Annotated in this window: 40 protein-coding genes and 1 pseudogene (1 of these 41 running past the window's edge); 23 read left to right on the top strand and 18 right to left on the bottom strand. The window is 70.0% G+C overall.

Annotated features, from left to right (window positions below):
* Both MFF30_RS07810 and MFF30_RS07805 read right to left on the bottom strand, forming a co-directional pair.
* Window positions 1–575, bottom strand: partial view of an NUDIX hydrolase gene (locus MFF30_RS07810; protein ID WP_238278445.1) — the 5' portion only. Its footprint begins 424 nt before the window's first position; only the first 575 of its 999 coding nucleotides appear in the window; its start codon is at window positions 573–575; its stop codon lies off the left edge, out of view.
* 96 nt (window positions 576–671) lie between these two features.
* The gene (locus MFF30_RS07805; RefSeq protein ID WP_238278443.1) at window positions 672–1,250 is read right to left on the bottom strand and encodes a sugar O-acetyltransferase; all 579 of its coding nucleotides are present in this window, start codon (window positions 1,248–1,250) and stop codon (window positions 672–674) included.
* A 154-nt stretch (window positions 1,251–1,404) separates the two neighbouring features.
* Between MFF30_RS07805 and thiE the strand changes: the two genes are divergently transcribed.
* The 3 genes from thiE (at window position 1,405) to MFF30_RS07790 (ending at window position 3,665) form a co-directional block, all read left to right on the top strand.
* Window positions 1,405–2,115 (top strand): thiamine phosphate synthase, encoded by a 711-nt coding sequence (gene thiE, locus MFF30_RS07800; protein ID WP_238278441.1) that lies wholly within the window; start codon window positions 1,405–1,407, stop codon window positions 2,113–2,115.
* A 27-nt stretch (window positions 2,116–2,142) separates the two neighbouring features.
* Window positions 2,143–2,949: a bifunctional hydroxymethylpyrimidine kinase/phosphomethylpyrimidine kinase gene (gene thiD, locus MFF30_RS07795; protein WP_238278439.1), complete on the top strand. Its 807-nt coding sequence runs from the start codon at window positions 2,143–2,145 to the stop codon at window positions 2,947–2,949.
* Between the two features lie 86 nt (window positions 2,950–3,035).
* Window positions 3,036–3,665: a helix-turn-helix domain-containing protein gene (locus MFF30_RS07790; protein WP_238278436.1), complete on the top strand. Its 630-nt coding sequence runs from the start codon at window positions 3,036–3,038 to the stop codon at window positions 3,663–3,665.
* 5 nt (window positions 3,666–3,670) lie between these two features.
* Here the strand turns inward: MFF30_RS07790 and MFF30_RS07785 are convergent, their stop codons facing one another.
* The 5 genes from MFF30_RS07785 to MFF30_RS07765 form a co-directional block, all read right to left on the bottom strand.
* Window positions 3,671–4,258, bottom strand: coding sequence for an ABC-type transport auxiliary lipoprotein family protein (locus MFF30_RS07785; protein WP_238278434.1), 588 nt, complete (start codon window positions 4,256–4,258; stop codon window positions 3,671–3,673).
* 109 nt (window positions 4,259–4,367) lie between these two features.
* Window positions 4,368–5,450, bottom strand: a complete 1,083-nt coding sequence (locus MFF30_RS07780; protein WP_238278432.1) for an MlaD family protein — start codon at window positions 5,448–5,450, stop codon at window positions 4,368–4,370.
* Window positions 5,451–5,509: 59 nt separating this feature from the next.
* On the bottom strand, window positions 5,510–6,232 hold the full coding sequence (locus MFF30_RS07775; protein ID WP_238278470.1) for an ABC transporter ATP-binding protein: 723 nt from the start codon (window positions 6,230–6,232) through the stop codon (window positions 5,510–5,512).
* Between the two features lie 154 nt (window positions 6,233–6,386).
* Entirely contained in the window at window positions 6,387–7,553 is a 1,167-nt protein-coding gene (locus tag MFF30_RS07770; RefSeq protein WP_373320865.1) for an ABC transporter permease, read from the bottom strand.
* 30 nt (window positions 7,554–7,583) lie between these two features.
* Window positions 7,584–8,816 carry an MFS transporter gene (locus MFF30_RS07765; protein ID WP_238278428.1) on the bottom strand — a complete coding sequence of 411 codons (1,233 nt, stop codon included), beginning with the start codon at window positions 8,814–8,816 and terminating at the stop codon, window positions 7,584–7,586.
* A gap of 149 nt (window positions 8,817–8,965) precedes the next feature.
* On the opposite strand from MFF30_RS07765, the gene MFF30_RS07760 reads away from it, so the two are divergent.
* Together MFF30_RS07760 and MFF30_RS07755 are read left to right on the top strand one after the other, a co-directional pair.
* Window positions 8,966–10,183, top strand: coding sequence for a ribonuclease E domain-containing protein (locus MFF30_RS07760; protein WP_238278426.1), 1,218 nt, complete (start codon window positions 8,966–8,968; stop codon window positions 10,181–10,183).
* A gap of 77 nt (window positions 10,184–10,260) precedes the next feature.
* Window positions 10,261–10,713, top strand: coding sequence for a DUF1489 family protein (locus MFF30_RS07755; RefSeq protein WP_238278424.1), 453 nt, complete (start codon window positions 10,261–10,263; stop codon window positions 10,711–10,713).
* Window positions 10,714–10,801: 88 nt separating this feature from the next.
* On the opposite strand, the gene MFF30_RS07750 is transcribed toward MFF30_RS07755, so the two are convergent.
* On the bottom strand, window positions 10,802–19,096 hold the full coding sequence (locus MFF30_RS07750; RefSeq protein WP_238278422.1) for an apolipoprotein A-IV repeat region-like domain-containing protein: 8,295 nt from the start codon (window positions 19,094–19,096) through the stop codon (window positions 10,802–10,804).
* A gap of 275 nt (window positions 19,097–19,371) precedes the next feature.
* Here MFF30_RS07750 and MFF30_RS07745 point away from each other — a divergent pair, with 275 nt between their 5' ends.
* Together MFF30_RS07745 and MFF30_RS07740 are read left to right on the top strand one after the other, a co-directional pair.
* Window positions 19,372–19,728, top strand: coding sequence for an Hpt domain-containing protein (locus MFF30_RS07745; RefSeq protein WP_238278420.1), 357 nt, complete (start codon window positions 19,372–19,374; stop codon window positions 19,726–19,728).
* A 258-nt stretch (window positions 19,729–19,986) separates the two neighbouring features.
* Window positions 19,987–20,307 carry a 2Fe-2S iron-sulfur cluster-binding protein gene (locus MFF30_RS07740; protein ID WP_238278418.1) on the top strand — a complete coding sequence of 107 codons (321 nt, stop codon included), beginning with the start codon at window positions 19,987–19,989 and terminating at the stop codon, window positions 20,305–20,307.
* Here the strand turns inward: MFF30_RS07740 and MFF30_RS07735 are convergent.
* Both MFF30_RS07735 and MFF30_RS07730 read right to left on the bottom strand, forming a co-directional pair.
* Entirely contained in the window at window positions 20,282–20,734 is a 453-nt protein-coding gene (locus MFF30_RS07735; protein WP_238278416.1) for a bleomycin resistance protein, read from the bottom strand. The two genes, MFF30_RS07740 and MFF30_RS07735, sit on opposite strands and share 26 nt — an antisense overlap.
* A gap of 64 nt (window positions 20,735–20,798) precedes the next feature.
* The gene (locus tag MFF30_RS07730) at window positions 20,799–21,974 is read right to left on the bottom strand and encodes a vWA domain-containing protein (RefSeq protein ID WP_238278414.1); all 1,176 of its coding nucleotides are present in this window, start codon (window positions 21,972–21,974) and stop codon (window positions 20,799–20,801) included.
* Between the two features lie 249 nt (window positions 21,975–22,223).
* Between MFF30_RS07730 and MFF30_RS07725 the strand changes: the two genes are divergently transcribed.
* Complete coding sequence (locus tag MFF30_RS07725; protein ID WP_238278413.1) at window positions 22,224–22,742, top strand: hypothetical protein; 519 nt, start codon at window positions 22,224–22,226, stop codon at window positions 22,740–22,742.
* Between the two features lie 33 nt (window positions 22,743–22,775).
* Here MFF30_RS07725 and MFF30_RS07720 read toward each other — a convergent pair whose 3' ends face one another.
* The gene (locus MFF30_RS07720) at window positions 22,776–24,632 is read right to left on the bottom strand and encodes a cation:proton antiporter domain-containing protein (protein ID WP_238278411.1); all 1,857 of its coding nucleotides are present in this window, start codon (window positions 24,630–24,632) and stop codon (window positions 22,776–22,778) included.
* Between the two features lie 260 nt (window positions 24,633–24,892).
* Here MFF30_RS07720 and MFF30_RS07715 point away from each other — a divergent pair, with 260 nt between their 5' ends.
* Both MFF30_RS07715 and MFF30_RS07710 read left to right on the top strand, forming a co-directional pair.
* Complete coding sequence (locus tag MFF30_RS07715; RefSeq protein ID WP_238278409.1) at window positions 24,893–26,146, top strand: ATPase; 1,254 nt, start codon at window positions 24,893–24,895, stop codon at window positions 26,144–26,146.
* On the top strand, window positions 26,143–26,793 hold the full coding sequence (locus MFF30_RS07710) for a hypothetical protein (protein ID WP_238278407.1): 651 nt from the start codon (window positions 26,143–26,145) through the stop codon (window positions 26,791–26,793). Before MFF30_RS07715 ends, MFF30_RS07710 begins: the two co-directional genes overlap by 4 nt.
* Before the next feature lie 9 nt (window positions 26,794–26,802).
* On the opposite strand, the gene MFF30_RS07705 is transcribed toward MFF30_RS07710, so the two are convergent.
* Window positions 26,803–27,720 carry an adenylate/guanylate cyclase domain-containing protein gene (locus tag MFF30_RS07705; protein ID WP_238278468.1) on the bottom strand — a complete coding sequence of 306 codons (918 nt, stop codon included), beginning with the start codon at window positions 27,718–27,720 and terminating at the stop codon, window positions 26,803–26,805.
* Window positions 27,721–27,943: 223 nt separating this feature from the next.
* Here MFF30_RS07705 and MFF30_RS07700 point away from each other — a divergent pair, with 223 nt between their 5' ends.
* From MFF30_RS07700 to MFF30_RS07675, 6 genes are all read left to right on the top strand, one after another.
* Window positions 27,944–28,795: an AAA family ATPase gene (locus tag MFF30_RS07700; protein ID WP_238278405.1), complete on the top strand. Its 852-nt coding sequence runs from the start codon at window positions 27,944–27,946 to the stop codon at window positions 28,793–28,795.
* Window positions 28,796–28,879: 84 nt separating this feature from the next.
* Complete coding sequence (locus tag MFF30_RS07695) at window positions 28,880–29,860, top strand: aldo/keto reductase (RefSeq protein WP_238278403.1); 981 nt, start codon at window positions 28,880–28,882, stop codon at window positions 29,858–29,860.
* A 38-nt stretch (window positions 29,861–29,898) separates the two neighbouring features.
* Window positions 29,899–30,414, top strand: coding sequence for a SixA phosphatase family protein (locus tag MFF30_RS07690; RefSeq protein ID WP_238278401.1), 516 nt, complete (start codon window positions 29,899–29,901; stop codon window positions 30,412–30,414).
* A 101-nt stretch (window positions 30,415–30,515) separates the two neighbouring features.
* The gene (locus MFF30_RS07685; RefSeq protein WP_238278400.1) at window positions 30,516–31,748 is read left to right on the top strand and encodes a hypothetical protein; all 1,233 of its coding nucleotides are present in this window, start codon (window positions 30,516–30,518) and stop codon (window positions 31,746–31,748) included.
* Window positions 31,749–31,874: 126 nt separating this feature from the next.
* A complete protein-coding gene (locus tag MFF30_RS07680; RefSeq protein ID WP_238278398.1) occupies window positions 31,875–33,314 on the top strand; it encodes a YcjX family GTP-binding protein in 1,440 nt (479 codons plus the stop codon).
* A 22-nt stretch (window positions 33,315–33,336) separates the two neighbouring features.
* The gene (locus tag MFF30_RS07675) at window positions 33,337–34,368 is read left to right on the top strand and encodes a YcjF family protein (RefSeq protein WP_238278396.1); all 1,032 of its coding nucleotides are present in this window, start codon (window positions 33,337–33,339) and stop codon (window positions 34,366–34,368) included.
* An 18-nt stretch (window positions 34,369–34,386) separates the two neighbouring features.
* On the opposite strand, the gene MFF30_RS07670 is transcribed toward MFF30_RS07675, so the two are convergent.
* The 5 genes and pseudogenes from MFF30_RS07670 to MFF30_RS07650 all read right to left on the bottom strand — a co-directional run bounded on the left by MFF30_RS07670 (window position 34,387) and on the right by MFF30_RS07650 (window position 37,153).
* A complete protein-coding gene (locus MFF30_RS07670) occupies window positions 34,387–34,938 on the bottom strand; it encodes an RBBP9/YdeN family alpha/beta hydrolase (RefSeq protein ID WP_238278394.1) in 552 nt (183 codons plus the stop codon).
* A 129-nt stretch (window positions 34,939–35,067) separates the two neighbouring features.
* Window positions 35,068–35,817 (bottom strand): ElaB/YgaM/YqjD family protein, encoded by a 750-nt coding sequence (locus MFF30_RS07665; protein ID WP_238278392.1) that lies wholly within the window; start codon window positions 35,815–35,817, stop codon window positions 35,068–35,070.
* Between the two features lie 222 nt (window positions 35,818–36,039).
* A pseudogene (locus MFF30_RS26165) lies at window positions 36,040–36,271 on the bottom strand (DUF3618 domain-containing protein); the annotation flags it as partial.
* A complete protein-coding gene (locus tag MFF30_RS07655; RefSeq protein WP_238278390.1) occupies window positions 36,268–36,663 on the bottom strand; it encodes a phage holin family protein in 396 nt (131 codons plus the stop codon). The pseudogene MFF30_RS26165 and the gene MFF30_RS07655, both read right to left, overlap by 4 nt.
* Window positions 36,664–36,676: 13 nt before the next feature.
* The gene (locus MFF30_RS07650; protein ID WP_238278388.1) at window positions 36,677–37,153 is read right to left on the bottom strand and encodes an apolipoprotein A1/A4/E family protein; all 477 of its coding nucleotides are present in this window, start codon (window positions 37,151–37,153) and stop codon (window positions 36,677–36,679) included.
* Window positions 37,154–37,564: 411 nt separating this feature from the next.
* Here MFF30_RS07650 and MFF30_RS07645 point away from each other — a divergent pair, with 411 nt between their 5' ends.
* Both MFF30_RS07645 and glgX read left to right on the top strand, forming a co-directional pair.
* Window positions 37,565–38,986, top strand: a complete 1,422-nt coding sequence (locus MFF30_RS07645; RefSeq protein WP_238278385.1) for an alpha,alpha-trehalose-phosphate synthase (UDP-forming) — start codon at window positions 37,565–37,567, stop codon at window positions 38,984–38,986.
* A gap of 66 nt (window positions 38,987–39,052) precedes the next feature.
* Window positions 39,053–41,152, top strand: a complete 2,100-nt coding sequence (gene glgX, locus MFF30_RS07640) for a glycogen debranching protein GlgX (RefSeq protein WP_238278383.1) — start codon at window positions 39,053–39,055, stop codon at window positions 41,150–41,152.
* A gap of 7 nt (window positions 41,153–41,159) precedes the next feature.
* On the opposite strand, the gene MFF30_RS07635 is transcribed toward glgX, so the two are convergent.
* Complete coding sequence (locus MFF30_RS07635) at window positions 41,160–41,369, bottom strand: hypothetical protein (RefSeq protein ID WP_238278381.1); 210 nt, start codon at window positions 41,367–41,369, stop codon at window positions 41,160–41,162.
* A gap of 235 nt (window positions 41,370–41,604) precedes the next feature.
* On the opposite strand from MFF30_RS07635, the gene treZ reads away from it, so the two are divergent.
* The 5 genes from treZ to glgB all read left to right on the top strand — a co-directional run bounded on the left by treZ (window position 41,605) and on the right by glgB (window position 57,577).
* A complete protein-coding gene (gene treZ / locus MFF30_RS07630) occupies window positions 41,605–43,407 on the top strand; it encodes a malto-oligosyltrehalose trehalohydrolase (RefSeq protein ID WP_238278379.1) in 1,803 nt (600 codons plus the stop codon).
* A complete protein-coding gene (locus MFF30_RS07625) occupies window positions 43,407–48,308 on the top strand; it encodes a malto-oligosyltrehalose synthase (RefSeq protein ID WP_238278376.1) in 4,902 nt (1,633 codons plus the stop codon). The genes treZ and MFF30_RS07625 overlap by 1 nt, the downstream gene beginning before the upstream one ends.
* A gap of 154 nt (window positions 48,309–48,462) precedes the next feature.
* Window positions 48,463–51,843: a maltotransferase domain-containing protein gene (locus MFF30_RS07620; RefSeq protein ID WP_238278374.1), complete on the top strand. Its 3,381-nt coding sequence runs from the start codon at window positions 48,463–48,465 to the stop codon at window positions 51,841–51,843.
* 172 nt (window positions 51,844–52,015) lie between these two features.
* On the top strand, window positions 52,016–55,273 hold the full coding sequence (gene treS / locus MFF30_RS07615; RefSeq protein ID WP_238278372.1) for a maltose alpha-D-glucosyltransferase: 3,258 nt from the start codon (window positions 52,016–52,018) through the stop codon (window positions 55,271–55,273).
* Window positions 55,274–57,577, top strand: coding sequence for a 1,4-alpha-glucan branching protein GlgB (gene glgB / locus MFF30_RS07610; RefSeq protein ID WP_238278370.1), 2,304 nt, complete (start codon window positions 55,274–55,276; stop codon window positions 57,575–57,577). It abuts the gene before it with no gap.
* Window positions 57,578–57,671: the final 94 nt, after the last annotated feature.

Raw genomic sequence — 57,671 nt, 5'->3', positions numbered from 1 at the left:
TCCAGCACGCGCTCCTCGTTCCAGGCGCCGCCGCAGAGTCCGAAGGTCAGGCCTAGACGGTCCTCGCGGCGACGGCGCTGCTTCGGGTCGCCGGCGCACTCCGCCCAGGCGAGAAGCTTGGCCTCGATCTCGCCGAGGGAATTCGGCCGCCCGGCACGCCAATCCTCCCAGGGCAGGTAGTGGTACCAGTTGCGCCAGGCGGCCTCGGCGAGGCCGGCCGGCCGCAGCTCGCGCACCAGGGCGAGGTAGGCGACCGAGAGCGAGTGCAGGCCACCGCCGTCGTCGCCCTGCCGGTCGCGGTCGCCGAAGGTGTAGAGCTGCTCAACGTAGCCGAGTCGCTGGTGGGTCTGACGCTCCACCCAGGCGCGCAGGCCCCGCTCCAGGGTGGGGTGCTCGGGCACGAGCGGCCCCGCGGGCAGGCCGTCGGAACGGCCCCGGGCCTGGCCGCCGACCTGCACGGTCAGGGCACGCGGCTCACCGTCGGTCGCCGCGACGATGACGGCCACGAGCCCCACGGCGGACGGATTGGAGAGCGCGGAGTCCGCCGCCCGTTCGGTCTCCTGCGCCGTGGTCACGCTGCCCGATCCTCGCCCGCTGCTCGCCCATCGCTTCGCGGCTGCTCATCGCACATTGCGGGCGCGCGATGAACGCGAAAAACCGACCCGCCCCGGTCAAGCCTCCCGCGCCGGAGCGACGCGGGCGGCCAGGACCCGCGCCGGGTTGCCCGCGACCGTGGCGCCCGCCGGCACGTCGCGGGTCACCACGCTGCCGGCGCCCACGATGGCGTCGTCACCCACGGTGACGCCCGGCAGGATCAGGGCGCCGCCCCCGATCCAGACGTTGCGACCGATCCGGATCGCCCGGGCGAATTCCAGGCCCGCCTCGCGCGGCCCCGGCTCGCGAGGATGGTCCGGCGTCAGAATCTGCACGCCGGGACCGATCTGGGTCCGGTCACCGATGCTCACGGGGGCGCAATCCAGGATCACGCAGCCGAAATTGAGAAAGACATGCGCGCCGAGGCTGATGTGCAGCCCGAAATCACAGTGGAAGGGCGGCCGCACCACCGTGCCGTCGCCGACGGACGCAAAGCGCTCCCGCAGGCGGTCGCGGCGGATCGCGGGCGTCTCGGCGGCGGCGGCGTTGTAGCGCGCCATCCAGTCCCGCGCGGTCCGGTGGTCCGCGTGAAGCTCCGGATCGTCCGGATCGTAGAGCTCGCCGGCGAGCATCTTCTGTTTGGGTGTCTGGTCCATGCGCGGGCAGTGTCTCCGAGGAAGGGTGCGGCGGTAACGCCGCACGACGCCAGGGGCTCCCGGCCTCGCGCCCATCTTCCGACCGGGCCGCAGGGGCCCTAGACTGAGGCGGCAAGACCCAACATCCCTGCCACGACGTTTAGGAAGGCGCCGCGTGATCGGACAGAAGGAAGCGGGCGGCCCGGGGCCGGCGGTCGACCTGCGGCTCTATGGCCTCATCGACACCGGCGTGTCGGGCCACGACGGCGCGCGGCTCGCCGCGATGGCGGCCGAGGCCGTGCAGGGCGGCTGCACGCTGCTGCAGTACCGGGAGAAATTCATCGCGGATGCCCGCGCGGCGCTCGCCCGCATCCGGGCGATCCACGGCGCGATCGCGGGCCGGGGCGTGCCGCTCCTCGTCAACGACCGGGTCGATCTCGCGCTGACCGCCGGGGTCGAGGGCGTGCATCTCGGCCAGGGCGATCTGCACCCGGCCGATGCGCGCCGCCTGCTCGGGCGCGGGGCGATCATCGGCCTCACGCTGAAGACCGCAGCCCAGGCCGACGAACTCTACCGTCTGCCGGTCGATTATGCCTGCATCGGGGGGGTGTTCGCGACGGCCAGCAAGGACAATCCCGATCCGCCGGTGGGGCTCGACGGGCTCGCCCGCATCGTCTTCCGGGGACGACTCGCACGGGGGGCCGCGTTCCCCCTCGGCGCCATCGCGGGCATCAACGCGGGCAATGCGGCGTCCGTGATCCGGGCCGGGGCGGACGGGATCGCGGTGATCGCCTCGCTGTTCTCCGGGGATTCCGTCGAGGCTTGCGCGCGCGATCTGCGGGACCGGGTGGATTCGGCCCTCGCCGCGCGGGGCGTCGCGGCTTAAGCTCCCTCAAAGCTCCGAGGACACCCCATGACACCGATCGCCGTCACCATCGCGGGTTCCGATTCGAGCGGCGGGGCCGGCATCCAGGCCGACCTGAAGACCTTCGCGGCCCTGCGGGTCTACGGCGCCAGCGTGATCACCGCCCTGACGGCCCAGAACACCCAAGGGGTTCAGGCGATCCACGACGTGCCGGCCGACTTCGTTGCCGCGCAGATCGAGAGCGTATTTTCGGACCTCGCCGTCACGGCGGTCAAGATCGGGATGCTGTCCCAGGTGGCCACCATCGAGGCGGTGGCGGCCGGGCTCGCCCGCCATGCCGGCAGGATCCCGATCGTGCTCGACCCCGTGATGGTCGCCACTTCGGGCGACCGCCTGATCTCCGAGGCGGCCGTGGAGGCGTTGCGTCGACACCTCCTGCCGCTCGCCGACCTCGTCACCCCGAACCTGCCCGAGACCGCGACCCTGATCGGTGAACCCGTCGCCGAGACCGAGAACGCCGCCGTGGCACAGGGCCGGCGCCTCCTCGCCATCGGCGCCCGCGCGGTGCTGGTGAAGGGCGGGCACGGGGTCGGCAGCGAGAGCGTCGATCACCTCATGAGCAGCGACGGCACGCTCCGCCGCTTCGCCGCGCCACGCATCGAGACTCGCAACACCCACGGCACCGGCTGCACCCTCTCGGCGGCGGTGGCGGCCGGGCTGGCGCGAGGGCTATCCATGGTCGAGGCGGTGGCCCAGGCCAAGCGCTACGTCTCGGCGGCGATCGCGGGAGCCGACGGCGTCGCGGTGGGGCGCGGGCACGGACCGGTGCACCATTTCCACGCCCTCTGGACCTGACCCAGCCTTGCGCCGCCGTCCCGTTTGCGTTTGAAGTACCGTACAAGCGTCCGCTTAATGGAACGGATGCGCGGATCTCGGGACCAATGGACAACCAGTTGACGACGCCCGAACGCGGGCGGCAGCGTGAAATTCTGAACGGCGCGCAGGTTCTCTCCGGCCAGCTCGGCAAGACGATCCAGCGCCTGCGCAAGGCCTACAACCTGTCCCTGTCCGAACTCGCCGAGCAGTCGGGCGTCGCCAAATCGATCATCAGTCAGATCGAGCGCAACGAGACCAATCCGACGCTCGCCACGATCTGGCGCCTGAGCCAGGCCCTCGACGTCTCCATCGAGCGCGTGCTGGCCACGAGCGACGAGGAACCCTTCATCGAGAAGACCTCGCGGGCGGACACGCCGATCCTGGTCTCGGACGACGGCAAGGTGCGTCTGGGCATCGTCGGCTGGATCAAGACCGTCGAGTGGCTGCAATGGTACGAGGTCTCCGCCGATCCGGGCGGGCAGCTCGATTCCGATCCGCACCAGCGCGGCTCGGTGGAATCGCTGACGGTCACCGCCGGCACGCTCGAGGTCGAGGTGGCGGGCACGACCCAGCGCGCTCGCGCCGGCGAGACCCTGCGCTACCGGTGCGACCGTCCGCACACCGTGCGCTGCATCGGATCGGAGCCGGCCAAGGCGATCATGGTGGTGATCATGAAGGCCGCCGTAATGGAGTGAGGGGCTCAGCGCCCCGAATTCACCCAGGCCACCATATCGGCGAGCACGCGGGCCAGCGCCGCGTCGAGGCCCACGGCGGCGGTCCCCGCATCGACCTTCGGCACCGGTACCCGTGCGGTGAAGATGCGGGCGGCCACGACCTTGCCGGTGCCTTCGGCGATGATCTTGGCGGAGATGTCGACCACCGCCTCGCCGGTGCCGGCCGCGATGTCGAAGGCGCGGATCTCGCTGATGAGCTGGAACTCGGAGACCACCTTGTCGCCGGGGCGGCTCACGGATTTCAGGCGACCCGAGTTTTCGAGGCTCTGGATCAGCCGCGTCTGGATCAAGCGCGGCAGGCGATCGGCCCATTGGCCACCGCCGAGGAAGGACAGTGCTCCGCCCGGCTCACGCACGATGATGCGGTCCGCCTCGAAGGGCTGGATGCCCACGGGCTCGGCCACGCTGAACGAGCGCGCGGAGGTGCCGACCCGGCCGTTGGGCGGCAGGGCGGCCAGATCGAAGGTCAGCGGCACCGCGCCGCCGCCGCAGCCGCCGAGGGTGGCCGCGAGGAGCATCGCGACGAGCGCGGGGGCCGTTCTGTAGTGAGACATACGCATTCCGGAAACCCGTCGCCGCGCCGACGCGCAGCGTGGCCGTAAACTACCGGCCCGGGCGATTGGTGCCGTGCGCCGCAGCACGCATGGCCCGGTGGACCACAGTTCAGCGCCCACCGTTGTATTCCGGCAACGACGGCTTGCCGCCGAAGATCACCTGGGAGGGGTCCCGCTCCAGGCTCTTGACCGTCCGGTTTAGGGTGTTGAGCGTGCGCTGCCCGTCCGTCGACAGGGCTTCGACCTCGCGGCGGCCGGTGCCGCTGAGGCGGTTGAAGCTGGTGGCGATGTTCGAGGTGCGCTTGTCGAGGTTTTCGCTGAGGGTCCGGAACGCCTTGCCGGCGTCGCGGACCGAGATCGCGGCCTCGCGCACCTCCGTGAAGGTGCTGGTGCCGGCCGAGCCCGAGGCCGAGCCGAGGAAGCCCTCGGCGCCCTTCAGCACGGAATCGACCCGGTCGGCCGAGGCGTTGAGCTTGGCGGCCAGCGCACGCGCGTCCTTGAGCGCCCCCTCGATGTCGGGACTCCCGGCCGCCAGCGCTCCGGAGAAGCGGTCGGCATTGTCGATGACGCGGTTGAGCTTCTGCCCGTCGATGGCCTTGACGAGGCCGCTCACCGCCGGGCCCGCCTCGGCGAGGGTCTTCGAGAACGACTCCACGTTGGCGAGCGTGCGCGTAATCGCCCCCTCGTTTCCGGCCACCACCTTGTCGAGCCGCTGAAGCACGTCGTCGGCCCGCTGGGCGATCTGCTTGGCGGCCGCCATCATGTCCTGGATATCGGAGGAATCCGCGAAGATCGTCGGCATCTGGTCGCCCGAGCCCGGGGGCAGGACGGGCGAGTCCGCGTTGCCGCCCGAGAGCGAGATCGTGGAGACGCCGGTCAGCATCGCCGAATCGAGGCGCGCGCGGGTGTCGGCGCGCAGGGGCGTGGTCCGCTCGACCTCGACCACGGCGACGACGCGGCGCGGGTCCTGCGGCAGCAGGCGCACGTCCATCACCTCGCCGACCTTGATACCGTTGAAGGCCACCGTCGATCCCTTGGCGAGGCCACCGACGCTGCCCGAGAACACGATGCGCACGGCCTGCCGGACCTGGCTGCGCGAGCCGCCCTGGAGCCAGAACACGAAGCCGAAGGCCGCCACAAGGACCGCAAGGGTAAAGGCGCCGATGAGGGCGTAGTTGGCACGAGTCTCCATGGGATCAGCGATACCTTGGCGGGATGGGGACCGCGCGGTGCGAGGCCGCACCCAGCGCGTCAGGCCTGTGCATGGCGGCCTCCCTGCGGGACGACCGCGCGGCCGCGCTTGCCGTGGAAGTAGGAGCGCAGCCAGGGATGGTCGCTCTCGAGCATCTCCGCGATGGTGCCCTGCGCGATGATCTGACCGTCGCCGAGCGCGGCGATGCGGTCGCAGGCGGTGTAGAGGCTGTCGAGGTCGTGGGTGACCATGAACACGGTCAGGCCCAGCGTTTGCTTGAGGGTCGCCACGAGGTCGTCGAATTCGCCGGCGCCGATCGGATCGAGACCGGAGGTCGGCTCGTCGAGGAACAGGATCTCGGGGTCGAGGGCCAGGGACCGGGCCAGCGCCGCGCGCTTGATCATGCCGCCGGAGAGCTCCGAGGGCAGCTTGTCGGCGGCATCCGGCTTCAAGCCGACCATCTCGATCTTCAGGCGCGCGAACTCGTCGAGCAGGCGCTCGGACAGGTTCAGGTGCTCGCGCATCGGCATCTGAATGTTCTGCTTGACGGTGAGCGCCGAGAACAACGCGCCCTGCTGGAACAGCACGCCCCAGCGCTGCTCGATCTGGCGGCGGCGCGCCACGGTGAGGCCATCCACGTCCTCGCCGAACACCTCGATGGTACCCGCGCGTTTGGGCACGAGCCCCAGGATGGTCCGTGTCAGCACCGACTTGCCCTGGCCGGACGGCCCGACGAAGCCCAGGATCTCGCCGCGCCGGATGTCGAGGTTGAGCCCCTTCATCACGATCTTCGAGCCGAACCCGACGACAAGGTCGCGCACGCGGATGATCGGCTCAGGCGCGCCCGCGCGTGCCGTCTCGCCATGGACAGGCGCTTGCTGCGCGGCATGAATTGGTATGGCGGACAGAGTTGTCATGGTTGTCGGAACGGGCGCCTCAGAAATCGATGGCGGCGAAGAAGACGGCGAACAATCCGTCCAGGACGATGACCATGAAGATTGACTTCACAACTGAGGCCGTGACGTGGCGCCCGAGCGACTCGGCCGAACCTTCCACCGCGAAACCCTCGATCGTCGCGATGATCCCGATGATCAGCGCCATGAAGGGCGCCTTGATCAGGCCGACGGCGACATGGTGGAGCGACACCGCCGCCTGGAGCCGGGCCAGGAAGGCGTCCACCGTCATGCCGCCGTAGAGGGAGGCCGTGAGGCCGCCGCCCGCGAGCGCCGCCAGGGAGGCCAGGAAGGTAAGGATCGGCAGGCCGATCACCAGGGCGAGGATGCGCGGCACGATCAGGATCTCGATCGGGTCGAGGCCCATGACGCGTAGGGCATCGACCTCCTCGCGCATGCGCATGGAGCCGATCTCGGCGGTGAAGGCCGAGCCGGAGCGGCCCGCCACCATGATCGACGTGAGGAGCACGCCGAGCTCGCGCAGGATGAGAAGGCCGATCAGGTTCACCACGAAGCTCTGGGCGCCGAAGCGCTGGAGCTGGAAGATGCCCTGCTGGGCGACGATGCCGCCGACGAGGAACGAGATCAGCACGATGATCGGCACGCCCCGGAAGGCGACCTGCTCGATCTGGTTGACCAGGGCGGTGCCCCGGAAGGTGCCGGGCCGGGCCGCGACCCGGATGCAGGCGGTGACGACCTCGCCGAAGAAGGCCAGGCCCGTGACGAGGTCGGATTTCGCGCCGACCACCCGCTTGCCCAGATCCTCCAGGAAACCGTAGAGGCGCCCGCGCGGCGCCGGCGCCGGCTCGGCCGCGCGCAGCTTCACCTCGCTGAGCAGGATACGGTGCTCGGGGGCGGCCCCCGCATAGGCGAGGCGCCCCCCGGCGGCCTCGATCTCGGCGCGGGTCCGCTCCAGCACCCAGGCGCCCAGGGTGTCGAGGCGGCTGACCTGGCTGAGGTCGACGAGGATCGGCGCGCCGGCGGCGCTGCCGGCAATGCGCGCGGCGGCGTCCTCCACGGCCGCGCCCTGGTCGGCGGTCCAACGCCCGGACAGCCCGACGCGCCCGCCCTCGAGGAGGGCGGCGTCGGCGGTGTCGGGGTGGGTCCTGGTCTCGGCTCTAGCCAAAGGGGCCGCGCTCCATATCCCCATCACGCATCACCGATCACGGTTACCGGAGGGTCAAGATCGATCGGGATGCTGCGGGTGCTGGCCCACAAACGTGGTGGTGTGAAGGCCGAAAGCGCGGGCGGCCCGCGCGGCGCGTGCCGCGAGGCACAGGCCGCACAGGGCGAGCGGCGCCATCAGCGCGAAGGCGAGGGGGCCGCCCCCGGCACTGTAGGCGGTGCCCGTGAGCAAGGTCGCGCTCGCCGAAGCCAGCGCGCCCGCCGAGCTCACGGTGCCCTGAGCCCGCCCGCGCGCACCCTCCGGCGCAAAGCGCGACACCGCCGCCATGGCGCCGAGCTGCGTCGCCCCGAAGGTCAGCCCGTGCAGCACCTGCAGGACGACGACCGGTCCGAGCCGGTCGCCGAAAAAGGCCATGCCGAGCGCCCGCACCAAGGCCGCCCCGCCCCCGAGGGCGAGCAGGGCGAAGGGGCCGCGCCAGCGCGCCGGCGCACGGCCGATCAGTGCGAACAGCACGATCTCCGAGGCGACGCCGATGGCCCAGAGCGTCCCGATCCACGCCGTCCCGATCCCGTGCGTTCTCCAGTGGATGCTGCCGAAGGCGTAGATCGCCGCGTGGCTCGACTGGATCAGCGCCGCCGCCCCGATGGAGAGCCAGAGCACGCCCGGCAGGCGCGGACGCCCGGCAGCCGGGTCGCGGGAGGGCGCCGCCGGTCCATCGACGCGGGCGACCAGCGCGACGGTGGCGGCGAGGAGCGCCAGACCGGTGAGGATGAGCGGCACCGCCAGCCGCTCGCCCATCGCGCTCAACACGGCCCCGCCCGCGAGGTTGGCGAGGAGGAAGCCGATGGAACCCGCCATCCGGATGCGGGCATAGTCGAGCCGGGCATTCCGGCGCACGGCGCCGAGCGTCATGTAGTCGATGCTCGGGACGAGGGGGGCGGCAGCCACCGCGTTGAGGGCGATGAGGAGCGCCAGCAGCGGCCAGCCTATCGCAGCGCCGGCCGGCATCAGCGCATAGGTCGCCGCCAGGACGAGGCTGCCGACGAGCAGAATGCGCTGCGCCGCAATGCCCCGGTCGATCAGCCCAACCAGCGGCGCCGTCGCCACGATCCGGATCGCAATGGGCAGCGCGACCAGCAGGCCGATCAGCGCGGCATCGAGCCCGAGCGCGTTCAGCCAGACCGGCATGAACGGCATCGCGATCCCGATCTCCACGAAGATGACGGCGTAGAGAACCGAGAGGCGAAAGGCTTTCGGCTCCGGATGCGGTGGAAGTGTATCGGACACGCGACCGGGCGATGATGAGGAGGCCTGTGAATCGATCGTCCCAGGCGATGGCAGCGTAAAGCCGGCGTTAAAGTGATGCTGTCAATCTCCGGTCGCTTGGAAACCAGCGATCGCTTGCCGGCCGCAGCCTCGCCAAGGACGTGTGCGTGATGTCGAGTTCCCAATCGCTGACGTCGATCGACGTGTCGGAATACGATCGCATCGAGGCCGCGATGAGCGAGAGCGAGCGGGGGCGCTGGTTCCTCGACGCGTATCTGCGCCGCAACCGCGCGCACGACACCGGCATCCTGCTCGATGCGATCGCACGGCTGGAGAAGGCCGTCACCGGCGAGCGGGAACAGGACCAGATCGGGCGGGTGCGCGGCGATCTGATGGACATGGCCCACGCCATCGCCCGGACGAAGGCGGAAATCGCCGCGATCAGCGCTCCGGATCACGACCAGAGCCGCCTCGGGGGCGCCTCCGCCGCCCTCGACGCCATCGTGCGCTCCACCGAGCGCGCCACCTCCGAGATCCTCAGCTCCGCCGAGCACGTGCAGGAGGCTGCCTGGATCCTGCGCGAATCCGGCTCGGACGCCGAGATCTGCGACGAACTCGACCGGCGCGCCACCAGCATCTACACCGCCTGCTCCTTCCAGGATCTGACGGCGCAGCGCACGGCGCGGATCATACACACCCTGCGCTACCTCGAGGAGCGCCTCGCCGCCATGATGGCGATCTGGGGCGATGCTCTGGAAACGGTCCCTCCCGCACCCGGCGAATCCCAGGGCGAGCCCCTGCCCACCGACCTCTGCCAGAGCGACGTGGACCGCTACATCGACGGGGAGGTGTCCTCGGGCGAGGCCGATACCCCCGTCGCGGTCTCGAAGCTGCCGGAGCACCTCTCCGTCGACGACGACATCGTGTTTCTCGAAGCCACGGACGCGGTCCCGCCGGTTGCATCCGCCGCAACGCCCCGAGTCGAGCCCGAGCCCGAGCCGGCCGACTTCACCGAGGCGGAGGCGCCGGCTGTGGAAGTCCCGGAAACGGACGCAGAGCCGCTCCACGATATCCTGACGGAACCGACAGGCGATGTCGTCGCGACGCCGACCGACGATCTCGCACGGGAAACAGTCGCCGCCCACGCCGAGACCGACGATCCCGAGTCCGGGTTTGATCCCGCCCCGTCCGCCGAAGCGCCGGTTCCGGCCCCTGCGGCGGAAGCGACCACCCACGAACCGGATGAGGATTCCGAGCCCGCCCCAATGGCGGACCCGGTCGCCCTCAAGATGGCCGCATCCGCCGCCCCGGCTCAGACCGACATCGCCAGCGCGTTCGCCGAGATCGACGCCCTTTCGGACGACGAGAAGCGCGCCCTGTTCTCCTGATCCCGCTCTCAGCGGCGCGGGGTCGCGCCGCTGCCGCAGCCCGAGCGCGCGGCCGGTGCGGCTGCTACAAGGCCGCCATGTCCGCTCGTGCGCCCCTCCATCTCCTGAAGCTCTGCGTCGGTCCGGCCAGCATCGGCGAGCTGGAGGAGCGCATCGCCCGCAATGCCGACGAGGCACGCCGCGCGGGCCGCGATCCCGCTCCCGTGCACACCACCCGCATGGTCCCGACGCGCGCCGGTGATATCGCCGGCCAGGGCTCGATCTACTGGGTGATCAAGGGCACGCTACTCTGCCGGCAATCCATCCGAACGATCACGCCCTTCACGGATGCGGACGGCATCGGCCGCTGCCGCCTGATCCTCGACCCCGTCGTCACAGCGGTCTCGCCACGCCCGTGCCGGCCCTTCCAGGGCTGGCGCTACCTGAAGGCGGACGACGCCCCGGCCGATCTTGACGCCCGCACCGCCGGGGGCCTCGCCGAGATGCCGGAATCCCTGCGCCGCGAGCTCGCCGGCCTCGGGCTCATCTAAGCGACCGAACACCGCCCATGAAAAACCCCGCCTCGGGGGGAGGCGGGGTTGCTTTCGTCGATGGTGCTCGGGTCGTACGGCGCGCGCCTTAAGCGCCGTCGAAGCGGCCGCTGGCATGGGCCAGCATCGTGTAGACCTTGCCCGTCTCGGAGGTGAGGTAGGCATCCGCCCGCGAGGAGTCGCGGTCGTTCTTCGAGACATCGCCGAGCAGGCGTTCGAACTCGCCGACGTAGCGGTCCACCGTGCGGCGGAAATCGGCGTCGGCAGCGTAGCGGCGACGGACCTCCTCGAAGGTCTGGCGACCCTGCGCGGTGTAGATCCGGCGATCGAAGAGGTTCGGCTCGCCCCGGCGATAGCGCGTCCACAGATCCACCGCCGTCTGGTGATCGATCATCTTGGCGATATCGCTGGAGATCGTCTCCAGGGCGGTACGGCCCCGCTCGGCCGCGTTCCGCTGCGCGTCGTCAGGGGCCTGGGCGGGCGCCCGATTGCTCGGCACGGCCTCCGGCTCGTCGTCGAGGGAGGCTCGGGTGAGCAGGTCCGAGAGCCAGCCGCGGTTGTCGCCGCCGCGCTGGTCGGCACGGGCGCCGTTGCCCGGACGCAGCACCTCGGCGTTGCGGGTGGCGGCGGGCGCCGAGACCACGTTGATCGACTGGCCCGGGCGGGCCGGCGATGCGGCGGGCTTCGCCTCGGTCGCGGGCTTGACCTCCGGGGCGGTCTTCGCCTGAGGCGCGGGCTTGGCCGCAGGGTTGACGACCGCGTTGGCCTTGACCGGGGCGGGCGCCGCCTTCGCGGGCTCGGGGCGCCGGGGCTCCGAGATCTGGGGTGCCACGGCGTCGACGGCTCGACCCGAGCGCTGGACCAGGGTCGAGAGCTCGCCCAGCGCCTTCAGCTGCTCGGAGACCACGCGGCGCATTTCGCCGGTGGCGTCCTGGGTCTCCCGGGGGATCTCCAACACGCCGCGCTGCAGATCGGCCCGGGTGGCGTCGAGTTCGCGCCGGATCTCGGCCGCCATCTCGCGCAGGGTCGAGACCGAGTCGCCGAAGCGGCCCGAGGCGGATTCGAGAACCGCCGACATCTGCTGCGACGCGGCCTCGATCGCGGCCCGCACCGCCTCGGCGGTCCGGGTACTCTCGCTGTCGGCCCCGGCGCGCAGACCTTCGAAGGCCTGGGCGACGCTGGCGCCGGCACCGGCGGCGGTCTCCGACAGGGTGGTTCCGAGGGCACGGGCCCGCTCCTCGGCCGCCCGCAGTGTCTCGGCGATCGTCGCGTCGAAGCGGGCGGTCTGTGCCTCCAGGGTGCCGGAACGCTCCTCGATGCGCGACAGCACGTCGGCGATGGCGGCCTCACGGGTCGCCAGGCGCTCGGACAGGCGTCCCTCGGCGCCCTCGAGCTGGCTGGCCGCGCCCTCGAGCTGGCCGGCGGCCTGCGTGAGGGTGCCGGCATGGCTGCGGCCGAGTTCGCCCAGGGTACGGCCGCGCTCGTCCAGGGAGGCCGCGAGGTCGGCGGCATCCCGCAGGGCGCCCTCGGCCACGCCCTTCAGAAGGTCGACCTGCTCGGCGACCCCGGCGCTGGCCCGCGCCGTCTCGCTGGTGACGGCCGAGAGCGCGTCGCGGATTTCGGCGATCCGCCCGGACAGGCCCGCCTCGATGCGGCCGAGATTTTCACCCGTCCCCGAGAGCAGGCTGCGCAGGGCGTCGTTGGCGCCGTCCATGCGCTCCACGACCGAGACGAGCTCACGGCTCATCTGCTCGTTGGCGTTGGAGAGCGAGGCGATGGCGCGGGACGCGCCGCCGTCGATGACGGAGAGCAGCGCTTCCGCCGAGGCGCGGGACTGGGCCGCAAGGGCCTCGGTCCGCGCCTGGATCGCCTCGACCAGGGGTGCTCCGCTCTCGCGCAGGGCCTGCTCTATGGCGTCGCCACGCAGGGCCAGGGCCTCGACGAGCTGCGCCGCCGGTCCCTCCACGATCGCCCGCAGGCGCTCGGACTGGTCGGTCAGCGCGGTCACCACGGCGTCGCCGCGCCCGTCCAGGGTCTCCACGAGGGTGCCACCGCGCTCCTCGATGGCGCGGGTGATCGTCTCCGCGCTCTCCGCGAGGCGGCGGGCGAGGGACTGACCGCGCGCCTCGACGAGGCTGGCCAGCGCCGTCGAGCGACGATCGAAGGCTTCGGTCATCGCGCCGTTGCGACTGTCGATGAGCGCGGCCACGGCCTCGTTGCGCTGGTCGAGGGCGGCGGCGAGGGCCTGGGCATGGGCCTCGGCCAGGGCCGCGTGGCGGCCGACACGCTCATCGAAGGCCGACAGCATCGTGGCGGTGCGCTCGTCGACCAGGGCCGCATAGGCGTCCTGACGGTCATCGAAGGCCGTGGCGAGGGCATCGCCGCGCGAGGCCACGAGGGTGGCGAACACCTTCATGCGGTTGTCTATGCGGCTGGTGAATGCCGCCGCGCGGCCGTCCACGGCTTCCGCGAGGGCGGTTCCCTGCGTGTCGATCGTGCGGGCGAAGGCCGAGGCCCGCGCCTCGACGAGGCTGTCGAGGGCTGCCAGGCGCTGGTCGAAGACCGTCGCCAGGTCCTGAGTGCGGGCCTCGACATGCTCCGTGAGCGTGCCGGTGCGGCCCTCCACGAGGCGCTCGAGGTTGCCGAGGCGCTCGTCGAAGAAGCCCGTCAGGGCCGCGACCTGCGTCTCGGTCTGGGCCGCCAGCGCACCGGACCGGTGGTCGACGGCATCGTCGAGGGCGCGCAGGCGCTCGTCGAAGGTCGTCACGAGGGACTGGGTCCGCTCGGCGACGCGGTCGGCGAGGCTGCCGGCGCGGCCGTCCACCAGGGCTTCGAGGGCGGAAAGCCGCTCGTCGAAGATCCCCACCAGGGCACGGGTGCGGGCTTCGGTCTGCTCGGCCATGTGGTCCGCGCGTCCGTCGATGGCCGCGTCCAGTCCCTGGATGCGGGCGTCGAAGACCGAGACGAGGTTGCGGGTCCGTTCGGCGACGCCGTCCGCCAGGGTGCCGACCCGGCCGTCCACGAGGGCTTCGAGGGCGGCGAGGCGCTCGTCGAAGATCGCCGCCAAGGCGCGGGTGCGCGCCTCGGTCTCGGCGGCGAGGTTGCCCGCGCGGTCGTCGAGGAAGCCGTCGAGGCCGCGCAAGCGATCTTCGAACAGCGAGACCATGGCGCGCGAGGCCGTCTCGGCCTGGCTGTGCAGCGCACCCGCGCGCTCGTCGACCACGCGGTCGAGGGCGCCGACCCGGGTGTCGATGAGTGAGACCAGGGCCTGGGCCCGGGCATCGACCTCGTCCGAGAGAGTGCCGGTGCGGTGATCGACGAGCTGGTCGAGGGCGCCGAGGCGCTCGTCGAACAGCGCGACGAGGCGCTGCGTCCGGGCATCGACCCGGTCGGTCAGGGCGTCGGCACGGCTATCGATCAGGCCATCGAGGGCCGACAGGATCTCGTCGAACAGGGCGCGCAGGCCTTGGGACCGCGCTTCCAGGGTCTGGCCGAGCTGTGCGCCACGGCCGTCGACGATCTCGTCGAGGGCGCCGATGCGCTGATCGAACAGGACGCCAAGGGCTTCGGTGCGGCTGTCGAGGGCGTCGGTCAGCTGGGCGCCACGGCCGTCCACGAGTTGACCGAGGACACCGATGCGGTGATCGAACAGGCGTGCCAGGGCCCGGGTGCGGGCATCCACCGCCTCGGCCATCTCGCCGCTGCGACGCTCCACGATCTCGTCGAGCGCTCCGACGCGCTGGTCGAAAGTCTCGGCGAGGCGCCGGGCCTGATGGTCCACGGTCTCGGCCAGGCGCTCGCCGCGCCGGTCCACCAGCTCGTCGAGGATGCCGACGCGCTGGTCGAAGGTGTTGGTCAGGGCGCGGGTACGGTCCTCCACGGTCTCGACGAGGCGGGCGCCGCGCTGGTCCACGATTTCGCCGAGGGCGTTCAGGCGCTCGTCGAGGGTTTCGGTCAGCGCGCGGGTGCGCGCCTCCATCGCGTCGGACAGGCCGCTGCCGCGCCGCTCGACGACCTCGTCGAGATGGTCGATGCGCTCGTCGAAGAGGCTTGCCAGGGCCCGCGTGCGGGCCTCCACCGCCTCCGTGGCGCTGCCGAGGCTCGCCGCGATGGTGTCGACCAGGGCGCGTCCGCGCTGGTCGAGGGTCTCGTGCAGGGGTGCGATCCGGTCCTTGAGGTCGGCGCTGACGACGCCCGCATGGGTGTCGAGCAGGGCGCGGATCTCGCCCGTGCGGTCGTCGAGGAGCTGGTGGACGGTGCGCACGCCCTCGTCGAGAAGGGAGCTGATATCCGCTGTGCGGCGGTCGAGGGTGTTGCCGAGGCGGCCCTCGCCCTCGCCGAGCTGGCGGTCGGCTTCCGTGACCATCTCGCGCAGGCGGCCGAGGATGGATTCGCCGCGCTGTTCCAGCACTTTGCCGAGCGAGCTGCTGCCGAGGTCGAACAGGCGGGCGAGCTCGGTGATGCGGCCCCCGAGGGCGCCGAACACGGCCCGGCCCTTCTCGTCGAGCTCGTGGCCCATGGCCGCCGTGCGCTCGTCGATGAGGCGCACGAGTTCGTCGGCGCGGGCCGCGAAGGCCTCGCGGATCGCGCGCGCCTGGCCGTCCAGGGCCTCGTTCGCGCCGCCGGTCCGGTCCACGATCATGTCCACGAGTTCGCGGGTGCGGTTGGCGAGATCCTCGTCCACCGCGCGGGTGCGGCTCTCGATGAGGCGGATCGCCTCGAAGGCCTGGGAGCCGAAGGATTCCTCGATGAGGCGGCTGCGCTCCTCCAGTGCGGTCCCGATCGCCTCCAGGCGGCCGAGAACGCCCGCATCGAAGCGCCCGGCTCCCTCGTCGAGGCGGCGGGCGAGCTCCAGGGTCTGTTCGTCGAGGCGGCGGCCGATCTCGGCGGTGCGCTCGCCGAGGGTGTCGCCGAGGCTGGCGCTGCGCGCCGCGATATCGAGCGCCATGGTGTCGGCGCGGGCGTCGAGGGTCTGTACGAGGTCGCGGCCGCTCTCGACCATGACGCGTCCCATCTCGGCGGTACGCACGATCAGGGCTTCGTTGAGGGCGGTGGCGCGGCTGCCGAGGTGGCCGTCGATCTGGGCCACGAGGTTGGCGAAGGTCTCGCCGATCTCGGCCGAGCGCCGCACGGAGCGCTCCTCGAGGGCGCCGAGCTGGCTCTCCACCATGGCGCTGGCCTCGCGGGTCCGCTCTGCGAGGGTCTCGGCGACCGCCTTGCCCTGCACCGTGATGACCCGGTCCATCTCCTCAAGGCGGCCCGAGACCGAATCCGTGAGGGCGGCAGTGTCGCGCGCGATCCGGTCGGCCAGGATGTCGCCGCGCGCGAGGGTGTCCTGCAGGGCCGAGAGGCGGTCGTTCAACACTCGGTCGAGGGCCTGGGTCCGGCTGTCGGTGGTGTCGGCGAAGGTCGCGCCGGTGCGGTTGAGGTGGTCGTTGACCCGTGCGCCCTGCGCGGTCACCGCGAGGACGATATCGCGGCCGGTGCTGGCCAGCAGGGTCTGGGCCTCGTTCGCCTGGGCGGCGATGAGGTCGCCGAGGGTGCGGCCATGGTCGCCGAAGGTGGTCTCGACGTCGCGGATGCGAGCGGTGAGATCGCCGCCGAGGCCGTCCGCCGCGCGGGTGATGGTGCCGGCGGCCTCGTCGGCCCGGCGGGACAGTTCCGCGTTGACCGCGTCGAGGGTCCGGCGGAGGGCCTCGATGGAGGCTTCCGCGCGGGCGCCGACGCTCTCGCCGACGCCGTCGGAGGCCTGGCGCAGGAGTTCGGCGGCCTCGGCCGTGCGGGCGGCGAGGTCCGAAGCGGTCGCCGCGAGCCGGCGCTCGAAGATCTGCACGGCCTCGACGGTGCGGGCCTCGAGCTCGCCGGTGGCGCTGGCAGAGGCCCGGCGCAGGGATTGCGCCGCCTCGGTGGTGCTGGCGCCCAGCACCACGGTGGTCTCCTCGGCGCTGCGACGGAAGGTGTCGGCCGCCTCGGCGGTCCGGCCGGCGATGGCCGCGCTCAAGGCGGCGGCGGCGGCGCTCAGGGCCTCGACGGCGTCGATGGCCCGGGTCTCGAAGCCGCGTCCCAGCGCCGCCAAGGCACCGTCGACGGTCTCGCTCGCCTCGCGGGTGCGCAGGGCAACGAGGTCGCCGATCCGGGTTCCGGTAGCGTCGAGGCTGCTCTCGAGGCCGGTGCCCTGCACCGCGATGGTGTCGTGGAGGCGCGTCGCGACCGACTCGATGCGCGCCGCCAGGGCGCCGCCCTGCGTGTCGAGGTCCGTGGTGATCCGGCTCATGGACCCGATCAGGTCGTCGCGCACGGCGACGGCCCGGCCGCCGAAGCTCTCGACCACGGCTCCGACCGCGAGGGCGAGGGCGGCCTGGGCCTCACGGCCACTGGCGCCGATATGCTCGGTGACGGTGCCGCCTTGGATCGTGATGGTCTCGCGCAGGCGGTTGGCCACGAGGTCGATGCGGTCGGCCAGCGCGCCGCCGCTCTGGTCGAGGCGCAGGGCGACGTCTTCCACGGAGCCCACGAGGGCGTCGCGCAGCGCCTCGGTGCGGGCGCCGAAAGTCTCCACGATGGTGCCGGCGGCCCGTTCCAGGCCAGCCTCGGTCTCGCGACCGTGGATCTCAAGACGGTCGGAGACCTCCGCGCCGCGCACCGCGATGGTGTCGTGCAGGCGCGCCGCCACACTCTCGATGCGCTCGGCCAGGGCGCCGCCGCGGGCGTCGATGCCGGTGGCGATGCCCTCGACGGAGCGGACGAGTTCCTCCCGGACGTCGTCGGCCTGGGCGCTGAAGTTCGCGATGACGCCGCTGGCGGCCAGCGCGAGGCCCGCCTGGGCTTCGCGGCCCCGGGTCTCGATGAGGTCGGACACGCCGGTGCCGGCGGTCTCGAGTTCGCTGCGGAGCGCCTCACCGCGCACAGCGATGTCGCGGGTCAGCGCGGCGCCCGTCTCGGCGAAGTGCAGGCGCAGGGCGTCGCCCGTCTCGGCGAAGCGCGCGGTGATCTCGCCACCGGTGGAGGCGAATTGCTGGGTCAGTTCCGAACCGCGGGAGAGGAACGCGGTCTCCAGGCTGCGCGCGGAATCCTCGAAGGTCTGGCGCACGTCGCCGCCCTGGCGGTTGAGGGCCTCGATGACCTCTGCCCCGGTCTGCGCCAGGGTGCGGGCGACCTGCCCGGCATTCTCCGCCAGGGTGCTGGTGAGGATGCCGCCGGTGCGCTCGAAGGCGCGGGTGACTTCGCCGGCGCGGGTCTCCAGGGACTGGGTGAGGGCGGTGCCGACGTCGGCGAGGCTGTCGCGGACGCCGTCGCTGGTGGAGGCGAGGCGCTGGACGAGATCGTCGCCCCGGCCCGAGACCAGTTCGACCACCCGGTCGCCGGCCTCGCCGAGGGCGGCCGTGATGGCGTCGCCGCGTGTGCCCAACGCCGAGGTGATGGCCTCGCCGCGTGCGTCGAGCGCGCCGGTGACCCGGTCACCCGCGCCGTTGACCGCCGAGACGATGCGCTCGGCCGCGCCGTCGAGTTCCGCCGTCAGGCTCTGATGCGTGCCCGCGATGGCGCCCCGCACCCGCTCGGCATTGGCGACGATGGATTCGCGCTGCGCGACGAGTTCGTCGACGAGGGAGCGGATGCGGATCTCGTTGTCGGAATAGGCTCGCTCCAGGGTGGCGATCTCGCCGCGCACCAGGGTCTCCAGTTCGCCGGCCCGGGCCAGCGCCCGCTCGACGCCGTCGCCGACGGCGGCGACTTCGCGGCGCACCGTCTGCGACATGGTCAGCACGGCATCGGTCGAGAAGTTCTCGGGCTCCGCCAGGCGGATGGCGACCTCGCCGACGGCGCGGGCGACCATGCGCATCTCCTGGGCACGCACGGCGAGCATCGCCATGATGGCGAAGAGGACGACGGGGCCGACCAGCGTGGTCGCCGCGACGGCGCCCTGGATCGCCGTGAGCCCTTGAAAGAATCCCCGCAGGTCTCCCCCGGACTGGCTCCAGGCCAGGGCGAGGAGCCCGGCAATCCACAGCGCGCCGGCGGCGGCGGCGATGAGGTAGGGCGCGCGCGTGGGGCGGACGCGCAGCGTCTGCTGCAGGATGCCGATGTTCTGACGGTCGTCGTTGGCGACCATCGAGCGGTCGGGCGGGAGAAGGCCGCCCTCGCGGCGGGGGCGGGTGCGGTCCGGCGGCGGCAGGTCCGAAGCGAGGGGCTGGTCGAGATCGAGGCGGGGCGGGGCGAGGCGGCCGCTCGGGTCGTGCAGGGGGTCGGCGTCCGCGACATCCGGCAGGCGCGGCTCGACGCGGGACGCGTCCGGTCCGGGCGCGAACGCGTCGAGGTTGAGAGCCTGCTCGATCGCCGACAGAGCCGCCTCGGCCGGATCCTTGAGCTTCTTTTCGGTGGCCATTCAACGCCTCGTCACGCGTATCCCGATCGCCGGCCGCGCCCGGCGATCAAGGTTACTTTTACCAATTAACCAGGTAACTTTAGACATCGGCACGGAGCCCGGATACCCGAGCCTGCCGCTGCGCCCAAAAAACCTTAACGGAATGGTTACCAAGCCGAGGGCTCGAACCGCACCGTCCTCTTTCTGCATGATGCCTCAACGCTTAAGCGGAAGCGAATGAGGCGGCGCCTCCGCTGTGGATAGACGGGACGGGCACCGCGAAGGGGGAGACGGTCTTGCAGGACAGACAGGGGCCGGACGCGCCCAGTGGGGAAGCCGCGCTCCTCGACCGCGCGCACCTCGATCGTCAGACCTTCGGCGACGCCGAGCTCGCCCGCGAGCTGCTCGACCTCTTCGCGGGGCAGTGCCGCACTCTCCTACCCGGCATCCTGGCGCGCGACCGTCCCGCCTCCGAACGCGCCGATCTCGCCCATACCCTGAAGGGCTCCGCGCTGGGCGTGGGGGCCGACAGGGTCGCCAGCATCGCGGCCGACATCGAGGATGCGCTGCGCGATGGAGCCGAGGCGGGCGCGGAGGAGGCCCTGGCCGACGCCGTGACCGATACCCTCGCGGTGCTGGCCGTGCCGGCCTGATGTTTTGCCGGAAACGCCCGCCGGACCGGGGCCCTCGTGGCCGGACGCGCAATCGGTTCGGCGTCTCGTGAGGCCCCCGGAGCCGGGGGCCGGACGTCGCGTCGCGGCTGGATGATGGAACGGCGCCGCCGCTCCGGCGTAAGGCCATGAATCGTCACCCGGTCGGCAAGCGCGCTTGCAATCGCAGGCCTGCCCCTTCAAGGCAGTCTCGCGCCGCACAACCGGCCATCTACGCGTTGTCCGAGCCCGGAGCCCACGATGCCCAAGATCACCTACGTCGACCATACCGGAACGGCCAGGACCGTGGAGGGCGACGTGGGATCAACCGTGATGGAAGCGGCGATCCGCAACAACGTCCCGGGCATCGATGCCGAGTGCGGAGGCGCCTGCGCCTGCGCGACCTGTCACGTCTACGTGGATGGCGAATGGGCCGCGATCGTCGGACCCGCCGAGGACATGGAGCAGGACATGCTCGACTTCGCCTCAGACGTGAAGCCGACCTCGCGCCTGTGCTGCCAGATCCGCATCACCCCGGAACTGGACGGTCTCAGCGTCACGACCCCAGCCCGGCAGGGCTGAGCGGGCGCAGGCCGAGGCTTTCGCCGAAGCGGAGCAGGTATCCGTCCGGATCCTGCACGAGGAACTGCCGGTACCCGACCTCCGCCTCACCGGCACGGTACCACGCCTCGTGCAAGGGCCGGAACAGCGGCCATTCTAGCGCAATGAGCCGCGACAGGATCGGCGCTGTCGAGCGCACCGCGATCTGGAAATTGATCCCACGTCCGAACGGCGGCGTCAGGGGGGCTGTGATCCAGTTCCCATTGATCGCGTTCAGCATCACCTGCGCGCCCTCGCATTCGAGATAGGCGAAGCCGTTCTCGGGTCGCTCGTAGGCGCGTGTGAAGCCGAGCCCGTCACACCAGAAGGCGAGGCTGCGAGCGAGATCGCGCACATCGAGTTCGGGAACGAGGGGGGCAAACCCGCCCTGCGGCAATCGATCCGGCATGAAGGCTTCGTGTCCGCTGTCACTCGGGTCGCACCTCGACGGGCAATGGTCCGCATAGTCCCGTTCAGCGGACGAGGCTCCGCATGGCCCCGTCGATGCCCTCGAGGTTGAGCGGAAACATCCGGTCGCCCATGAGGCGGCGGACCATGGCGATCGACTGGGTGTAGGGCCAGTGCTCCGGCGGGATCGGGTTCAGCCAGACCGCCTTCGGGAACCGCTCGAGGATGCGGTTCAACCAGACCTCGCCCGGTTCCTCGTTCCAGTGCTCCACCGAGCCGCCCGCCATGGCGATCTCGTAGGGGCTCATGGAGGCGTCTCCGACGAACACCACGCGGTAATCCGGCGGGTAGGTGCGCAGCAAGTCGAGGAGCGGCAGGGTCTCGTCGTGCCGGCGCTCGTTCTCCCGCCAGACCCGCTCGTAGGGGCAGTTGTGGAAGTAGAAGTGCTCGAAGTGTTTGAACTCCGAGCGGGCGGCCGAGAACAGCTCCTCGGCGAGAGCCACGTGCCAATCCATCGAACCGCCGACATCGAGGAACAACAGCACCTTCACGGCGTTGCGCCGCTCAGGCCGGAGTTTCACGTCGAGGTAGCCCTTGGCCGCCGTCTCGCGGATCGTGCCGTCGAGATCGAGTTCGTCGGCGGCACCCGTGCGGGCGAAGCGGCGCAGGCGGCGCAGCGCCACCCGCATGTTGCGGGTGCCGAGCTCGACGGTGTCGTCGAGATCCTTGAACTCACGCTTGTCCCAAACCTTCACCGCGCGGAAGTTCCGGTTGCCGTCCTGACCGATCCGGACGCCCTCCGGGTTGTACCCGTAGGCGCCGAACGGCGAGGTTCCGCCGGTGCCGATCCACTTGCTGCCGCCCTGGTGGCGCTCCTGCTGCTCGGCGAGGCGCTGCTTCAGGGTCTCGAACAGCTTGTCCCAGCCGAGCGCCTGCAACTCCGCCTTCTCGGCATCGGTGAGGTACTTCTCGGCGAGCTTGCGCAGCCATTCCTCGGGGATCGCGGCCGGCGCCATCGCCTCGCCCAAGGACTCGATGCCCTTGAAGACGGTGCCGAAGACCCGGTCGAACCGGTCGAGGTTGCGCTCGTCCTTCACCAGGGCGGTGCGGGCGAGGAGGTAGAAGTCCTCGACGCGCTTCTCGGCGAGATCTCGGTCGAGGGCGCCGAGAAGCGTCAGGAATTCCCGCAGGGTGACGGGGACCTTGGCCTCGCGCAGGGCGGTGAAGAACTGGAGCAGCATGGGGCGACAACGCGGGAAGCCGCTGGCCGGGTCAAGCCCGCGGCCACGCCGCCCCCGGCATAGGCCTCGGCCCACTCACATACGTTAAACTGGGCATAACCCGGGAATCCTGTTGATATCCCCTTGCCCGTGACATTCCCGGCAGCGGGACTTGTCATCGGAATCGAACATTGTCCTCGCACAGTCGCGTGCAGGTCAGGACAAAATGTCAGGGCGCATGGTCTTCGAGTAGAGTTGGGAGTGAGCGTCATGGCGCCCGTGCTGCGCTCGCTGAGCGACTTCAAGCGGTTCCTGTCCGAGCCGGGCGCAACGATTCAGGTGGTGCGCAACACCTTCATCGACCGCCAGCCTGCCTCCTTTGCGGAGGCCTACCGCGCCAAGGGCATGTACGAGCCCCGGACGATCCGTGCCGTGTCGAAGAAAGCCGCCATCTTCGCGATCCAGGGGCATCCGACCACGGTCTGGCTCTACTGGGACAAGGGCACGCGCAAGTGGCGCTTCCAGGACGACACCGTGGCGATCCCCCTCGATACCGGCCTCGGCCCGCCGGATGAGATCGTCTACCGGTGCAGCTACGCGCCGGGGACGGACCCGGCGCTCCAACCGCCGGCCCGACGCGCCCGGCCCCGCGCGGCCAAGCCTCCCGAAGCGATCCGGCCGCACCCGAAGGCCCCGCCCCCCAAGCCTGCGGGCGGGCCCAAGGCGTCCGTGCCCGGCGCGGTTCCGAAACCCGTCATGCCCGCGCGGGGACAGGGACGCCTGCTCTGACCCGCCGACCTGGGAGCCGGTACTTCCGCCCGCTCAGGCGCTCTTGATCGCCGGCTTGGCATCGTCCTTGGGGGCAGCCTCGCGCCCTTCCGTGGCCTTGGCCTCCGTCCCCTTGCCCACCGTGCGGCGGGCCCGGAAGGCGGGGCGGACCTCGGTCTCCTTTCGGCGCAGCATCGCCCGGTACTCGTCGCGGCGCTCGTGGATCGACGCGATCACGAGACCCATCGGAACGCCGACATCCACGAGCACGGCCTCCGAGAGCTGGAGCGACGCCTCGATGGTTTCCGGCACGGCGTCGTCGACGCCCATCTCGTAGAGCGCCGAGGCGTGCCGGGCATCGCGGGCGCGGGCCACGATGGTGATGTCGCGCCGCTCGGCCCGCGCCGCCTCCACCACCGCCTCGACGGCGCGGGGCGTGTCGAGGGTCACCACGAGGGCGCGCGCATTGGCGATGTCGCAGCGCCGCAGGAGTTCGGGATTGGCGGAATCCCCGAAATAGACCGGATTGCCGAGGCGCCGATGCTCGGAGACGCGGGCCGCGTCGGCATCAAGGGCGAGGTAGGGGATCTTGTGGCGCGCCAGCATCTCGCCCACGAGCCGTCCGACCCGGCCGTAGCCCGCGATGATGACGCGGTTCTGCTGCCGGTCGGGGATCGGCTCGGCCCGGGCGCGTCCGAGCTGCTTCGCGGACAGGCGCCGGCCTAGCCGCCGGGCGAGCACCGCGAGGGCGGGAATCGCGATCATCGTCACCGTAGTCACGATGAGGGCGGCCTGGCCCACCTCTTCCGGCACGAGCCCGCCCGCCAGCGCCCCGCCGATGAGCACGAAGGCGAACTCGCCGCCAGGACCCAGCAACAGGGCCGCCTCGACCGCCACCGCCTTCGAGAGCCGCATGACGCGCGCGGCGACGACGATCACCGCGCCCTTGATGAGCATGAGAGCGAGGGCGAGCCCGAGTACGGCCCCAGGGGCCGACATCAGGTGCGCCGGATCGAGGTTCATGCCGACCGAGACGAAGAACACCCCGAGCAGCAGGCCCTTGAACGGGTCGATCGTCGCCTCGATCGCGCGGCGATACTCGGTCTCGGCGAGCAGAAGCCCGGCGACGAATGCGCCGAGGGTCATCGAGAGCCCGGCGGCGGCGGCCGTGACCGAGGTGCCGATGATGACGAGGAGGCAGGCCGCCATGAAGAGCTCGGGCGAGCGCGTGCGGGCGACGAGCTGGAACAGCGGCCTCAGGGCGAGGCGGCCCACCACCACGATGACGACGACGGCCACCACCGCCTGGCCCAGAGCGAGCGCGAGGGCGGCGCCCATGTTGCCGCCGTCGTTGCGCCCCAGCACCGCGATGGCGAAGAGCACGGGCGCCACCGCGAGGTCCTGGAACAGCAGGACCGCGAAGCTGGCGCGGCCGGCCGGCGTGTTCAGCCGCTTCTGGTCGGCCAGCACCGGCAGCACGATGGCGGTGGAGGACAGCGCGAGGCCGAGGCCGACGATGATGGCAGCGGCCATCGGCACCGAGAGGGCCATCAGGATGCCGCCGATGATCGCCGACGAGGCCAGCACCTGGATCGAGCCGAGGCCGAAGACGAGGCGGCGCAAGGTTCGCAGGCGCTCCCAGGACAGCTCGACCCCGATCATGAACATGAGGAAGATCACGCCGAACTCGGCCAGATGCGCGATCTCGGCCCGGTTCGCGATCGTGAAGGTGGAAACCCAGTGATGCGTCTCGGCGAAGCGGCCGAGTCCGAATGGCCCCAGCAGAGCGCCCGCGCCGATGAAGCCAAGCACCGGCGAGATGCGCAGGCGATGGAACAGGGGCACCACCACGCCAGCGGTGACCAGGAACAGGATCGCTTCCTTGTAGGAGCCGGCGTGAAGGTCGTTCATCGGTGCGCGAGGTCTCCTGGATCGGGATCGCGCGGGCCTGCCGCGGCGCGTTCCTCGTCCGGACCATGGGCGCGGGCGGCGCCCCGGCGCAACCACGCAGACACATCGGACGGGGAAAATCGCCGGCTGCGACCTTTGGGTGGGGACGCCGTACTGGTCAGCACGCCCGATGCGGCGCAAAAACGGCACAATACGCGCATAAGCGACCTCTTAACGGACGGTTAAGCGCGCTTCGTCGCGTATCGAGACACGAGTGCCCCATGCCCAAGACGCCCCCCAACCGGGACGTGCAGCGAGAAGCCCGCGAATGGCGCCGGGAATCCGACCGCTGGACCCATGAACGTCACGTCGAGAAGGGCTACCGCATCAAGTGGGGCTACGTGGGCATCGCCTACCTGGTCGAGTTCATGGTCATCGGCGCCTCGCTCTGGGGCGCCTGGCTGTTCGCCGGGGTCTACAGCGACGGCGATTCCAAGGCCTTCTACTTCATGCTGCTCGCGCCGCTGGTCTACGCGGCGGTGGAGCTGTGCCGCGTGCCGCTCGGCATCCTGGCCCGGACGCAGCGGTCCTACTTCATCCGCATGCTGGCGATCGTCGGCATCGTGTTCGCGGCCGGCGTCACCACGAAGTCCGTCTCGCAGCTCGGCGAGATGATGTTCCATCCCCGTCTGATGGATGCCGCCAAGGCCAAGACCGCCCTGAAGGACGCGCAGGCCGACCGCGCCACCATCGACAACCGCGTCGCCGCCGCCGACGCCCGGGTCGCCCAGTACACGACCGAACTCGACCAGATCGAGAAGCGCGCGGCCGAAAACGCGAGCCAGCTCGCCGGCCTGCCGCCGCAGCGCTGCGAGCGCGTCTATGGCACCAACAGCCGGGGCCAGCGCTACTCCAACATGAAGTGCGTGACCGACCCGCGGACCGCGACGCTGAACGCCAGCGTCGCCAAGGCGGGGACGGACCGGGGCGCCGTGACGAAGCTCCTGGAGGAGGCCCGCAAGGCGCGCGGCGAACTCGACCGGGGGGCCGCCGAGCGCAAGGTCGCGGACGCCGAGCAGACCTATCGCAATTCGGTCAACCGCTCGCAGCTGCACTCCTTCACCGCCATGGTCTACGGCGTCGACCCGATCGACGTGAACGAGGCCCAGGTCCACGCATTCCTGCGCATCTTCGTGTTCGTGCCGGCCCTCTGTGCCGCCTTCGCCTCGACGATCCTCGCCCTCTGTGCCGTCTCGGTGCGCAAGACCTTCATGGACGAGGACGACCTCGGCGCCACCGTCGACCTCGCCGCCACGCCCTACATGCTGGATTCGATCACTGGCGCCCTGCGCCAGGAGATGGCCCTCAATCAGGTCCGGCCCGCGCCGGATGATGCGGCGCCGATCCCGACCCCGGCGACTAGTCCGGCACAGGCTCCGGTAGTGGCGCCCGCGCCCGCCCAGGCGCCGAGCGGCGCGGTCATCCCGATCGGCCGTCCTCCGGCCCAGACCGCCAGCGCCGGAGGCGGCGCATGAGCATCCACGCGCCGGGTACGCCCGAGAACGTCGTTCTCGCGCAGAACGTCAACGGGCGCCTGCGGGCGGAGGCGCGCATCGTTTCCGCGCGGGCCTTCCTGTTCCGCGCCCTCGGAGCGGGCGCCTTCACGCTCCTTGCCGGGATCGGCATCGGGGCCGCCTCCTACGGCTACGCCTACATGAACCAGTTCGACTCGGCGGCCGAGAAGATCGCCGCCGCCATGCAGCGCGCGCTCGCCGACGTCACCCTGAAGACCAAGGGCGAGGTCACCCTCACGGACAACGTGCTCAAGCTGGAGGGCACGGTGCCGAAGGCCGCCTCCGCGCCGACCCCGACCAAGGCGCAACTCGGCAACGATGCCGCGCCGGCCTCGAAGGCCCCGGTGAACACCACCTTTACGGTGTTCAAGCAGGTGCCCTACATGGACGGCCAGATCGTCACCGGCTGGAACTTCCGGGCGAACGAGGAGCAGCCCTTCCAGCAATATTGCTACTTCTCCCGGCGCCAGAACGAACAAAAGGGACAGGTCGAGATCAAGATCGACCTCGCGATGGACGGCAAGACGCTGCCCCAGCCGCAGAAATCGGACGTGAATCTCGGAATCCTCGCCTCGAACTGCGTCTGGCACGACGGGAAGACTCTGTAACGCTGAGCCTTAGGAACCGATGACGAAGTCGATCTCGTCATCGCCGCCGAGGTGGGACGATCGCCCGAACCCGATTTTTCCCGCGGCATGAAGCACCAACGCCTCGCGGCAGATCGAAAACTCCTGAGCACCGACCGGATGGACGAACGTGCCGTTGGTGCTGTGATCGATCAGCACCCACCGATCCCGTTGCCGTTCGATCGTGGCGTGGTGCCGGGAGGCACGGGCCTGGGTGACGATGACGTCGTTGCCCTCCGCCCGACCGATCGAGATCGGTGCGCTGTCCTGCGCGAAGGTCCAACGCCGGTCGCCGCTGGTGAGGCGCAGCGTGGCCAGCGCGGTCGGGCTCGCGCGGGGAGCGAGAGGGATCGACGGCATCACGGTATGCTCGGACGAGAACTGCCACAGCACCTCGGCAACCGCGACGTCCTCTCCGAGGCCCCTCGCATAGGCTGCCGCCAGCAGACGGGCGGTCATCCGGTAGGGAAGCGGCAGCCCCTCGACCGTGGCGGCTGTCGTCATGATCTGCCCGGCCTTGGCGATAGAGGCCATGCGGGCGGCGACATTGACGGTCGCGCCGAAGTAATCGTCGGCCGACCGGATCACGCCGCCGAAATGGAACCCGATCCGGTACTGGATGGCGCTTTCGGGCGTCGCTCCGACGGATCGCACGACCGATTCCTGGCGGGTCTGGATCGTGACCGCCGCATCCCAGGCGCTCACCGCGTCGGGGAATACAGCCATGATCTCGTCGCCGATGGTTTTGACGACCTGTCCGCCATGGGCGCAGATCTCCCGCGACGTGTCGCGCAGGCCCTCCTCGACGATCCGATGCGCGGCGGCGTCTCCGAGCCGCTCGTAAAGCCGGGTGCTGCCGACCACGTCGCAGAACAGCACACAGGCCATGCCCTGGGCAACGCTCTCCATCGATGCCAAGCGCCTCCGGGCCGTCTGCAGGCCAGACCATGCACCATCGCAACGGCGGTTTCGACGATATATCGATGACACCTCGCGCGCATGCTCGAAGCGTCGCCGTCATCCACATAGTTCGCGCTGGCGCCGACTCTGCGGCCAGCGACACGGCGGAGTGCTTGCGAGCGCATCCCGTCGCGCCTAACCCAATGCCTTGAGCCGGAACAACGAGATGTCGATGCGCTTTGCTGGGACCGAATCATATGTCGCGACCTCCGACCTCACCATCGCGGTCAATGCCGCCATCGTGCTGGAGCGGCCGCTGCTGGTGAAGGGGGAACCCGGCACCGGCAAGACCGTGCTCGCCGAGGAGATCGCCAAGGGTCTCGGTGCACCGCTCCTGACCTGGAACGTCAAGTCGACCACCAAGGCGCAGCAGGGCTTGTACGAGTACGACGCGGTCTCGCGCCTGCGCGACAGCCAGCTCGGCGACCCGCGCGTGTCGGAGATCGGCCACTACATCCGGCGTGGCAAGCTCTGGGAGGCCTTCACGGCGCCCGAGCGCCCCGTGCTGCTCATCGACGAGATCGACAAGGCCGACATCGAGTTTCCGAACGATCTGCTGACCGAACTCGACCGGATGGAGTTCCATGTCTACGAGACCGGCGAGACGATACGGGCGGAGCGGCGCCCCATCGTCATCATCACCTCGAACAACGAGAAGGAATTGCCGGACGCCTTCCTGCGCCGCTGCTTCTTCCACTACATCAAGGCCCCGGACGCCGAGACCCTCAAGGCCATCGTCGAGGTGCATTATCCCGGCATCAAGCACCGTCTCGTTGAGGAGGCTCTGCGGGTCTTCCTAGAGACTCGCGAGGTGCCCGGCCTGAAGAAGAAGCCCTCGACCTCCGAACTCCTCGACTGGCTCAAGCTCCTGGTTTCGGAGGATGTGGCGCCCGAGACCCTGCGCGAGCGCGACGGCCGCAAGCTCATCCCGCCGCTGCACGGCGCCCTCCTGAAGAACGAGCAGGATGTGAGCCTGTTCGAGAAGCTCGCCTTCATGATGCGCCGCGAGCAGCGTGGAGGCTGAGGCGGTTCGCCCCTGGCCTCCGCATCCGCGCGGGACCAGATAGGACGGGTCGCCCGCGCATCGTCACTCCGAGCGGATCGTCCGATGATCACGAAGAAACTGGGCCGCACCGGCCTCGACATTTCGCCCCTCTGCCTCGGCTGCATGACCTACGGCGTGCCCGAGCGCGGTCCGCATCCCTGGACCCTGCGCGAGGAGGAGAGCCGCGCGCTGATCCGTCAGGCCCTCGACCTCGGCATCAACTTCTTCGACACGGCCAACGCCTACTCGGACGGGACCAGCGAGGAGATCGTTGGCCGGGCGCTCCGCGACTTCGCCGACCGCGACGCGATCGTGCTGGCCACGAAGTGCTACTTCCCCTTGAAGAGCCAACCCAATGCCGGCGGCCTCTCACGCAAGGCCATCTTCGCCTCCATCGACGCCAGCCTGAAGCGCCTCGGCACCGATTACGTCGACCTGTTCCAGATCCACCGCTGGGATTACGGCACGCCGATCGAGGTGACCCTGGAAGCGCTGCACGACGTGGTGAAAGCCGGCAAGGCACGGTACATCGGCGCATCCTCGATGTTCGCCTGGCAGTTCGCCAAGGCGCTCTTCACCGCCGACCGCCACGGCTGGACCCGGTTCGCGACGATGCAGGACCATTACAACCTGCTCCACCGCGAGGAGGAGCGCGAGATGCTGCCCCTGTGCATCGACCAGGACATCGCCGTGCTGCCCTGGAGCCCCCTTGCGCGCGGCCGCCTGACCCGTGACTGGGAGGTGCGCAGCGCCCGCCAGGACAGCGACGAGGTCGGCCGGCACCTCTACGCCTCCGCCGAGGCCGCCGACCGGGCCATCGTCGGCCAGGTCTCGGCCATCGCGGCCGCGCGGGGCGTGCCGCGCGCCCAGGTCGCCCTGGCATGGGTGCTCCAGAAGGCGCCCGTCACGGCACCGATCATCGGTGCCTCGAAGCCCCAGCACCTCACCGACGCGGTCGCGGCCCTGAATCTTGCCCTGACCTCCGACGAAATGCGGGCCCTCGAAGCCCCCTATACCCCGCACCCGGTCGTCGGTTTCGCCTGAAACCGGGCCGCGTGCCCGTCATATCCGCAAGGTTCCGTATGCGCCGCCTGATTCTCCTGCGTCACGCCAAATCCGACCGCCCGCCGGGCGTGAGCGACCTCGACCGTCCCCTGAACGCGCGCGGCCAGCGGGATGCGCCGCGCATGGGCGCCTATCTGGCGGCTGAGGACCTGCGCGCGGATGCGGTCGTAGTCTCGCCAGCCCTGCGCACCCGCCAGACCTGGGAAGGGGTGCAGCCCGCCCTGACCGGTCCGCAGCCCGAGATCGTGTCCTCGATCTACGAGGCCCCCGAGACGGCCCTGCTGGCGGTGGCCCGGGGTGCGCCGAAGACGGCGGCGAGCCTGCTGATGATCGGCCACAACCCCGGCCTCCAGGATCTTGCGCTATATCTGGTGGGTGCCGGGGACAAGCCCGGGCGCAAGCGCCTCGGCTACGAGTTTCCGACGGCGGCGATCGCGGTCATCGACTTCGAGGCGGACAGCTGGGACGCGCTGAAGGCCGGGAGCGGACGCCTGGAGCGGTTCGTGGCGCCCAAGGATCTCGAGGCGGAATAGATCCGGCGCAACCCGCGTGACGGTCGCGCTCGGCGGACGCGGATTGAACCCTTCGCGGAGCTCGGCCGTTGCCTGGGCTCCCGGCAAGCTTCGCAGATCCCGTGCTCCTGACCACGCTCCTCGTTCTCACGTCGCTGCTGCCGCGCCTCGAAGACGGGGTTCGGCGGATCGGGCCGGACATCGCGCCGCTTCGCGCGGCCCTGCCCGGCGTGACGGCGGCGCCCGCCCCGTTCCCGGTGTTCCAGCCGGAGGCCCGCGCCGTCTCGAACTGGCGCATCGAGACGGGCGAGAACCTGCGACCCGCCTCCCTCGCCCTGGTGGCGCGCTACGCGCAGACCGAACCGGGCTTCGTCGCCCGCTGCGTCAAGCTGAACAATTACTGGTGCATCAAGCGGGCGCGCTGGAACGGCGAACTCGGCGGCGATGCCGAGGGCCATACGGGCTTTGCCACCGCCGCCGACGGCGCCGATGCGGCGGCCCAGCTCCTGCGGCGCTACTACCGTGCCTTGGGCCGGCGCACCGCGCTCGCCATCGTCCGGCGCTGGGCCCCGGCGGAATGCCGGGCCGGCGGCACACCGCTGGCCGCGCGCGGCCCGTCGCCGAAGGTCTCGGCGGATCTCGCGCCGCGGGGGATCGGACGGACCCTGCGGGCCCGGTTCCTCGCCCGCAATCCGCGCGGCGGCGTTCCCCGCGCCGCCCTCGCGGCCCGGGGCGGTCCCTTACGCGTCCAGCCCTGGTCGCCCCTGGCCCGGATGGGCGCGCGTCGGCCGCCGGCCGGCGTCGCGAGCGTCGCGCCGAAACCCGCCAGCGCCCCCGCATCCGCTCCGGCGAAGGGCGCCCTGTTGGTGCGGCCCTCGGAACTGCTGGTGAAGCCCTCGACGGTGATCGCCAGTCCATCGGTGCTCCTCGTCGATCCGGGGGCGGTGCTCGGCAACCCGGCGCCGAAGCCATCCGCCGCGCGAACCCGACAAACGCCGAGCCTCGCGGACCGCTTCGCGGCGGAATCCGCCGCGCTGCCGGCCATCGCCGCCGGTCTTCCGAGCCTGCCGCTCCTCGATCTCAGCGTGCCCGCGCCCCTCTGCGCCAACGATGAGACGCGCATCCGCAACTATGCGGCCCGCATCGCCGGCAGCGTCGGGGCGAAGATGGAAGACGACCTCCGACTGTTCGACCCCGCCGGTCGTCCGCTTGCCAATCTGGCGCCCGTCATGCGCGCCATGTCGGGTGTCGAACTGGGGAGCCTGCGCGCCGCGCCCGCCCTGGTGGAGGCCGCGATCGCGCGCCTCGACGCCACGACCCTGGCGGCGGGCGGTGCGCCGGAGCCAACGCCCTGACCTTTCGCCTGACACTTCCGCCTCGTCGGCGCAGTCTTGCGGTTGCGCTCGGCCCGCGCCACTTCAGCGCCACCCCTGCGGCCGGCGTGCCGCGTACCCCTTCCTCCGCCCGATCGACAGGTTGCCATGAACAGCTTCGCCGCGCGCGCCGGTTCCGCGGTCAAGGCCTTCGCCGAGGCGTCGAGCGACCTCCTGATCCAGCCGACCCTGCGCTTGGGCGTCACCGGTCTCGCCCGCTCGGGCAAGACGGTGTTCACCACTGCGCTGATCCACCACCTCGTCGAGGCGCAAGCGCTCCCGGCCTTCGCCCCGGCCCATGAGGGCCGGCTGCGCCGCGCCCGGCTGGTACCGCAGCCCGACGACGACATCCCGCGCTTCCCTTACGAGGAGCATTACGCGGCCCTGACGGAGCAGCGGCACTGGCCCCGCTCCACCGACCGGATCAGCCAGTTTCGCCTCGCCATCGAGTACGAGCGCGCGGGGTCTTGGCGCTCAGGTCCCGCCACGCTGATGCTCGACGTGGTCGATTATCCCGGCGAATGGCTCTTGGACCTCGCCCTCATCGACCAGACCTACACGGCGTGGTCGCGGGCCACGATCGCGGGCACGCGGCGCAGCGGGCGCGGCGCCATGGCGGCGCCCTGGCTCGAAACCCTGAAGACACTCGACCCGCAGGCCCCCCTGGACGAGGTGGTGGCCGAGCACGCCAGCACCGCGTTCAAGACCTACCTGTCGGCTCTGCGGGCGGGCCCGGAATCGGTCGCCACGACGCCGCCCGGCCGCTTCCTGATGCCGGGGGACCTCGCAGGCTCGCCGGCGCTCACCTTCGCGCCACTCGACAACCTGCCCGAAACCCTGACGCCGAACAGCCTCGCCGGGCTGATGGAGCGGCGCTTCGAGGCCTACAAGGCGAAGGTGGTGGAGCCGTTCTTCCGCAACCACTTCCAGCGGGTCGACCGGCAGATCGTCCTTGTGGACGTGCTGGCCGCCGTCGATGCCGGACCCGCCGCCCTGGCGGAACTGGAGGAGGCGCTGGATTCGGTGCTCCTCAGCTTCCGAATCGGGCGCAACACCCTGCTGTCGCGCCTGTTCGCGCCGCGCGCCGAGCGCATCTTGTTCGCCGCCACCAAGGCCGACCACCTGCACCAGACCAGTCACGACCGTCTCGATGCGCTCCTGCGCCTGCTGGTCTCGCGGGCGATGCGGCGCACGGAGGCCGCCGGTGCCCGCGTCGGCACCGTGGCGCTTGCCTCCGTGCGGGCGACGCGCGAGACCACGATCCACGACGGCGACGCGATTCTGCGCGCGGTCTCGGGGACGCCGGAGGCGGGCGAGAGCGTCGGCGACGAGGTCTTCGACGGCCTGAGCGAGGCCGCGATCTTCCCCGGCGAGCTGCCGCCGCGCCCTGAAGCGGTGCTGGAGGGCGCCGTCCCGGCGGGCTCCTTGCGCTTTCCGCGCTTCCGGCCGCCCGTGGTGAAGCCGGACGCGCTCGGCCGCCCCGGCGATCTTCCACAGATCCGCCTCGACCGCGCCATGCAGTTCCTCATCGGCGACAAGCTCGCCTGATGTCCGAGAGGAAGTCCTCGCCATGAGTTCGACCAACCGCCCACGTGCCTTCCGCATCCCGTCCGCGACACCGCCCGAGGCCGGCGAGGGCGTGGTGCCGCCGCCCGCGCCCCCCTCGCAGGTCCGGATTGTCGAGGAGCCCTTCGAGATCGTCGAGGCCGCCGACGGGGTCGCGGTGCCGGTGGCACCGAAGAGCCGCGCGCCCTGGCTCAGCCTGCTCCTGGTCGCCCTTGGCGGCCTCGTCTCCCTCGGGGTCGGACTCTCCGTGGAGCGCCTGATTTCCGACCTGTTCAGCGCCGCGCCTTGGCTGGGGGCCGTCGCTCTGGTGCTGCTGGCGATCGCGGCGGTGGCGTTCCTGGCGATCCTCGCCCGCGAACTCTCCGGAATCTGGCGGGAGCGCCAGATCGAGCGGGTCCGGGCGAAGGCTGTGGAAGCCATCGCCACCCGCGACCATTCCTCGGCGCAGGGTGTGGTGCGCGACCTGACCGCCCTCTACGCCGACCGCGCGGCGCTGAGCGGTGGCCGGGCCCGCCTCGACACCCTCGGCGACGCCATCCTGGACGTCGACGACCGCATCGGGCTTGCCGAGCACGAATTGCTCGCGCCCCTCGACCGCCAGGCCCGCAACGCCATCGCGTCGGCGGCCAAGCAGGTCTCGGCCGTGACGGCTTTGAGCCCGCGCGCGATCGTAGACGTGGCCTTCGTGGTGTTCGCGGCCGTGCGGCTCCTGCGCCGGATCGCCACGATCTACGGTGGGCGGCCGGGCTTTCTCGGCTTCCTGCGCCTCGCCCGTTCGGCCTTCGCGCACCTCACGGTGACCGGCGGCATGGCGGTGGGCGAGAGCATGATTCAGCAGGTGCTCGGACTCGGCATCGCCGCGCGGGTCTCCGCCAAACTCGGGGAGGGTGTGCTGAACGGCCTGATGACGGCCCGTTTCGGCCTCGCCGCGATGGCAGTGTGCCGCCCGCTGCCCTTCGTGCGCGAAGCGCCGCCGCGCCTGACGGATGTCGCAGGCGAACTCCTCAAGCCGCTGGAATCGGACCCGAAGCCCTGAACCGGAGACGAGCCGGGATCAGAGCGTCTTCATGAAGCCGGCGAGGCGCATCAGGCCCTCCGGCCAGGGACCGTGGCCGCTGGCCACGTTGATGTGTCCGGATTCGCCGGCATCCACCACCACGGCGCCCCAGGCATGGGCGAAATCCTCCGCCCGCTCGTAGCTGCAGTAAGGATCGTTGCGGCTGGCGACGAGGAGGGCCGGGAAGGGCAGGGGATCGCGCGGAAGCGGCGCGAAGGCCTTGACGCTGGCGGGCAGGTCCGGCGTCGTCTCGACGTCGGGAACGGCCACCAGCAGGGCACCGCGCACGATGCCGGCGGGAAAGCGCGGCGCCGCCTGAATGGTCGCCACCACGCCGAGGCTGTGGGCGATGAGCACGACGGGGCGAGTCGCGGCCGTCACCGCCGCCACGATGCGATCCTGCCAGGAGGCCGCGTCGGGGGCGTGCCAGTCGTCCTGCTGAACGATCCGACCGGTGGACAGGCGCTCGGCCCAGCGGGCCTGCCAGTGTTCATCCTCCGACCCGGCATAGCCCGGCAGGATGAGGATCTCGCAATCGGCAATCTTCATGCGATCTCCGATAACGGCTCGCTCCCGTAGCGTCGAGAGGGCGGCCAGGCACCATCCCGGCGAACGCAAAGGAGGACGGCACCAAGCGGTGCCGTCCTCCCGAATCGTATCGCGAAGGTGGCCTAAAACTCAGTGCGTCCGGGGTGCCGATGCATCCGCCTGCGCGGTGGCGTGCGGCGTATCCGAACCCGTGGCCCGCTGCACGGCCGCGTTCAGGTTGTCGGGATCGAGAGCACTCGCCACGAACTCGCGCCCGCGATGCGTGACGTCCCGGGCGTACCGGATGCCCTGATCGCGAACCTCGTCTGCCCAGGGACCGACATTCTGGTCCTCGGTGCGAGTGCGCGGCAGCAGGGCACCGATGAGGAGGCCGGCGGCGAGGCCGACCACGCCGACGAGCAGCGGGTGCTCGGTGACGAAATCCTCGACAGCCGAGCGGCTTTCCTGAATGCGGGCGCTGCCGCGCTCACCGAGTTCGCCGATGCGGCGCCGGCTTGCATCATGGGTGTCGGAGACCCAGGTGCGGGCGTCGTCATAGGCGTCCGAGGCACGCTCCCGCAGGTCCTCTACGGTATCGGTGACGCGGTCGCGGACATCGTGGGCGGTCGCGCTCGCGCGCTCCTTCAGGTCGTTCGCCGCGTCGACAGCGCGGGCTTGAGCCTCTCCGGCCTGTGACCTCAGGGCATCGGCGGAGGAACCCTCGGCGTGGATGCTGTGTGTCTGCGTGCCGGCACTGTGGGTCGAGGCCGTATAGGTGCCGGGGGACGGCACTTCGTGCAGCGAACCTTCGACCTGATGGCCGCGCGGCATGCCGGCGGCGAGGGCGATATCCTCGGGCAGGGAGCGATGCTCGTCGCCCGGCTTCTGGGTGGAACTCATGGAACACTCCTGGTGGTCGGCTGGGGTCTCTCGGAGACCGGATCTTGGGGGTCGGACGAAGCTCAGATCTGCGTCTCCGGCGACAGCGTCTTGGCGGGATGCTGGGTCGGGCGGTCGGGGTCGTAGACGCGGTCGGCGCCGGTCTTGGTCACGGCAGCCCATCCACGGCGAGGCGCGCCCGGCGGGCCACGGCGGGGCCTTTGGCGTCCGACGACATGCGGTGGATCAGCCAGCCCACACCGGCCGCGATGAGCAGCACCGGGACCGGGTTGCGCCGCACCGCCTCGAGGGCGCCGTCATACGCTCCGCTGAGGGGCGTGCGGCGGGCATTGCCGAGCATCTCGTCGACGATGCTGGAGACCGAGAGCCGCTCCTGGATCTGGTCGATCGTCTGGTCGAGGCGGGCACGGCTCGCCTCGATGTCCTTCTCAAGTTCGTTCAACGACTCGGTCATCCCGACACCCTCTCCGACAGCGTGCGCGCATCCTGACGGACCTGGCGGGTGGTCCGCACCGGGGCCAGGGTGGACAGCGACATGGCATTCCGGCCGATCAGCGCCAGGGCCACCGCCACCACGAGAAGGACGCCACCCACGATCAGGGCCGAGAGGGCCTCGGAGTGAACCACCGTGGCGAGCCACTTCACCAGGGCGTCCACGAGGACGAAGAGAGCGACGACGCCGAACACGGCGGCGCCGACGAGGAGAGCGAGCCCGATGAACAGGGCCCGCACGTTGCTTGTCATCTCGTTGCGGAAGAGGGCGATCTCCTTCCGCGCGAGTTCGTTGGTTTCCCGCAGGGCGTCGCCGATCAGGCCCTGGATGCTGGATTGCGGACCGGTGGTCATGGTTGGCCGGGCCTCAGAGACGGTGGTCGGAATAGGGTTCGGTGACCGGAGCGACGCTGGTCGACTTGATGAAGCGCGCCACCACGAAGCCGGTGAGGAAGGTCGCCACTGCCACCGCGACCGGCGCCTTGCGGGCGAAGGCCTCGGCATCTTCGTAGAACTCCGAGAAGCTGCGCTGCTCGATCGAGGTTCCGAGATGCTCGAGGCCGTCGGCGGCGCTGTCGAAGAATGCGCGGATGTTCGGCTGCGCCTCGAAGGTCTTGCTCGACTCGCGCACGGATTTGGCCAGATCGGTGACCGAGCGGGCGGCGTCGCCCTTGCGCTGGTCAACGTAGTCGGTGGCGTGGGCACGCGCCGCATCGACGAAGCTGCGGCCGCGCTCGGCCGCCACGTCCGCGATCCCCTCGACGTCGCCGCGCAGGGCCTTCCAGTCCGCCGTCGGGTTCGCCGGCTCCGCGCCCATGGGGCCTGGGGATTGAGATGCGGTCACGGTGATACTCCTCGGAACGGATTGGGAAACGCAGGGTGTTGCGACGTTTCAACATCTGCGGGAGAGGCGCGGTTCCGCTTGTGCCGAACCCACTTGCGGGGCCCTCGCGCGGGCGCGTCGGGCGCGCTCACGTCACCGCGCCTGGATCCATCCAGAACCCGACACGGATTGGACGCGTCCGGCCGCCGGTGGGATCGTCGAACGGCCCGGAATCGCGCGCCGTCAAGGCACGACATGGCCCAGAATGGGACTCTTTGCCGTGAACCGCGAACTTTCAGGCCTTGACCCGGGTGGGCCGAACGCGCTTGGCTGCGCGGACGGATCGCGCTCGGCTTCCGCGCGTTCACCCAATGTATCAGTCATGCCGCGCGCAATTCCCGCGCTCGGCCCATGCGGACCGGAGCCGGCTTCGTGGCACGTCTCGTCATCGTATCGAACCGCGTCGCAATCCCCGAGGAAGGGGGCAAGGCCGTGGCGGCGGGTGGGCTCGCCGTGGCCGTGAAGGAGGCGTTCACCGCCTATGAGGGGCTCTGGTTCGGCTGGAGCGGGAACGTGGTCGAGGACCCCTCGACCGAGCCGAAACTGATCGATCGCGGCCGCGTCAGTTACGCGGTGGTCGATCTGTCACCCCAGGATCACCGGGAATATTACAGCGGCTTCGCCAATCGTGCGCTGTGGCCCATCATGCACTACCGGCTCGGCCTCGGGGCCTTTTCGCGCTCCGATTATGCCGGATACCAGCGGGTCAACCGCATCTTCGCCCGGGCGCTCGCGAACCTGGTCGAGCCCGACGACATCATCTGGGTGCACGACTACCACCTGTTGCCCCTAGCCTCGGAGCTTCGCGGGCTCGGCATCGCTAACCCGATCGGCTATTTCCACCACATTCCGTGGCCGGCGGCCGACGTGTTCAACACGCTTCCGGCCAGCGGCGATCTTCTGCGTGGCATCGCCGATTACGACCTCATCGGCCTGCAGACCGATCCGGACGTGCACAACCTCACCCGCAATCTCATCGACGAGCTGCGGGCGATCCCGCTCGGTGGCGGCTCCCTGATGGTGGACGGGCGCCGCACCCGCATCCGCAGCTTCCCCATCGGCATCGATGTGGCAGGCTTCAAGGAAGCGGCGGAGAATGCCGGCTCGAACCGGACCGTCCGCGAGACGATGGCGGGCCTGCGTACGCGCAAGCTCCTCATCGGCGTCGACCGGCTCGACTATTCCAAGGGCGTGCCCGAGCGCATGGAGGCGGTGGAGCGCTTCTTCGCCTCAAACCCCGACCAGCGCAGCAACGTCGTCTATATTCAGATCACGCCGAAATCGCGCACCGAGGTTCCCGAATACGAGGAACTCAGCCGCGAGGTGAACGAGACGGTGGGCCATATCAACGGCACCCTCGGCGAGCCGAACTGGACGCCGATCCAGTACGTGACCAAGGCCTATCCGCGCCCGGTCCTCGCCGGCCTCTACCGGGCTGCCCGCGTCGGGCTGGTCACGCCCATGCGCGACGGGATGAACCTCGTGGCCAAGGAATACGTCGTCGCGCAGTCCGACGAGGATCCGGGCGTGCTCGTGCTCTCGAAGTTCGCGGGCGCGGCGCGGCAATTGCCTGAGGCCCTGCTGGTCAATCCGTATGACCGCTTCGAGGTCGCGGAGGCGATCCGTACGGCACTCTACATGCCGCGCGGCGAGCGCCTGGAGCGGTGGAAGCCGATGCTTGAGCGCATGACGCGCGAGGATGTCGACTGGTGGGCGCGCAACTTCATGTCGGAACTCGAGAATTTCCGCACGATCGAGCGCGAGCCGCCCCGTACCGCAGCCGCTGCGGAATAAACCTTCGGCGTCGCCCCCCGGCGCCCAACCCTGGGACGACACCACCACTTGATCGCATCGGACAATATGATCGGCGTCGAAGACGGCGTGCCGGCACCCTTCGGCGCGCAATTTGACGGGCGGGGCGTGAACTTCGCCTTGTTTTCGCAGCACGCCACGGCGGTGGATCTCTGCCTGTTCGATCCGGGCGAACGGCACGAGACACGGCGCATCCGTCTGCCCTGCCGCACCGACGACGTCTGGCATGGCTACCTGCGCGGCGTATTCCCGGGCCAGCTCTACGGCTACCGGGTCTACGGGCCTTGGGACCCGGCGCGCGGCCACCGGTTCAACCCGGCCAAGCTCCTGCTCGACCCCTATGCCCGTGACATTCAGGGCCGCATTCGCTGGCACGATTCCCTCTACGGCCACCGCCGAGGTCTCCAGCGCGCCGACCAGATCGACCGCCGCGACAGCGCCGCCTTCATGCCGCGCGGCATCGTCACGCCACCGGAAGTGCCGGACCTCGCGGTGAGCCCGGTGCGCCGCCCGCTCTCGCAGACCGTGATCTACGAGGCGCACGTCAAGGCGCTGACCCAGACCCATCCGGACGTTCCGGAGGCGGCACGGGGCACCTACGCGGCGCTCGCCCACCCGGCCATCATCGAGCACCTGCTCAAGCTCGGCGTTACCGCGATCGAACTCCTGCCGATCCAGTCCTTCGCGGACGACCGCTTCCTCGTGGAGAAGGGGCTGGTGAACTTCTGGGGCTACTCGCCCCTGAACTACTTCGCGGCCGATCCGCGTTATCGCGGACCCGCCGGCATCGGCGGCCTGCGGGCCGCGATCCGCGAACTCGCCGCCGCCGAGATCGAGGTCATCCTCGACGTAGTCTACAACCACACGGCGGAGGCCGACCATTCGGGGCCGACCCTGTCGTTCCGCGGCGTGGACAATGCGAGCTACTACAAACTCAATCCCGACAATCCCCGCGAAGAGGTCGACTGCACCGGCTGTGGCAATACCCTCAACCTCGACCATCCGCGCGTGATGCAGACGGTGCTCGACTCCCTGCGCCACTGGGTGACCGCCTACGGCGTGGCGGGCTTCCGATTCGATCTCGCGAGCAGCCTCGGCCGTGCCCCGCACGATTTCAGCGCCAAGGCCGCGTTCTTCCAGGCGGTCGCGCAGGACCCCGTCCTCGCGCGGGTGAAGATGATCGCCGAGCCCTGGGACATCGGCCCGGGCGGCTATCAGCTCGGCGGCTATCCGCGCGGCTGGAGCGAGTGGAACGATCAGTTCCGCGACAGCCTGCGGGGTTTCTGGCGCGGCGACCGTGGCACGCTCGCCAAGGTCACGCAGGGCTTGTCCGGCTCGCGCGAGATCTTCGCCGCCTCCGGGCGCTGGCCGCTCTCCAGCATCAACTTCGCCGCCTCCCATGACGGCTTCACCCTGGCGGACGTGGTCGCTTACGAGGAGAAGCACAATCTGGCCAACGGCGAGGACAATCGCGACGGGCACGGCCACAACCTCTCCCGCAATTACGGCTTCGAGGGCGAGACCGACGATGCGGCCATCCTGGCCCTGCGCGCGCGCCAGAAGCGCAACCTCCTCGCCAGCGTGTTCCTCGCCCAGGGCGTGCCCATGCTGCTGATGGGCGACGAGCGCTCGCGCAGCCAGGGCGGCAACAACAACGCCTACGCCCAGGACAACGCCACGAGCTGGATGGACTGGGAGACAGACCCGGATCCGAGCCTCACCGCCTTCGTCGGCAACCTGACGCGCCTGCGGCGCGAGCAGCCCGCCCTGCGGCGGCGGGACTATCTCACAGGTGCTCTCGTGGGGGAGGGACCGTTCCGCGACGTGCACTGGCTGGCGCCGGGCGGCACCGAGATGGCCGACGGGGATTGGGGCGACGGCGAGCGCCAGGCCTTCGGCATGCAGATCGGCAACGACCTGCCGGATGCGGACCGGCTCCTAATCCTGGTGAACGCGGCGGAGGCCCCGTGCGACTTCACCCTCGCCCCGGTCGTCGGCGGCCCCTGGACGCTGATCTTCGACACGACGAAACCAACGGGCGCAGTGCCGGGGGGCCAGGCGCTATTCCCGCCCGGAGCCGGGGTGCGCCTCGACACGCGGGCCATCTACGTCCTGCGCGCCCGCCCGGCCTCGGCCTACGCGCGCTGAACGCGCCTCAGCCTTCGACCTGCGGTTCGCGCCGCAGTTCGTGGCGCGCCTGGTCGAGGAATTCCTGGCGTTCCGCCTCGCTCAGCGGCAGGAAGGTTGCACCGCATAGGGCTTCGGAATCCGTGAAATCCGCGTCCCAGCAGCGCTCGCCGTGGCCCTTGCGCGCAAAGTTCAGCTTGGCCCGGGCCAGGACAAGGGACTCGATCGGCTCGCTCATGCGGATCACTCCGGGATGCGTCGCGAAAGTCGGCGTGGCGACGCAAGCGCCGGACCATTGAGGGATTCCGCGTGCACCGCACAAAACCTTTCCGTCCGCCGGTTGTCGCATCCGCGCCACGCCTTACCTCGACCGTGACGGAGCAGGGAACAACGGGCGGCGCGCCGGCTTCTGGAAGGTGCGGCGCAAGCTCACACGATCCCGGTGGACTCCAGATACGAAAGACGGTTGCCTGATGCGGCGCGCCCACAGCATGGCCTTCGGCAGCGAAGTGGTGAAGGACGGGGTCCGGTTCGCCTTCTGGGCACCCACCGCCAAGGACGTCACCCTGGTGATCGACGGGGCGGATCATGCGATCCCGGAGGCCGGCGAAGGCTGGCGGCGGGTCACCGTGCCGGGGGTTCGCGGCGGCGCCCGCTACGGCTACCGGATCGACGGCGACCTCGTGGTGCCCGACCCCGTCTCCCGCTTCCAGCCGGACGACGTCTCGGGCCTCAGCGAAGTCATCGACCCGCGCGCCTACGACTGGGCGGATGCCGCCTGGACGGGTCGTCCCTGGGAGGAGACGGTCCTGTACGAACTCCACGTGGGCACCGCGACCCCGGAGGGCACCTACGCAGCCCTGGAAGGCAAGCTCGAGGATCTGCGCGACCTCGGCGTCACCGCCATCGAGCTTCTGCCCCTCGCCGACTTCAAGGGCACGCGCAACTGGGGCTACGACGGCGTGCTGCCCTACGCGCCGGATGCTGCCTACGGACGGCCGGAGGACCTCAAGCACCTCATCGACACGGCCCACGGCCTCGGGCTGATGGTCTTCCTCGACGCCGTCTACAACCACTTCGGCCCGGCCGGGAACTACCTCAACGCCTACGCCAAGACGTTCTTTACCGAGCGACACCAGACCCCCTGGGGCGCCGGCATCAACTTCGACGGCGAGACCAGCGGCCGGGTGGTGCGCGACTTCTTCATCGAGAATGCCCTCTACTGGCTGGAAGAGTATCATTTCGACGGCATCCGCTTCGACGCTGTGCATGCCATCCTGGACGATTCGGAGCGGCACTTCCTCGGGGAGCTCGCCGAGACGGTCCGGGCGCGCCTGCCGGGGCGCCACATCCACCTCGTGTTGGAGAACGAGGCCAACCAGGCCCGCTGGCTGGAACGCGACGCGCAGGGACAGGCGATCCAGCACAACGCCCAGTGGGCGGACGATCTCCACCATTGCTGGCACGTGCTGCTCACCGGTGAGGATGCCGGCTACTACGCGAGCTTCGCGGACCGGCCCGTCGAGCACCTCGCGCGCTGCCTGTCTGAGGGCTTCGCCTATCAGGGTGAGCCCTTCCCGACCCTCGACAACCACCCGCGCGGCGAGCCCTCCGGCCACCTGCCGCCCTCCGCCTTCGTCACCTTTCTGCAGAACCATGATCAGGTCGGAAACCGGGCCCTGGGCGAGCGCCTGAGCGCGCTCTGCGACCCCGCCAAGCTCGCCCTCGCGCGGGCGGGCCTGCTCCTCAGCCCGCAGATCCCCATGCTGTGGATGGGCGAGGAGTGGTCGGCTTCGGCGCCGTTCCTGTTCTTCGTGGATTTCGCGCCGGACGAGGACCTGAACAAGGCGGTGCGCGAGGGGCGGCGCCGTGAGTTCAAGAGCTTCGCGGCCTTCGCGGACGACACCTCGGTGATCCCTGATCCCACCGAGGCGAAGACCTTCGCGGATTCGCGAATCGACTGGGCCGAGCGCGCCGCGCCACCGCATCGCTCGGTGCTGGCCGACACGCGCAACCTCCTTCAGATTCGCCATCAGTCAGTCGTGCCGCTGACGCGGACCCGCTACCTCGGTGCCAAGGCGACCCTGCCGCGCCCCGACGTGGTGGATTGCACCTGGACCTACGAGGGCGGCTGGCTGCGGTTCGTGGCCAATGTCGGCACGGAGGATTTCACTGCGGAGCGCGGTGACGGCCAGATCGTCTGGTCGAGCGGCTCGGGCAACGGATCGATCGAACTCCCGTCCTGGACGGGTGTCTTCCTGACGGGTGTGAAGTGATGAGCCGCGACCTCGAACGCCTCGCCGACCTCCTCGGCGTCGCCGCCGGCTACACCGACGCCTTCGGGCAACCCGTCGAGACCTCCCTCGACGTCAGGCGGGGCATGATCGCGGCCCTCGGCTTTCCCGTCGAATCCGAAGCAGACATCGCCGCGCGTCTCGCCGAGGTTGAAGCGGTACGCGGCGGGCTGATCCCGCCGCTGCTACCGGCCGAGGCTCGGCGCGCCATCACGGTGCCGATCCAGCATGCGGGGGCCACCGGCACCCTGTCTTGGCGCCTGACGGACGAGCGCGGCCATCACCGCGAGGGGCGCGTGGCAATCTCGGGCGACAGCTTCGAACTGCCGCCGCTCACCCCCGGCTATCACCGGCTCGGCGTGCACCTGGGCGAGCGCCGCGCGGAGGCCTGGGTCATCGCCGCGCCGCAGCGCTGCTGGCGCCCGCGCGCCTACGCCGACGAGGGCGCCCGCGACTGGGGCCTCGCGGCCCAGCTCTACGGCCTGCGCTCCCCCGACAATCTCGGCATCGGCTCCTATGCGGATGCCGGCCGGGCGGCCCGCGACGCCGGCCTGCGCGGTGCGTCGTTCCTCGGGTTGAGCCCGGTCCATGCGCTCTTTGCCACTGACCGCACCAAGATCTCGCCCTACTCGCCGTCCTCGCGTCTCTTCCTTGAGACGCTGTTCATCGAGCCCGGCGCTTTGCCGGGCTTCATCGGATCGCAGGCGGAAGCGCTGCTTGCGTCCATGTCCGAGCGCGTCGAGGCGCTTCGCGAGGCCAAGCTGGTCGATCACGCGGGCATTTGGGGCGTGCTCTCGCCGGTGCTGCGAGCGCTTTGGCAGGAATCCGCGGCGCGCCAGGGCAGCGACGCGGGCTTTGCGAGCTTCCGGGCCGCCGGTGGCGAGGACCTCGAGGCGCACGCTACCTTCGAGGCACTGGCCGAGCACTTCCAGGCCAAGGGCGCCCAGTGGCTCGGCGATTGGCCGGAGGACATGCGCCGCAATGGCACCGACGCCGTGCGTGCCTTCGCGCAGGAACACGCCGAGGTCGTCACCTACCATGTCTGGCTCCAGTACCTCGCCGACCGGCAGCTTGAGGAGGCCTCGAACACCGCGCTCGGCACCGGCATGCGGCTGGGGCTCTACCGCGACCTCGCCGTCGGCGCGGATCGCGGCGGCTCCGAAATCTGGTCGCATCCCGAGCGCTTCGCCAACGGCGTCTCCATCGGCGCGCCGCCGGACCTGCTGGCCCCGAAGGGCCAGGATTGGGGCCTGCCCGCCTTCCACCCCCTCGAGATGGAGCGGGACGGCCTCGCGGCCTTCCGCGCCCTCGTGGTCGCCAACATGCGCCATGCCGGCGCGATCCGCATCGACCACGCCTTCCAGCTCGCGCGCCTGTTCCTGATCCCGGTCGGGCGCTCGGCCAAGGAGGGCGCCTACGTGGCGATGCCGTTCGAACCGATGCTCGCGGTCCTGCGCCTGGAGAGCCATCGGGCCAAGTGCCTCGTCATCGCAGAGGATCTCGGCACGGCACCGGAAGGGTTCTCCGACGCCCTGATGCAGGCCGGCATCCTCAGCTACCGCATCCTCGCCTTCGAGCGCGAGCAGGGGGCCCGCTTCAAGCCGCCGGCGGCCTACCCGCGCGATGCGCTCACCGCCATCACGACGCACGACCTGCCCACCTTCGTGGGCTGGTGGCGCGGCGTCGACACCGACACCCGGCAGGCGCTGGGCCTCTACGATTCCGAGCGGGCCGATTCGGAGCGCCGCGAGCGGGTGGACGAGCGCGCCCGGCTCACCGAGGCGCTGGCCGGCGAGCAATTGCTGCCGACCTACGACGTGCCGGACGCCGCGCCCTTCGAGGCAGCCGCGCGCTATCTCGGCCGCGCGCCCTCGATGCTGACGGCCGTGCAATACGAGGACGTGGTTTCCGAACTGTCCCAGGCCAATGTGCCGGGCTCGACCGAAGGCTATCCGAACTGGCGCCGGAAGCTCGACCGAACCCTGGAGAGCATCGCGGCGCCCGGTGGTCCCTTGGCTAAGCTCGCCGCCTCGCTGTCGGCCGAGGATCGTGGTCCGCGCTCCGGTGCCGCCCGCCTCGCCACGGTCCCGCCGCGCGCCACCTATCGTTTACAGTTCCACAAGGATTTCACCTTCGCGGACGCCGAAAAGATCGTCCCCTACCTCGTCAAGCTCGGGATCAGCCACGTCTACGCCTCCCCGATCCAGAAGGCGCGGCCGGGCTCCACCCACGGCTACGACATCGTTGACCACTCGACGATCAACCCGGAACTCGGCGGCGAGGAAGCCTTCGTCCGCTTCTCGGACGCGCTCCACGGGGCCGGGCTCAAGTTCCTCCTCGACATCGTGCCCAACCACATGGGAGTCGGCGGCGCCGACAATCCCTGGTGGCTCTCGGTGCTCGAATGGGGCGGCCTCTCGCCCCACGCCAACGCCTTCGACATCGACTGGTCGCGGCTCGGCGCCAAGAACAACCTGGTGGTGCCGTTCCTCGGTGACCGCTACGGGGAGGCCCTGGAGAAGGGCACGCTCGAACTGAAGTTCGATACTCGCAAGGGCGCGTTCAGCGTCTGGCACTACGAGCACGAATTCCCGATCTGCCCGCTGCAATACCCGACGATCCTAAACCGCTCCCTCGCCGCCCTCGGCGACATTGAGGATGCGGCGGCCCTGGAGGTGCTCGGCATCTCCGAGCGCCTGCGCCTGATGGGCGAGGATACCAACGAGGAGCGCCGTCGCGGCTTCCCCGAAGAGGCAGAGACCCTGAAGGAGCGGCTGGTCGAAGCGGTGGAGGCGTCGCCCGCCATAGCCGAGGCCATTAACCGGACCCTGCGCCTCCTGAACGGGGCCAAGGGTCATCCCGACAGCTTCGGCCCCCTGCACCGCCTGCTCGAGCAGCAATCCTACCGCCTCGCCCATTGGCGGATCGCCGCGAGCGACATCAACTATCGCCGCTTCTTCGATGTGAACGGGCTTGCCGGTCTTCGCGTCGAGCAATCCGACGTCTTCCAGCGCTCGCACGCCACGATCTTCCGCCACATCGAGGCGGGCCGGATCGACGGCCTGCGCATCGACCACATCGACGGTCTGGCCGACCCGCTCGGCTACGCCCGCGCCCTCCAGGCCGCAATCGGCCCGGGCTTCTACGTGGTGGTGGAGAAGATCCTCGAACCCGGCGAGCGCCTGCGCCCCTGGCCGGTGGCCGGCACCACCGGCTACGACGTGCTGAACCAGCTCGACGGCATCCTGGTGGACCAGACGAAGCGGATCGAGATCGCCCGGCTCTACGAGAGCCGGACGGAGTTCGACGAGCCCTACAAGTTCATGCTCCGCGCCGCCAAGGCGGAGATCCTTGAGATCAGCTTCGCCTCCGAACTGGAGGTGATGACCTCCGACCTCAAGGCGGTGGCGGACGCCGACCGGCGCACGCGCGACTTCTCGGTGAACGCCATCCGCCGCGCGCTGATCGAGATCATCGCCCGCTTCCCGACCTATCGCAGCTACCTGCCGGGCGACCTCGACGAGAGCGACGTCGAGGACGAGGACATCCGCCTCATCGAGACAGCGGTGAAGAAGGCCAAGCGCTGGAGCGCGCTGCCCGACCGCTCCGTGCACGATTTCGCCGCCGACGCCATGCTGGGGCGCATCGACGTGACGGGTCCGGGCCGGCCCGACCCGGAGGTGATCCTGCGCTTCCGCCGCCGGTTCCAGCAGCTCACCGGCCCGGTCATGGCCAAGAGCCTGGAGGACACTCTGTTCTACCGGTTCGCCGAACTCCTCGCTCTCAATGAGGTCGGCGGCGATCCTGGCGAGTACGGCATCGACGCGGAGCATTTCCACGCGCTCCAGGCGGCACGTGCCCGCGACTGGCCGAATGCGATGATCACAACGGCGACCCACGACACCAAGCGCGGCGAGGATGCGCGCTCGCGCCTGCTCGCGCTGTCCGAGATGCCGGAGGACTGGGCCGAGGCCTGGGAGATCTGGACCTCGCTCGCCGGGCATCATCTCAGCCTTGTCGAGAAGGAGCCGGCCCCCGACGCCAACGATCAGTGGATGTTCTTCCAGGCCATTCTCGGCGCCTGGCCGCTGGAACTGCTGGACCGGGACGAGCCCGCCGCGATCGAGGATTTCCGGGCACGCCTCGATGCCTACGCCGAGAAGGCCCTGCGCGAATCCAAGCGGCGCTCCAGCTGGGTCAATGTCGACGAGGCCTACGAGGGCGCGGTCCACGCTCTCTTCGCCGCGCTGATCGCTCCGGGTTCGGAGTTCCTGGCGCGGCTGCGGCCCTTCGCGCGGCGGCTCGCCCATCTCGGCATGATCGCGGGCCTCGGCCGCACCGTGCTCAAGGCGACCTTGCCGGGCCTGCCCGACACCTACCAGGGCACGGAGTTCTGGGATTTCTCGTTCGTCGATCCCGACAACCGCCGGCCGGTGGATTACCCGGCCCTGACCCGCGCCCTGGAGGAAGGGGCTGCCGCCGCCGACGTCCTGCCGCGCTGGACCGACGGCCGCGTCAAGCAGGCGACCCTCGCGCGGCTGCTCGCCGACCGCGCGGCGCGCCCGAGCTTCTACGCGGACGCGGACTATCAGGCGCTGCCCGCTTCGGGCGAAAAGGCGGCGCATGTCATCGCATTCACACGTTCGGATGCGACGACCGGGGAGGGCGACCTCGTGGTGGCGGTACCGCGCCTGGTCTCCGGCTTCCTCGGGGAGGCGGTCTGGTCCGGCGAGGCGTTCGCCGGAACCCACCTGTCCGTGACGCCGGGATCGACCTGGACCGATCTCGTGACGGGTGACGCGGTCGTCTCGGATGACGGCCGGATCGAACTCGGACAGGCCTTCGCGCGTCTGCCGTATGCTGTCCTCAAGCGGACTGGCTGAAGCGGGCGCCGTCCGCCTGCACGGCGGCCGCGACCGAACCGACGACGCGCGGGAGGGCCAGACCTCCCGCGCCACGCCTGCGCTCCCGGCCATGGCCGGCGCAACGTCCGCGTCGCGGGCAGCCGAGCGCACGAACGAACGGAATGGAGACCTCATGAACGCACCGACCCCCGCAACGACCGCCGCCCAGCGGACCGAAGCCGGTGAGGTGCCGCTCCCGGCCGGCCTCGCGCCCCGCGCCGAGGGGCCGCGCATCTACAATCTCTTTCCCTTGCTGGTCGGCACCGTGTCGGCCTGGACCGCCGAGTTGCCGCGCATCGCGGCGCTCGGCTTCGACTGGGTCTACCTCAATCCGTTCCACCAGACCGGTGGTTCCCGCAGCCTCTACGCGGTGGCCGATCCCGACCGACTGGACGAGCGCTTCCGCGACCAGGACGGCACCTCGGACGACGAGCAGATCCGCCGCTTCTGCGCAGCGGCCGCCTCCCACGGCCTCCAGGTGATGACGGACCTCGTCATCAACCATACCGCCATGGACGGCCCCCTGGCCGCGCAGCGCCCGGACCTGTTCCTCAAGGATTCCGAGGGCCGGATCGAGAGCCCCTACGCCGTCGATCCGGACGATCCGTCGATCCGCACGGTCTGGGGCGATCTCGCCGAACTCGATTACCACTCGGAGGGCGCGCGGCGGGAACTGACCGCCCTCTGGTCCGGCTACATCAACCGTCTTCAGGACCTCGGCGTCGCCGGGTTCCGCTGCGACGCGGCCTATAAGGTTCCGGCAGAGGTCTGGCGCGACCTCATCGGGGCCGCCAAGGCCCTGGAGCCCGATTGCCTGTTCGCCGCAGAGACCCTGGGCTGCACATTCGAGGAGGCGCAGTCGACCGCAGGCGCGGGCTTCGACTACCTGTTCAACAGCTTCGCCTGGTGGGACCTCAAGGCCTCCTGGGCCCTGGAGCAGTACGAGCGCCTGCGCGTCATCGCGCCCTCCATCGCGTTCCCGGAGAACCACGACATGGCCCGCCTCGCGGTGGATCTCGACGGCGACGCAGCGGCCATCGGCCAGCACCTGAAGGCACGCTACGCCCTGTCGGCCTTCTTCTCGGCCGGCGTCCTGATGCCCATCGGCTACGAGTGGGGCTATCGCCGCGCCCTCCACGTGGTCGAGACGACGCCCGCGCTTCGCGAAACCGACACCGGCATCGACATTTCATCCTACATTGCCGCGATCAACGCCCTGCGGGCCGAGGTGTCCGCCGCCAATGTCGAGGGGGCCCAGGCGCGCATCTCCGCACCGGACGCGGCCTACGCGGCGCTTCTGCGCTACGACACCGGCCATGGCGCCTCGGCGCGCAGCGCCACCCTGGTGCTCTACAACCCCACCGACGCCTCCGTGCCGGTGGAGCCCGGCACGCTCCTGGCCCGGACCGGCGGCATGCTCGGCGACTTTGTCGACCGCACGCCGGAGGCCGAGCCGATCGTGTTCCGGCCCGGCATCGCCCTGGCGCTGGCGCCGGGCGAGGTGCGCATCCTCGCCGCCGAGCGCGCGGCGGCCGCGGCGGTACCTGATCTCAGCACGCCCACGGGAGAGGGGCGCGTGGTCATCGAGGCGGTGATGCCCGAGATCGACGGAGGCCGGTCTCCGGTCAAGCGCGTGGTCGGCGAGAGCGTCCACGTCACCGCCGACATCTTCAGCGACGGCCACGAGATCATCGACGCCGAGATCCTCTCGCGCGTCGTCGGCGAGACCGAATGGCGGGCCGACCGCATGGTGTTCGTGGACAACGACCGCTGGGGCGGCCACTTCCCTCTGCTGCGCAACGCCCGCTACGAGTTCACCATCCAGGCCTGGCGCGACGGTTATTCCTCCTGGGTGCGCGACACCCTGAAGAAGCGCAATGCCGGCGTCGATGTCCGCCTGGAGACCATCGAGGGCGTGGCCTTCGTGATCGGCGCGTCCGAGAACGCGACCGGCCCGGACGCCGACCGCCTGAAGGCCCTCTCCGGCGACCTCGAAGCGGCGGAGACCGGCTCGGCCGCGCAGCTCGACCTGATGCTGGCGCCGGAGAACGCACACCTGATCCGCCGGCATGCGCCGCGCATCAACCTCTCGCGCTACCCCGTGGACGTGCCGGTGATTGCCGACCGCCTCGCGGCCCGCTTCTCGGCTTGGTACGAGATCTTCCCGCGCTCCCAGTCGATGGACGTCAACCGTCACGGCACCTTCGATGACGTGATCGCCCGCCTGCCCGAGATCCGCGAACTCGGCTTCGACGTGCTCTACTTCACGCCGATCCACCCGGTGGGCAAGACCAACCGCAAGGGTAAGAACAACACCCTCAAGGCCTTGCCGGGCGATGTCGGGTCGGTCTACGCGGTCGGCTCGGAGGAGGGCGGCCACGAGGCCGTCCACCCGGATCTCGGCACCGTCGACGATTTCCGCCGTCTCGTGGCGGCCAGCCACGCATACGGAATGGAGATCGCCCTCGATTTCGCGATTCAGTGCTCGCCCGACCATCCCTGGATCAAAAATCATCCGGAATGGTTCGAATGGCGCCCGGACGGGACGCTGAAATTCGCCGAGAACCCGCCGAAGAAGTACGAGGACATCTCGAACGTCCACTTCTATGGCGGCGCGCTGCCCTCGCTCTGGATCGAACTGCGCGACATCGTGCTCGGCTGGGCCAAGCTCGGCGCCCGCATCTTCCGGGTCGACAACCCGCACACCAAGCCGATTCCGTTCTGGGAATGGATGATCGCCGAGGTGAATGCCCGCTATCCCGATGTGATCTTCCTCGCCGAGGCCTTCACCCGGCCGAAGATGATGAAGAAGCTCGCCAAGGCCGGCTACCAGCAGAGCTACACCTACTTCACCTGGCGGGACACCAAGCCGGACCTGATCGCCTATTCCACCGAGCTGGCGGGTGAGATGGGTGAATATTATCGCCCGAACTTCTTCGCCAACACGCCGGACATCAACCCAATCTATCTGCAGACCAGCGGCCGGGCGGGCTTCGTAGTGCGGGCGACCTTGGCCGCCACGCTGTCGAGCGTCTGGGGCATCTACAACGGCTTCGAGATGTGCGAGGCCGAGCCATATCCGGGCAAGGAGGAGTACCTCAACTCGGAGAAGTACGAGCTGAAGGCCTGGGACTATCATCGCCCCGGCAATATCCGCGAGCACATCATCAAGCTCAACCAGATCCGGCGCGACAATCCTGCCCTGTGGGACTTCCGGAACGTCGTCTTCACCGGGGCCCACAACGACCAGATCATCGGCTACGCCAAGGTGACGCCGGAGGGGGACAACTGCGTCTTCGTTCTGCTCAACCTCGACCCGCGCAATCGCCAGGAATGCACATACGAAGTGCCGCTCTGGCTGCTGGGGCAGCCCGACGACGGCGCGGTCGAGGTCGAGGACCTGCTGCTGGGCTACAAGTTCGAGCTGCGTGGAAAATCGCACCGCATCGCCCTCGATCCCGCGGAGCGCTCGGCGGTGATCTGGCGCCTTCGCGCCCCGACCCGGGTTGCGTGAAGCGCGTGCCCGTGTCAGCAAAAAGCCCGGCGATCCGTGAGGATCGTCGCGGTGTCGCCTCAGTGTCGGCGCCTACCCACGCAGTGGACGGTACGCAAAGTCACCTCTCGCGAGGGGTCGCTGCGGAAACGCCGAAAACGCCCTTGAACTCGACGCATGAGGCAACGACGCGATGATCGATCGCAGCGATCCGCAATGGTACCGTGACGCCATCATCTACCAGATCCACGTCAAGTCGTTCTTCGACTCGAATAACGACGGGATCGGCGATTTCGAGGGCCTGACGCAGAAGCTCGACTACGTCCGCGACCTGGGGGTGACGGCCATCTGGCTGATGCCGTTCTACCCCTCGCCCCTGCGCGACGACGGCTACGATATCGGCGACTACCGCGATGTGAACCCCTCCTACGGCACGATGGAGGAGTTCCGAAAGTTCGTGGACGCGGCGCACGAGCGCGGCCTGCGCGTCATCACCGAGCTCGTCATCAACCACACCTCGGACCAGCACCCCTGGTTCCAGCGCGCCCGCGAGGCACCGGCCGGTTCGCCGGAGCGCGACTTCTACGTCTGGTCGGACACCGACACGCCGTATTCGGACACGCGCATCATCTTCCTCGACACGGAAGTGTCGAACTGGACCTGGGACCCGGTCGCCAAGCAGTACTTCTGGCACCGCTTCTATAGCCACCAGCCCGACCTGAACTTCGACAATCCGGCCGTGCTGGAGGGCGTGATCGAGGTCATGCGCTACTGGCTCGACATGGGTGTCGACGGCCTGCGCCTCGACGCGATCCCCTACCTGATCGAGCGCGACGGCACGAACTGCGAGAACCTCCCCGAGACACACACAGTCATCAAGGCGATCCGCGCGGCCCTCGACGCGAGCTATCCCGACCGGATGCTGCTGGCCGAGGCCAACCAGTGGCCGGAGGAGACGGCGCAGTATTTCGGCGACGGCGACGAGTGCCACATGGCATTCCACTTCCCGCTGATGCCGCGCATGTACATGGCGATCGCCCGCGAGGACCGGCACCCGATCACCGACATCATGCGTCAGACCCCGGAGATCCCCGAGGGCTGCCAATGGGCCATCTTCCTGCGTAACCACGACGAGCTGACGCTCGAGATGGTCACGGCGGAAGAGCGCGACTACCTCTGGTCGTTCTACGCCGCCGAGCGCCGCGCGCGCATCAACCTCGGCATCCGGCGCCGCCTGGCGCCCCTGCTGGAGAACGACCGGCGCAAGATCGAACTCATGAAGTCCCTCGTCCTGTCCATGCCCGGCACGCCGGTGCTGTACTACGGCGACGAGATCGGCATGGGCGACAACATCTATCTGGGTGACCGCGACGGCGTGCGCACGCCGATGCAGTGGTCGCCGGACCGCAACGGCGGCTTCTCGCGGGCCAACCCGCAGAAGCTGTTCCTGCCCTCGGTACAGGACCCGATCTACGGCTTCGACGCCATCAACGTCGAGGCGCAGACCCAGTCGCAGACCAGCCTGCTGAACTGGACGCGCCGCATGATCGCGATCCGCAACAACTCGGTGGCCCTCGGCCGCGGCGGGATGCAGTTCCTCTACCCGTCGAACCGCAAGGTCCTGGCCTGGATCCGCGAGTTCGAGGGCGAGCGCGTGCTCTGCGTCGCCAACCTGTCGCGGGCGCCCCAGGCGGTGCAGCTCGACCTCTCGGAACTGCGCAACGCCGTGCCGATCGAGCTGACCGGCGGCTCGGAATTCCCCGCCATCGGCGAGCTGCCCTACCTGCTGACGCTCCCGTCCTATGGCTTCTATTGGTTCTCGCTGAGTGCCGCGAACACCGGCAGCATCGGCCCGCAGCCGGAACTGCCCGAACTGTTCACCTTGGTGCTCACCGGCGGCATCGAGAGCCTGATGGCCGGGCGCGAGCGCACCGCCTTCGAGCGCACCGTGGCGCCGCGCTTCATCGCCACCCGGCGTTGGTTCGCCGCAAAGGGCTCGCGCATCAAGTCGGTGCAGGTCATCGACAGCGCCGCCCTGAAGGACGGCACTGGCGAGGCGAAGTTCCTGCTGCCGCGCGTCTCCGTCCACCTCTCCACGGGCGAGCGCCAGGACTACTTCGTGCCGGTGGCCGTCGACGAGGGCCGCGAGGACGAGGCGATGCTCCAGCACGCCGTTGCCCGTGTCCGGCGCGGCCCCCGCACCGGCCTGCTCCTCGGCGCTTCCGTCGTGCCCAACTTCGCCGTCTCGGTGATCGAGGGCATGAGGGAGGGCCGCGAAATCAAGACCGAGACCGGCCGCCTCGTCTTCTCGACCACTTCGGTGTTCGATCCCGAGGTGAGCTTCGAGGCCGGCGAGATCCGGGCGCTCAATGCCGAGCAGAGCAATACCTCGATCGCCATCGGCTCGAAGATGATGCTCAAGCTCCTGCGTCGTTTGCAGACGGGCGTACACCCCGAGATCGAGGTCGGGCGCTTCCTCACCGAGACCGCGCAGTTTCACAACACCCCGGCGCTTCTCGGCGTACTGGAGCATGTGGATGCGGAGGGCACCCGCACGGCGCTCGCCGTGCTCCAGAAGTTCGTCCCCAACCAGGGCGATGCCTGGACCCTGATGTTGGAGGGTCTGCGCCGCGACTTCGACACGGTGGTCCTGGCCCCCGAGAGCGAGGCGCCGTCGCCGTCCGAGGCGTTCGAGCCGCACCTGCGCTGGGCGATCCTGCTCGGCCGACGTACCGCCGAGATGCACAACGCCTTCGCGGTGGAGACGGACGACCCGGCCTTCGCGGCCGAGCCGTTCGACCATGCCGACCTGCACGCCCTGGGCGACGACACTCGCCGCCAGGCCGAGCGGGCTTTCCGGGGCCTCGACGGGCTGGCGGGCCGCGCCTCCAACGCGGCGAGCACCGAGCTTGCCGGCCGCCGCCGCGAGGTCGAGAGCGCCATCGAGGCGCTTACCGCCAAGGCGCCGGTCGGCGCGATGAAGACCCGCATCCACGGCGACTACCACCTGGGTCAGGTGCTGGCGGCCGAGGACGATCTCATCATCGTCGATTTCGAGGGCGAGCCTTCGCGTCCGGCCGACGAGCGCCGCGCCAAGTCGACGCCGTTGCGCGACGTCGCCGGGATGATGCGCTCCTTCGCCTACGGCGCCGAGACGGTGACCCGTGGCATCGCGGCTCGCTTCTCGGATTCCGAGGAGCGTGCGCGCCGGGCCTCCATCGCCTGGCGCGGCATGATCGATGCAGCCTTCCTCGACGGCTACCGCGAGGCCGTCTCGGTGAGCCGGGCCGCCGTGACCGATCCGGACACCGAGAGCCGCCTCCTCAAGCTCTCGCTCCTGACGAAGGCGCTCTACGAAGTCGATTACGAGGCCAACAATCGTCCGGACTGGATCGAAATCCCCGCACGTGGGGTTCTCAACATTCTGGACGAGATCAAGAAAGGCGTTTGAATGATGGGCATCGACGAGACGTTCGCGAAAAGGACCGGGCACCCCTCGGGCGCCTCCGGATCGGCGGACGTTGCGCCCGTTGCCACGCGGGCGCCGGAGGCTCCGGCGCCCGAAACGGCCACCCTTCACCCCGACACGATCGCCGCCATCATGGCGGCGAACCACGGCGATCCCTTCTCGGTCCTCGGCCCTCATCAGGTCGCCAGGGGTCAGTGGGAGGTTCGTGCCGTGCTCCCCGAGGCGAAGGGCGCCACCCTCCATGTCGGCGGCAAGCGGATCCCGTTCGAGCGCAAGCACCCGGACGGCTTCTTCGTCGCCCGTCTGCCGAGCGAGGGCCGTCCGCTCTACGAACTCGTGGTCGAGACCTGGGACGGCGTCGAGCGTTCGCGCCACGACCCCTACGGCTTCGGCTCCTCCCTGGACCAGGCGGATATCGACAACCTGCGTGAGGTCGGCAGCAACGTCACCTACCGCATCCTCGGCGCGCAGGCCCGCAACGTCGACGGGATCGAGGGCTTCCGCTTCGCGGTCTGGGCTCCGAATGCCCGCCGCGTCAGCGTGGTCGGCGACTTCAACACCTGGGACGGCCGGCGCCACCCCATGCGCCTCTGGCAGAACGGCGGCGTCTGGGAGCTGTTCATCCCGGGTCTTAAGGCCGGTGCCCATTACAAGTACGAGATCCGCGGCGCCGACGGGTCGCTCCTGCCCCTGAAGGCCGATCCCGTCGCGTTCGCGGCGCAGAAGCCGCCCGAGACCGCCTCCGTCCTCCAGGGGACGAACACGCCCGCCTGGCACGACGACAAGTGGATGGAGACGCGGGGGGCGAAGGATCCGCGCCATGTGCCGATCTCGATCTACGAGGTCCATCTCGGCTCCTGGGCGCGCGTCGCCGAGGAGGGCAATCGCTATCTGACATACCAGGAGCTCGGCGAGCGCCTGATTCCCTACGTCAAGGAGATGGGCTTCACCCACATCGAGATGCTGCCGATCACGGAGTTTCCGTTCGACGGCTCATGGGGCTACCAGCCCGTCTCGCTCTTCGCTCCGACCAGCCGCTTCGGGACACCGGACGACTTCGCGGCCTTCGTCGACGCGGCGCACGCCGCCGGCATCGGCGTGATGCTCGATTGGGTGCCGGGTCACTTCCCCCTCGATGCGCACGGCCTCGGCCAGTTCGACGGCACGCATCTCTACGAGCATGCCGACCCGCGCCAGGGCTTCCACCAGGATTGGGGCACCTACATCTACAACTTCGGCCGGACGGAGGTGTCGAGCTTCCTTGCCGCCAATGCCCGCTTCTGGCTCGAGCACTATCACCTCGACGGGCTGCGCGTGGATGCCGTGGCCTCGATGCTCTACCTCGACTACTCGCGCCGCCAGGGCGAGTGGATCCCGAACCGCTACGGCGGCAACGAGAATCTCGACGCCATCGAGTTCCTCCGCAAGACCAATGAGGCAACCTACGCGCACGCGCCGGGAACCCTCACGGTGGCGGAGGAATCGACCTCCTGGCCGGGCGTCTCGCACCCGACCTACACGGGCGGTCTCGGCTTCGGCTTCAAGTGGAACATGGGGTGGATGCACGACACCCTGAACTTCATGTCCAAGGAGACGATCCACCGCCGGTACCACCACCACGACCTGACCTTCGGGCTGCTCTACGCCTTCTCCGAGAACTTCATCCTGCCCCTGTCCCACGACGAGGTGGTGCACGGTAAAGGCTCGCTGCTCGGCAAGATGCCGGGCGACCGCTGGCAGAAGTTCGCCAACCTGCGTGCCTATTACGGCTTCATGTGGGGGCATCCGGGCAAGAAGCTGCTCTTCATGGGCTGCGAGTTCGGCCAGGAGAAGGAGTGGAACCACAACCAGAGCCTAGACTGGCACCTCCTCGATGACGGCATGCACCAGGGCGTCAAGGACCTGATCCGCGACCTCAACCACCTTTACGTCGGCACTCCGGCCCTGCACGAGCGCGACACCGAGGCGGGCGGCTTCCAGTGGCTGGTGGCCGACGACCAGGACAACAGCGTCATCGCCTGGGCTCGCAAGGGCCGCGAAGCCGGTGAGGTCGCCGTGGTGGTCTCGAACTTCACGCCGGTGCCGCGCACGGGCTATCGCATCGGCGTGCCCGCCGCCGGGTTCTACCGCGAGGCGATCAACTCGGACGCCGAAAGCTACGGTGGCTCGAATGTCGGCAACATGGGCGGCGTCCAGGCGGAGGCCGTCGAGAGCCACGGCCAACCCTACTCGGTCGCGCTGACGATCCCACCGCTGGCCACGATGATCTTCGTGCGCCAGGACTGACAAACTCGCGCTCGCGGAGAACCCTCCGCGAGCCGACCAATCCGCGTCGGCCGCGCCGCGCGATCCGGCCCCCTGAACGAAAGACGCCGGCGCG

It is taken from the genome of Methylobacterium goesingense (assembly GCF_022179225.1).
Lineage (GTDB): Bacteria > Pseudomonadota > Alphaproteobacteria > Rhizobiales > Beijerinckiaceae > Methylobacterium > Methylobacterium goesingense.
Note: the sequence above shows the minus strand (reverse complement) of the source record. Positions and strands in the feature narration are given on the sequence as shown.

Bases quoted from the DNA above. Each gene is read 5' to 3' on its own strand.
- MFF30_RS07805 (WP_238278443.1), bottom strand. From the start codon at position 1,250: ATGGACCAGACACCCAAACAGAAGATGCTCGCCGGCGAGCTCTACGAT.
- thiD (WP_238278439.1), top strand. From the start codon at position 2,143: ATGACACCGATCGCCGTCACCATCGCGGGTTCCGATTCGAGCGGCGGG.
- MFF30_RS07790 (WP_238278436.1), top strand. From the start codon at position 3,036: ATGGACAACCAGTTGACGACGCCCGAACGCGGGCGGCAGCGTGAAATT.
- MFF30_RS07785 (WP_238278434.1), bottom strand. From the start codon at position 4,258: ATGTCTCACTACAGAACGGCCCCCGCGCTCGTCGCGATGCTCCTCGCG.
- MFF30_RS07780 (WP_238278432.1), bottom strand. From the start codon at position 5,450: ATGGAGACTCGTGCCAACTACGCCCTCATCGGCGCCTTTACCCTTGCG.
- MFF30_RS07775 (WP_238278470.1), bottom strand. From the start codon at position 6,232: ATGAAGGGGCTCAACCTCGACATCCGGCGCGGCGAGATCCTGGGCTTC.
- MFF30_RS07770 (WP_373320865.1), bottom strand. From the start codon at position 7,553: ATGGGGATATGGAGCGCGGCCCCTTTGGCTAGAGCCGAGACCAGGACC.
- MFF30_RS07760 (WP_238278426.1), top strand. From the start codon at position 8,966: ATGTCGAGTTCCCAATCGCTGACGTCGATCGACGTGTCGGAATACGAT.
- MFF30_RS07755 (WP_238278424.1), top strand. From the start codon at position 10,261: ATGTCCGCTCGTGCGCCCCTCCATCTCCTGAAGCTCTGCGTCGGTCCG.
- MFF30_RS07750 (WP_238278422.1), bottom strand. From the start codon at position 19,096: ATGGCCACCGAAAAGAAGCTCAAGGATCCGGCCGAGGCGGCTCTGTCG.
- MFF30_RS07740 (WP_238278418.1), top strand. From the start codon at position 19,987: ATGCCCAAGATCACCTACGTCGACCATACCGGAACGGCCAGGACCGTG.
- MFF30_RS07735 (WP_238278416.1), bottom strand. From the start codon at position 20,734: ATGCCGGATCGATTGCCGCAGGGCGGGTTTGCCCCCCTCGTTCCCGAA.
- MFF30_RS07730 (WP_238278414.1), bottom strand. From the start codon at position 21,974: ATGCTGCTCCAGTTCTTCACCGCCCTGCGCGAGGCCAAGGTCCCCGTC.
- MFF30_RS07725 (WP_238278413.1), top strand. From the start codon at position 22,224: ATGGCGCCCGTGCTGCGCTCGCTGAGCGACTTCAAGCGGTTCCTGTCC.
- MFF30_RS07720 (WP_238278411.1), bottom strand. From the start codon at position 24,632: ATGAACGACCTTCACGCCGGCTCCTACAAGGAAGCGATCCTGTTCCTG.
- MFF30_RS07715 (WP_238278409.1), top strand. From the start codon at position 24,893: ATGCCCAAGACGCCCCCCAACCGGGACGTGCAGCGAGAAGCCCGCGAA.
- MFF30_RS07710 (WP_238278407.1), top strand. From the start codon at position 26,143: ATGAGCATCCACGCGCCGGGTACGCCCGAGAACGTCGTTCTCGCGCAG.
- MFF30_RS07705 (WP_238278468.1), bottom strand. From the start codon at position 27,720: ATGGAGAGCGTTGCCCAGGGCATGGCCTGTGTGCTGTTCTGCGACGTG.
- MFF30_RS07700 (WP_238278405.1), top strand. From the start codon at position 27,944: ATGCGCTTTGCTGGGACCGAATCATATGTCGCGACCTCCGACCTCACC.
- MFF30_RS07695 (WP_238278403.1), top strand. From the start codon at position 28,880: ATGATCACGAAGAAACTGGGCCGCACCGGCCTCGACATTTCGCCCCTC.
- MFF30_RS07690 (WP_238278401.1), top strand. From the start codon at position 29,899: ATGCGCCGCCTGATTCTCCTGCGTCACGCCAAATCCGACCGCCCGCCG.
- MFF30_RS07680 (WP_238278398.1), top strand. From the start codon at position 31,875: ATGAACAGCTTCGCCGCGCGCGCCGGTTCCGCGGTCAAGGCCTTCGCC.
- MFF30_RS07675 (WP_238278396.1), top strand. From the start codon at position 33,337: ATGAGTTCGACCAACCGCCCACGTGCCTTCCGCATCCCGTCCGCGACA.
- MFF30_RS07670 (WP_238278394.1), bottom strand. From the start codon at position 34,938: ATGAAGATTGCCGATTGCGAGATCCTCATCCTGCCGGGCTATGCCGGG.
- MFF30_RS07665 (WP_238278392.1), bottom strand. From the start codon at position 35,817: ATGAGTTCCACCCAGAAGCCGGGCGACGAGCATCGCTCCCTGCCCGAG.
- MFF30_RS07655 (WP_238278390.1), bottom strand. From the start codon at position 36,663: ATGACCACCGGTCCGCAATCCAGCATCCAGGGCCTGATCGGCGACGCC.
- glgX (WP_238278383.1), top strand. From the start codon at position 39,053: ATGATCGGCGTCGAAGACGGCGTGCCGGCACCCTTCGGCGCGCAATTT.
- MFF30_RS07635 (WP_238278381.1), bottom strand. From the start codon at position 41,369: ATGAGCGAGCCGATCGAGTCCCTTGTCCTGGCCCGGGCCAAGCTGAAC.
- treZ (WP_238278379.1), top strand. From the start codon at position 41,605: ATGCGGCGCGCCCACAGCATGGCCTTCGGCAGCGAAGTGGTGAAGGAC.
- MFF30_RS07625 (WP_238278376.1), top strand. From the start codon at position 43,407: ATGAGCCGCGACCTCGAACGCCTCGCCGACCTCCTCGGCGTCGCCGCC.
- MFF30_RS07620 (WP_238278374.1), top strand. From the start codon at position 48,463: ATGAACGCACCGACCCCCGCAACGACCGCCGCCCAGCGGACCGAAGCC.
- treS (WP_238278372.1), top strand. From the start codon at position 52,016: ATGATCGATCGCAGCGATCCGCAATGGTACCGTGACGCCATCATCTAC.
- glgB (WP_238278370.1), top strand. From the start codon at position 55,274: ATGATGGGCATCGACGAGACGTTCGCGAAAAGGACCGGGCACCCCTCG.